The 54,979-nt window shown below is 71.6% G+C and carries 57 protein-coding genes and 1 tRNA gene (1 of these 58 cut by a window edge); 29 read left to right on the forward strand and 29 right to left on the reverse strand.

Annotated features, from left to right (window positions below):
- Positions 1-242: 242 nt before the first annotated feature.
- Positions 243-791, reverse strand: coding sequence for a GlcG/HbpS family heme-binding protein (locus QIS96_RS26520; protein WP_282545273.1), 549 nt, complete (start codon positions 789-791; stop codon positions 243-245).
- A gap of 329 nt (positions 792-1,120) precedes the next feature.
- Between QIS96_RS26520 and QIS96_RS26525 the strand changes: the two genes are divergently transcribed.
- The 3 genes from QIS96_RS26525 to QIS96_RS26535 all read left to right on the forward strand — a co-directional run bounded on the left by QIS96_RS26525 (position 1,121) and on the right by QIS96_RS26535 (position 3,516).
- A complete protein-coding gene (locus QIS96_RS26525; RefSeq protein WP_282545373.1) occupies positions 1,121-2,284 on the forward strand; it encodes a sensor histidine kinase in 1,164 nt (387 codons plus the stop codon).
- Positions 2,281-2,919 carry a response regulator gene (locus QIS96_RS26530; RefSeq protein ID WP_282545274.1) on the forward strand — a complete coding sequence of 213 codons (639 nt, stop codon included), beginning with the start codon at positions 2,281-2,283 and terminating at the stop codon, positions 2,917-2,919. The genes QIS96_RS26525 and QIS96_RS26530 overlap by 4 nt, the downstream gene beginning before the upstream one ends.
- Positions 2,920-3,018: 99 nt before the next feature.
- Complete coding sequence (locus QIS96_RS26535) at positions 3,019-3,516, forward strand: hypothetical protein (RefSeq protein ID WP_282545275.1); 498 nt, start codon at positions 3,019-3,021, stop codon at positions 3,514-3,516.
- Positions 3,517-3,741: 225 nt separating this feature from the next.
- On the opposite strand, the gene QIS96_RS26540 is transcribed toward QIS96_RS26535, so the two are convergent.
- The gene (locus QIS96_RS26540) at positions 3,742-4,416 is read right to left on the reverse strand and encodes a pentapeptide repeat-containing protein (protein WP_282545276.1); all 675 of its coding nucleotides are present in this window, start codon (positions 4,414-4,416) and stop codon (positions 3,742-3,744) included.
- A 143-nt stretch (positions 4,417-4,559) separates the two neighbouring features.
- Here QIS96_RS26540 and QIS96_RS26545 point away from each other — a divergent pair, with 143 nt between their 5' ends.
- From QIS96_RS26545 to QIS96_RS26555, 3 genes are all read left to right on the forward strand, one after another.
- Complete coding sequence (locus QIS96_RS26545) at positions 4,560-5,732, forward strand: FAD-dependent oxidoreductase (RefSeq protein ID WP_282545277.1); 1,173 nt, start codon at positions 4,560-4,562, stop codon at positions 5,730-5,732.
- Positions 5,733-6,558: 826 nt separating this feature from the next.
- Entirely contained in the window at positions 6,559-8,196 is a 1,638-nt protein-coding gene (locus QIS96_RS26550; protein WP_408907260.1) for an MFS transporter, read from the forward strand.
- A gap of 10 nt (positions 8,197-8,206) precedes the next feature.
- Positions 8,207-9,454 (forward strand): GNAT family N-acetyltransferase, encoded by a 1,248-nt coding sequence (locus QIS96_RS26555; protein ID WP_282545278.1) that lies wholly within the window; start codon positions 8,207-8,209, stop codon positions 9,452-9,454.
- A 76-nt stretch (positions 9,455-9,530) separates the two neighbouring features.
- On the opposite strand, the gene QIS96_RS26560 is transcribed toward QIS96_RS26555, so the two are convergent.
- Positions 9,531-9,740, reverse strand: a complete 210-nt coding sequence (locus QIS96_RS26560) for a DUF397 domain-containing protein (protein WP_282545279.1) — start codon at positions 9,738-9,740, stop codon at positions 9,531-9,533.
- Complete coding sequence (locus tag QIS96_RS26565; RefSeq protein WP_282545280.1) at positions 9,737-10,579, reverse strand: helix-turn-helix domain-containing protein; 843 nt, start codon at positions 10,577-10,579, stop codon at positions 9,737-9,739. The genes QIS96_RS26560 and QIS96_RS26565 overlap by 4 nt, the downstream gene beginning before the upstream one ends.
- A 117-nt stretch (positions 10,580-10,696) precedes the next feature.
- On the opposite strand from QIS96_RS26565, the gene QIS96_RS26570 reads away from it, so the two are divergent.
- From QIS96_RS26570 to QIS96_RS26595, 6 genes are all read left to right on the forward strand, one after another.
- The gene (locus QIS96_RS26570; RefSeq protein ID WP_282545281.1) at positions 10,697-10,921 is read left to right on the forward strand and encodes a hypothetical protein; all 225 of its coding nucleotides are present in this window, start codon (positions 10,697-10,699) and stop codon (positions 10,919-10,921) included.
- Positions 10,918-11,139 carry a hypothetical protein gene (locus QIS96_RS26575; protein ID WP_282545282.1) on the forward strand — a complete coding sequence of 74 codons (222 nt, stop codon included), beginning with the start codon at positions 10,918-10,920 and terminating at the stop codon, positions 11,137-11,139. Before QIS96_RS26570 ends, QIS96_RS26575 begins: the two co-directional genes overlap by 4 nt.
- A 2-nt stretch (positions 11,140-11,141) precedes the next feature.
- Positions 11,142-11,480, forward strand: coding sequence for a hypothetical protein (locus QIS96_RS26580; protein WP_282545283.1), 339 nt, complete (start codon positions 11,142-11,144; stop codon positions 11,478-11,480).
- A gap of 152 nt (positions 11,481-11,632) precedes the next feature.
- Positions 11,633-12,004, forward strand: a complete 372-nt coding sequence (locus QIS96_RS26585; RefSeq protein ID WP_282545284.1) for a hypothetical protein — start codon at positions 11,633-11,635, stop codon at positions 12,002-12,004.
- Positions 12,005-12,038: 34 nt separating this feature from the next.
- Positions 12,039-14,258 carry a DUF6571 family protein gene (locus QIS96_RS26590; protein WP_282545285.1) on the forward strand — a complete coding sequence of 740 codons (2,220 nt, stop codon included), beginning with the start codon at positions 12,039-12,041 and terminating at the stop codon, positions 14,256-14,258.
- A gap of 31 nt (positions 14,259-14,289) precedes the next feature.
- Positions 14,290-14,940 carry a hypothetical protein gene (locus QIS96_RS26595; RefSeq protein WP_282545286.1) on the forward strand — a complete coding sequence of 217 codons (651 nt, stop codon included), beginning with the start codon at positions 14,290-14,292 and terminating at the stop codon, positions 14,938-14,940.
- Positions 14,941-15,066: 126 nt separating this feature from the next.
- Here QIS96_RS26595 and QIS96_RS26600 read toward each other — a convergent pair whose 3' ends face one another.
- Positions 15,067-15,549 carry a GNAT family N-acetyltransferase gene (locus tag QIS96_RS26600; RefSeq protein ID WP_282545287.1) on the reverse strand — a complete coding sequence of 161 codons (483 nt, stop codon included), beginning with the start codon at positions 15,547-15,549 and terminating at the stop codon, positions 15,067-15,069.
- Positions 15,550-15,600: 51 nt separating this feature from the next.
- On the opposite strand from QIS96_RS26600, the gene QIS96_RS26605 reads away from it, so the two are divergent.
- Both QIS96_RS26605 and QIS96_RS26610 read left to right on the forward strand, forming a co-directional pair.
- The gene (locus QIS96_RS26605; protein WP_282545288.1) at positions 15,601-17,013 is read left to right on the forward strand and encodes an NAD(P)/FAD-dependent oxidoreductase; all 1,413 of its coding nucleotides are present in this window, start codon (positions 15,601-15,603) and stop codon (positions 17,011-17,013) included.
- A 408-nt stretch (positions 17,014-17,421) separates the two neighbouring features.
- Positions 17,422-17,910 (forward strand): phospholipase A2, encoded by a 489-nt coding sequence (locus QIS96_RS26610; protein WP_282545289.1) that lies wholly within the window; start codon positions 17,422-17,424, stop codon positions 17,908-17,910.
- An 80-nt stretch (positions 17,911-17,990) separates the two neighbouring features.
- On the opposite strand, the gene QIS96_RS26615 is transcribed toward QIS96_RS26610, so the two are convergent.
- Positions 17,991-18,788 carry a bestrophin-like domain gene (locus QIS96_RS26615; RefSeq protein ID WP_282545290.1) on the reverse strand — a complete coding sequence of 266 codons (798 nt, stop codon included), beginning with the start codon at positions 18,786-18,788 and terminating at the stop codon, positions 17,991-17,993.
- A gap of 231 nt (positions 18,789-19,019) precedes the next feature.
- Here QIS96_RS26615 and QIS96_RS26620 point away from each other — a divergent pair, with 231 nt between their 5' ends.
- Positions 19,020-19,700, forward strand: a complete 681-nt coding sequence (locus QIS96_RS26620; protein WP_282545291.1) for a DUF899 family protein — start codon at positions 19,020-19,022, stop codon at positions 19,698-19,700.
- Positions 19,701-19,884: 184 nt separating this feature from the next.
- Here the strand turns inward: QIS96_RS26620 and QIS96_RS26625 are convergent, their stop codons facing one another.
- On the reverse strand, positions 19,885-20,160 hold the full coding sequence (locus QIS96_RS26625) for a hypothetical protein (RefSeq protein WP_282545292.1): 276 nt from the start codon (positions 20,158-20,160) through the stop codon (positions 19,885-19,887).
- A gap of 162 nt (positions 20,161-20,322) precedes the next feature.
- A complete protein-coding gene (locus tag QIS96_RS26630; RefSeq protein WP_282545293.1) occupies positions 20,323-20,775 on the reverse strand; it encodes an Lrp/AsnC family transcriptional regulator in 453 nt (150 codons plus the stop codon).
- A gap of 111 nt (positions 20,776-20,886) precedes the next feature.
- On the opposite strand from QIS96_RS26630, the gene QIS96_RS26635 reads away from it, so the two are divergent.
- Entirely contained in the window at positions 20,887-21,510 is a 624-nt protein-coding gene (locus tag QIS96_RS26635; protein WP_282545294.1) for a LysE family translocator, read from the forward strand.
- Between the two features lie 62 nt (positions 21,511-21,572).
- Here the strand turns inward: QIS96_RS26635 and QIS96_RS26640 are convergent, their stop codons facing one another.
- Positions 21,573-23,096: an MFS transporter gene (locus tag QIS96_RS26640; RefSeq protein WP_282545295.1), complete on the reverse strand. Its 1,524-nt coding sequence runs from the start codon at positions 23,094-23,096 to the stop codon at positions 21,573-21,575.
- A gap of 103 nt (positions 23,097-23,199) precedes the next feature.
- On the opposite strand from QIS96_RS26640, the gene QIS96_RS26645 reads away from it, so the two are divergent.
- Positions 23,200-24,075, forward strand: a complete 876-nt coding sequence (locus QIS96_RS26645; RefSeq protein ID WP_282545296.1) for a helix-turn-helix transcriptional regulator — start codon at positions 23,200-23,202, stop codon at positions 24,073-24,075.
- Here the strand turns inward: QIS96_RS26645 and QIS96_RS26650 are convergent.
- On the reverse strand, positions 24,029-26,257 hold the full coding sequence (locus QIS96_RS26650) for an alpha-N-acetylglucosaminidase (protein ID WP_282545297.1): 2,229 nt from the start codon (positions 26,255-26,257) through the stop codon (positions 24,029-24,031). The two genes, QIS96_RS26645 and QIS96_RS26650, sit on opposite strands and share 47 nt — an antisense overlap.
- Positions 26,258-26,469: 212 nt before the next feature.
- Positions 26,470-26,543, reverse strand: a tRNA-Thr gene (locus tag QIS96_RS26655).
- A gap of 370 nt (positions 26,544-26,913) precedes the next feature.
- Between QIS96_RS26655 and QIS96_RS26660 the strand changes: the two genes are divergently transcribed.
- The 3 genes from QIS96_RS26660 (at position 26,914) to QIS96_RS26670 (ending at position 29,434) form a co-directional block, all read left to right on the forward strand.
- Positions 26,914-28,050 (forward strand): ABC transporter ATP-binding protein, encoded by a 1,137-nt coding sequence (locus tag QIS96_RS26660; RefSeq protein ID WP_282545298.1) that lies wholly within the window; start codon positions 26,914-26,916, stop codon positions 28,048-28,050.
- Positions 28,051-28,264: 214 nt separating this feature from the next.
- The gene (locus tag QIS96_RS26665) at positions 28,265-28,675 is read left to right on the forward strand and encodes a hypothetical protein (RefSeq protein WP_282545299.1); all 411 of its coding nucleotides are present in this window, start codon (positions 28,265-28,267) and stop codon (positions 28,673-28,675) included.
- A gap of 33 nt (positions 28,676-28,708) precedes the next feature.
- On the forward strand, positions 28,709-29,434 hold the full coding sequence (locus QIS96_RS26670) for a nucleotidyltransferase family protein (protein WP_282545300.1): 726 nt from the start codon (positions 28,709-28,711) through the stop codon (positions 29,432-29,434).
- Positions 29,435-29,752: 318 nt separating this feature from the next.
- On the opposite strand, the gene QIS96_RS26675 is transcribed toward QIS96_RS26670, so the two are convergent.
- The 7 genes from QIS96_RS26675 to QIS96_RS26705 form a co-directional block, all read right to left on the reverse strand.
- Positions 29,753-31,327, reverse strand: a complete 1,575-nt coding sequence (locus QIS96_RS26675; RefSeq protein ID WP_282545301.1) for a DoxX family protein — start codon at positions 31,325-31,327, stop codon at positions 29,753-29,755.
- Positions 31,328-31,419: 92 nt separating this feature from the next.
- The gene (gene rlmB / locus QIS96_RS26680) at positions 31,420-32,370 is read right to left on the reverse strand and encodes a 23S rRNA (guanosine(2251)-2'-O)-methyltransferase RlmB (RefSeq protein WP_282545302.1); all 951 of its coding nucleotides are present in this window, start codon (positions 32,368-32,370) and stop codon (positions 31,420-31,422) included.
- A 94-nt stretch (positions 32,371-32,464) separates the two neighbouring features.
- Complete coding sequence (cysS, locus tag QIS96_RS26685; protein WP_282545303.1) at positions 32,465-33,880, reverse strand: cysteine--tRNA ligase; 1,416 nt, start codon at positions 33,878-33,880, stop codon at positions 32,465-32,467.
- A gap of 86 nt (positions 33,881-33,966) precedes the next feature.
- On the reverse strand, positions 33,967-34,371 hold the full coding sequence (locus QIS96_RS26690) for a PPOX class F420-dependent oxidoreductase (RefSeq protein WP_282545304.1): 405 nt from the start codon (positions 34,369-34,371) through the stop codon (positions 33,967-33,969).
- Positions 34,372-34,461: 90 nt separating this feature from the next.
- Positions 34,462-34,965: a 2-C-methyl-D-erythritol 2,4-cyclodiphosphate synthase gene (gene ispF, locus QIS96_RS26695; protein WP_282545305.1), complete on the reverse strand. Its 504-nt coding sequence runs from the start codon at positions 34,963-34,965 to the stop codon at positions 34,462-34,464.
- Positions 34,955-35,725, reverse strand: a complete 771-nt coding sequence (ispD, locus tag QIS96_RS26700; protein WP_408907261.1) for a 2-C-methyl-D-erythritol 4-phosphate cytidylyltransferase — start codon at positions 35,723-35,725, stop codon at positions 34,955-34,957. Before ispD ends, ispF begins: the two co-directional genes overlap by 11 nt.
- Before the next feature lie 272 nt (positions 35,726-35,997).
- A complete protein-coding gene (locus QIS96_RS26705) occupies positions 35,998-36,480 on the reverse strand; it encodes a CarD family transcriptional regulator (RefSeq protein ID WP_003953493.1) in 483 nt (160 codons plus the stop codon).
- A gap of 651 nt (positions 36,481-37,131) precedes the next feature.
- Between QIS96_RS26705 and QIS96_RS26710 the strand changes: the two genes are divergently transcribed.
- Positions 37,132-37,797: a DUF461 domain-containing protein gene (locus tag QIS96_RS26710; RefSeq protein WP_282545306.1), complete on the forward strand. Its 666-nt coding sequence runs from the start codon at positions 37,132-37,134 to the stop codon at positions 37,795-37,797.
- A gap of 214 nt (positions 37,798-38,011) precedes the next feature.
- Here the strand turns inward: QIS96_RS26710 and QIS96_RS26715 are convergent, their stop codons facing one another.
- A complete protein-coding gene (locus QIS96_RS26715; RefSeq protein ID WP_282545307.1) occupies positions 38,012-38,692 on the reverse strand; it encodes a response regulator transcription factor in 681 nt (226 codons plus the stop codon).
- Positions 38,689-39,987, reverse strand: coding sequence for a sensor histidine kinase (locus QIS96_RS26720; protein ID WP_282545308.1), 1,299 nt, complete (start codon positions 39,985-39,987; stop codon positions 38,689-38,691). The genes QIS96_RS26715 and QIS96_RS26720 overlap by 4 nt, the downstream gene beginning before the upstream one ends.
- A gap of 324 nt (positions 39,988-40,311) precedes the next feature.
- Here QIS96_RS26720 and phoU point away from each other — a divergent pair, with 324 nt between their 5' ends.
- On the forward strand, positions 40,312-40,995 hold the full coding sequence (gene phoU / locus QIS96_RS26725; protein WP_282545309.1) for a phosphate signaling complex protein PhoU: 684 nt from the start codon (positions 40,312-40,314) through the stop codon (positions 40,993-40,995).
- Positions 40,996-41,148: 153 nt separating this feature from the next.
- Entirely contained in the window at positions 41,149-41,952 is an 804-nt protein-coding gene (locus tag QIS96_RS26730) for a class I SAM-dependent methyltransferase (RefSeq protein ID WP_282545310.1), read from the forward strand.
- 79 nt (positions 41,953-42,031) lie between these two features.
- Here the strand turns inward: QIS96_RS26730 and QIS96_RS26735 are convergent, their stop codons facing one another.
- Complete coding sequence (locus tag QIS96_RS26735) at positions 42,032-42,793, reverse strand: phosphoglyceromutase (protein ID WP_282545311.1); 762 nt, start codon at positions 42,791-42,793, stop codon at positions 42,032-42,034.
- A 115-nt stretch (positions 42,794-42,908) separates the two neighbouring features.
- Between QIS96_RS26735 and QIS96_RS26740 the strand changes: the two genes are divergently transcribed.
- Positions 42,909-44,273 (forward strand): MDR family MFS transporter, encoded by a 1,365-nt coding sequence (locus QIS96_RS26740; RefSeq protein ID WP_282545312.1) that lies wholly within the window; start codon positions 42,909-42,911, stop codon positions 44,271-44,273.
- Positions 44,274-44,337: 64 nt separating this feature from the next.
- On the opposite strand, the gene QIS96_RS26745 is transcribed toward QIS96_RS26740, so the two are convergent.
- Together QIS96_RS26745 and mshA are read right to left on the reverse strand one after the other, a co-directional pair.
- Positions 44,338-44,859 (reverse strand): type III secretion system chaperone family protein, encoded by a 522-nt coding sequence (locus QIS96_RS26745; protein ID WP_282545313.1) that lies wholly within the window; start codon positions 44,857-44,859, stop codon positions 44,338-44,340.
- Entirely contained in the window at positions 44,852-46,201 is a 1,350-nt protein-coding gene (mshA, locus tag QIS96_RS26750) for a D-inositol-3-phosphate glycosyltransferase (protein WP_282545314.1), read from the reverse strand. Before mshA ends, QIS96_RS26745 begins: the two co-directional genes overlap by 8 nt.
- Before the next feature lie 268 nt (positions 46,202-46,469).
- Here mshA and QIS96_RS26755 point away from each other — a divergent pair, with 268 nt between their 5' ends.
- The 3 genes from QIS96_RS26755 (at position 46,470) to QIS96_RS26765 (ending at position 50,282) form a co-directional block, all read left to right on the forward strand.
- Positions 46,470-47,264 carry a class I SAM-dependent methyltransferase gene (locus QIS96_RS26755; protein WP_282545315.1) on the forward strand — a complete coding sequence of 265 codons (795 nt, stop codon included), beginning with the start codon at positions 46,470-46,472 and terminating at the stop codon, positions 47,262-47,264.
- Between the two features lie 392 nt (positions 47,265-47,656).
- The gene (locus QIS96_RS26760) at positions 47,657-48,706 is read left to right on the forward strand and encodes a C40 family peptidase (protein ID WP_282545316.1); all 1,050 of its coding nucleotides are present in this window, start codon (positions 47,657-47,659) and stop codon (positions 48,704-48,706) included.
- A gap of 310 nt (positions 48,707-49,016) precedes the next feature.
- Entirely contained in the window at positions 49,017-50,282 is a 1,266-nt protein-coding gene (locus tag QIS96_RS26765; RefSeq protein WP_282545317.1) for a PP2C family protein-serine/threonine phosphatase, read from the forward strand.
- A gap of 149 nt (positions 50,283-50,431) precedes the next feature.
- On the opposite strand, the gene QIS96_RS26770 is transcribed toward QIS96_RS26765, so the two are convergent.
- The 3 genes from QIS96_RS26770 to QIS96_RS26780 form a co-directional block, all read right to left on the reverse strand.
- Complete coding sequence (locus QIS96_RS26770; protein WP_282545318.1) at positions 50,432-50,776, reverse strand: DUF2516 family protein; 345 nt, start codon at positions 50,774-50,776, stop codon at positions 50,432-50,434.
- A 138-nt stretch (positions 50,777-50,914) separates the two neighbouring features.
- A complete protein-coding gene (locus QIS96_RS26775) occupies positions 50,915-51,595 on the reverse strand; it encodes a prolipoprotein diacylglyceryl transferase (protein WP_282545319.1) in 681 nt (226 codons plus the stop codon).
- A gap of 16 nt (positions 51,596-51,611) precedes the next feature.
- Positions 51,612-52,115: a helix-turn-helix domain-containing protein gene (locus tag QIS96_RS26780; protein ID WP_282545320.1), complete on the reverse strand. Its 504-nt coding sequence runs from the start codon at positions 52,113-52,115 to the stop codon at positions 51,612-51,614.
- A gap of 129 nt (positions 52,116-52,244) precedes the next feature.
- Here QIS96_RS26780 and QIS96_RS26785 point away from each other — a divergent pair, with 129 nt between their 5' ends.
- Positions 52,245-52,496, forward strand: coding sequence for a hypothetical protein (locus tag QIS96_RS26785; protein ID WP_282545321.1), 252 nt, complete (start codon positions 52,245-52,247; stop codon positions 52,494-52,496).
- On the opposite strand, the gene QIS96_RS26790 is transcribed toward QIS96_RS26785, so the two are convergent.
- The 3 genes from QIS96_RS26790 to QIS96_RS26800 form a co-directional block, all read right to left on the reverse strand.
- A complete protein-coding gene (locus tag QIS96_RS26790) occupies positions 52,485-53,000 on the reverse strand; it encodes an HAD domain-containing protein (protein WP_282545375.1) in 516 nt (171 codons plus the stop codon). The genes QIS96_RS26785 and QIS96_RS26790 overlap by 12 nt on opposite strands.
- Positions 53,001-53,128: 128 nt before the next feature.
- Entirely contained in the window at positions 53,129-53,875 is a 747-nt protein-coding gene (locus QIS96_RS26795) for an HAD family hydrolase (protein ID WP_282545322.1), read from the reverse strand.
- Positions 53,875-54,780, reverse strand: coding sequence for a GntR family transcriptional regulator (locus QIS96_RS26800; RefSeq protein WP_282545323.1), 906 nt, complete (start codon positions 54,778-54,780; stop codon positions 53,875-53,877). Before QIS96_RS26800 ends, QIS96_RS26795 begins: the two co-directional genes overlap by 1 nt.
- A 156-nt stretch (positions 54,781-54,936) precedes the next feature.
- Between QIS96_RS26800 and QIS96_RS26805 the strand changes: the two genes are divergently transcribed.
- On the forward strand, positions 54,937-54,979 hold the 5' portion of the coding sequence (locus QIS96_RS26805; protein ID WP_282545324.1) for a hypothetical protein. It continues 149 nt past the right edge of the window; the window shows 43 of its 192 coding nt (coding positions 1-43); the start codon lies at positions 54,937-54,939; the stop codon falls past the right edge of the window.

Consider the following 54,979-nt stretch of genomic DNA (forward strand, 5'->3'; position numbering starts at 1 on the left):
TGAGCGCAGCCGAGAGCTTGGGGGAGCGTGCCAGGCGTCGTGGACCCGCAAAGATCGGGGAGACGCCCCCTAGGGCCGGGGGGAGCCGGCTTCGCTTCGGCGGTCCGAGGTGGGACGGACGGACGGGCCGCCGGGCCACGTGGGCGCGGCCGGGCACCGGGGGGGCGTGCTGAGGGTGGTGCCCGGCCGCAGTTCAGGTGCGGGTCAGCGGCCGGGGGCCGCCGCTCCGCGGCTCAGGCAAGTCACTTGCCGAGGGCCGCCACACCGGCCTTCGCGAACTTCTCGTCCAGGTCGCCGGACGGGGCGCCCGCGACACCGATGCCGGCGATCGGGGCGTTCTTCGCGGTCACCGGGGCGCCGCCGCCGAGGAACAGGGTGCCCGGGATGTCCTTCAGGTTCGGGGCCTGCTCCAGGCGCTTGGCCAGCTCGGAGGTGGGGGCGTTCCAGGAGACGGCGGTGTACGCCTTCTTCACGGCGGACTCGTAGGACTGCGGGCCGGCGCCGTCGCCGCGCAGGGTGACGATGGTGTTGCCGTTGCGGTCGACGACCGCGACGGTGATGCGCTGGTTCTCCTTCTCGGCGGCGTCCAGGGTGGCCTGCGCGGCCTTGGTCGCGGCGTCGATGGTGAGGTGCGTCGACTGCGTGGTGTTGGACGCGGAGGCGGCGGCGGCCGGGGCGGCAGCGGGGGCCGGGGCGGCGTTCGCGGAGACCGCGCCGAAGGTGCCCGCACCGAGAGCGGCAGCGGCGACGGCACCGGTGAGGACACGGGTACGCAGGGAAAGCTTCTTCATGGCGGATTCCTCGTTCTCTGGCGGCCGGCCGGCGGGGGCCGGCACGTGGAGGGCGGGAGGTGATTTCCGATCGGTTCCCGCTGTGGGTGGAGCGTTTGTCGCTCTGCATCCATCGTGGGGCCGCAGACGGCCTCTCCCCGTCGACGTACCGGCTGTGACCTGCGTGCGGGACGGTCGACAGGGGGGTCGGCCGATCGGTTGATGCGCAGGGGACCTTGGTAGGTGACGATGGGCCCGTGGAAGAGCAGCAGTCCCTGGTGCGCGGGGAAGAACAGCAGACCTTGGTGCACGGGGCGGCAGCGCGGGACAACCGGCGACTCGCCGCCGTCATGCACGTGGCGTTCTTCGTGCTCCTCGGCTCGTCCCTGACCCGCTTCCTCCTGCGCCACCCCGACGACCCCGCGACGCTGTGGGTCATCACCTTCGCGGGCGCGCTCGCCACCCTGTACGTGCTCGGGCCCGTCCTCGGCCCCAAGGACCTGCCGGGGCCGCGGGTCCCGCGCCGCGCCACCACCTCGCACAAGCTGTGGCTCGCCGCGGTCATGGCGATCTGGGTGACCCTGGTGATCCTCGCGCCGAGCTTCGGCTGGTGCGCGGTGCCGCTCTTCTACACCGGCCTGCGCACGCTGCGCACCGGGGCCGCGATCCTCCTCGTCGTCCTCATCACCGTGTTCGTGGTGGCCGCCCAGGTGCAGCTGCGGGTCCAGGCCGGCTTCGATCCGAACCTGCTGTTCGCGCCGCCCGCCGTGGCCGCCGTCGCCACCGCGATGTTCGTGCACTCGCAGCGGCAGGCGACCCGGCTGCAGAGCGTCATCGCCGACCTGGTGCGCACCCGGCGGCAGCTCGCCGCGATCGAGCGCCGCGAGGGCACCCTCGCCGAGCGGCAGCGGCTCTCCATGGAGATCCACGACACCCTCGCCCAGGGCCTGACCAGCCAGCAGATGCTCCTCCAGGCCGCCGACCGGGTCTGGGACACCGACCCGGACACGGCCCACGCGCACGTCCGCACCGCCGAGTCGTTCGCCGAGCGCAACCTCGCCGAGGCCCGCCGCTTCGTGCACGACCTGGCGCCCGCCGACCTGGCCGGCGGCGTCGGCCTCGAAGAAGCCCTGTACGGGCTCGCCGAGCGGGAGTCGCAGGCCGGGCTCCATGTGCACTGCCGGATCGAGGGCGGGCCCGCGCCGCTGCCCGACCGGGTGCAGGGGGCGCTGCTCCGCATCGCGCAGGGCGCGCTCGCCAACGTCAAGGAGCACGCCGCCGCCCGCACCGCCGTCCTCACCCTCGTCTACTTCGACGACCAGGTCGTCCTCGACGTCGCCGACGACGGCCGCGGCTTCGACCCGGCCAAGGAAGTGCCCTCGGGCGTCCGCGGCCATGGACTTCCCGCGATCCGCGCGCGCGTCGCCCAGCTCGGTGGCACCCTCACCATCGAGTCCGCCCCCGGCGACGGCACGGTCCTTTCCGCCGCGATCCCCTTGGAGTCCCGCTCATGACCGCCCCTTCCGCTGCATCTCCCGTACGCGTCCTGCTCTGCGACGACCACGCCGTCGTACGGGCCGGACTGCTCGCCCTGCTCGGCAGCGCGCCGGACATCGAGGTGGCCGGGGAGGCGGGCACCGGCGAGGAGGCCGTCGCGCTCGCCGCGAAACTGACCCCCGACGTGGTTCTCATGGACCTCCAGCTCGGCGCGGGCATGGACGGCGTCGAGGCCACCCGCCAGATCGCGCCGACGGGCGTGCGGGTCCTGGTCCTCACCACGTACGACACGGACGCGGACATCACGCGCGCCATCGAGGCGGGCGCGACCGGCTATCTGCTGAAGGCCGAGCGTCCCGACGAGCTGTTCGCGGCGATCCACGCGGCCGCCGAGGGCCGCACCACGCTGTCCGCGCCGGTCGCGAGCCGCGTCATGGCCCGCATGCGCAGCCCCCAGCCGACCCTCACGGACCGCGAACTCGACATCCTCGGCCAGCTCGCCCACGGCCTCGGCAACCGCGACATCGCCAAGGCCCTGTTCATCAGCGAGGCCACCGTGAAGACCCATCTGGGCCGGATCTACGACAAGTTGGGCGTGGACACGCGGGCCGGGGCGGTGGCGGTGGCGAAGGAGCGGCGGCTGCTGCCGTGAGCCCTGGGGTGCGGCCCCTGGACCCTCTGGGGTGCGGCCCCTGGCCCCCCTGGACCGAGCCACGGTCGACGGCCACGCGAGCCATGACACCATCAACCCGTGCTCGACATCGGCTACGCCCTCTCCAACCGCTTCCCCGACCCGCCCCAGACCGACTACCGGGGGGCGGACGTGCGGGAACTGCGGCACGACCTGTTCTGCGGGGACGTGTACCTCGCCGACACCAAGGCGGACCGGGAACTGTCCACAGCCTGGGGATGGGTGCCGGTGCTCGACTTCGCGTGGGCGCTGTGCGACATCGTCGAGCGGCTCGACCGGGACCCGATGGGCAGCCGGGCCTCCCGGCCGCAGTACGCGGAGCTGGACTTCACCGAGTCCAGTGACCGGATGCTCTTCGAGCGGCGGTTCGGGTGGGTGGACGTCGAGGGGGAGTGGATGCCGGGGGACGAGGCGCCGTTGACGTTCTCGCACGCGGAGTTGCGGCGCGAGGCGCGGGACTTTCTGTGGGATCTGATCGCGGATCTCAGCGATATGCACGACGAGTTGGCGGAGAACCCGGTCATCTGGGACCTGCAGGCCCGCTTCCCTCGCGTCTGAACATCTCCCCACCCCGCCCCTTCCCGGCAGCGTCCGATATGCGGCTGCCGCCGCGTGGCCTGCCGGACGGGCCTCCTCAAACGCCGGAGGAGCTGGTTTTTCAGGGGCGCGGGGAACTGCGCGACCAGCCACGACGAAGCGGGCAGCCAAAGAGCGGCCGGGGCCCGGGGCGCAGCCCCGAAGCTGTCCGCAGGACTTTCGGGAAGGGGCGGGTAGGGGAAAGGATCAGTCCTCCACGCGGACCCCCAGCTGCGCCGCGAACACATGGGCCAGGTCCAGGAGTTGGGGCGGCGAGATCACCGCCCCGGCGAGGTCCCCCCGGGCAAGGTCGAGGCCGGCGACCCGCCGCAGATCCACGTCCTTCAGCCGGGCCCCCGTGAGATCCACCCCCCGCAGCGCGCACCCCTCGAACGACACCCGCTCCATACTCGCCCCGCCGAAGTCCGGCTCGGACAGGACGACGCCCTCGAAGACCACGTCCCGCAGCTTGGCCCGGCGCAGGTTCAGATAGTCGACCTTGCCGCCTCTGATCACGACCCGCTCAAGCACCGCGCCGTGCAACTGCACCCCGCCCATGCGCGCGTCGAGCACCTCCACGTCCCGCAGGGCCGCGCCCGAGAGGTTCGTGCCCACGCCCCGCACCCCGGACAGGCGCGAGTCGATGAAGCGGGCGTTGCGCAGGGACGTCTCGTCGAGGACGCACCCTTCCAGGGAGCAGTCCAGGAAACGGGCCCCCGCCCCGTCCCCGTACGCGAGGTCCGTGCTGTCGAACAGCAGCCCGTCGTAGTCCCCGTCCGGGGTCAACTCCCCGTCCCCGTACGGCCGCAGGGGCGGGAGGTGCAGGTCGGGGCGGCGGGCGGGCTTCACCGCGGGCTGCTGGGTCCGTCGTTCGCGTGGCATGCGTCCATCGTGCGCGACGCCACTGACAATCCGGCCGCCGCCCATGTCACATCCGGCGCCGCCGCCCCGTCGTACCGGTGACAAGCGACAAGCCAGACGCCACACCACACGCGACAAGCGATTCGCGACCAGGAGACTCCGACATGCATCGCATCACCGTCATCGGCGGCGGATTCGCCGGGCTCACGGCGGCCGTCGCCGCCGCCGAGGCCGGCGCCGAGGTCACCCTGTACGAGGCCCACCGCACCCTCGGCGGCCGCGCCCGCACCACCGCGACCGGCCCGTACCGTACGAACGAGGGTCCGCACGCCCTCTACAACGGCGGCCCGCACTGGACCTGGCTGCGGCAGCGCGACCTGATCGGCCCGCTCGCCCCGATCCCGCCGTTCGAAGGCGCCCGGCTGCGCCTCCACCACCGTGGCGCGCTGCGCCGCACGCCCCCGCTCGGCCTGGTGAAGCTGCTCGGCCGCCGGCACCGGTACGCGCCCGTCGACCGGGACTTCTACGGCTGGGCCGCCGAGCGGGTCGGCGAGGAGGGCGCGCGGGCCGCGGCCAACTACATCGCCGTCGCCGTGTTCCACCACGACCCCGGCTCGCTCTCCGCGGCCTTCGTGCAGGAGCGCCTGCGCCGCGCCACGAAGCTGCCGCCGGAGGCGCACTACCCGCGCGGCGGCTGGAGTTCGGTCATCGAGCGGATGGCGGCCCATGCCTGGAACCTCGGCGTCCGCGTGGAGACCGGGGCGCGGGTCGACGCGCTGCCGGAGGACGGGCCCGTGATCGTCGCAACCTCCCTCGACGCGGCCCGGCGGCTGCTCGGCGACGAGTCGCTGCGCGGGGAGAGCGGGCGTACGGCCCTGCTCGACCTCGCGGTACGCGCACGCCGCGGCGATGCGTTCGCGGTGTCCGACCTGGACGCGCCGGGCTGGATCGAGCGGTTCACCGCCCAGGACCGCAGCCTCGCGCCCGCCGGGGAGTCCCTGTTCCAGGGGCAGTTCCCGGTGGCCCCCGAGGAGTCGAGGGCGGCGGGCCTCGAACGGGCCGAGCGGCTGCTCGACCTGGGGGCGCCGGGGTGGCGGGAGCGTACGGTCCGGCGGCGCGAGGCGCTCGCGGCCGGCCGCACCGGGGCTGTCGACCTGCCCGGGTCGACGTGGCGGGACCGGCCTGCGGTGCGGCGCGGGGGTGCGGTGTTCCTGGCCGGGGATCAGGTGGCCGCGCCCGGCGTGCTGTCCGAGGTGTCGTTCACGAGCGCGCTCGAGGCGGCGATGCTCGCGGTGCGGGCGGCACGACCGGTGGCCGGGGCCCCCGTCACCCCCTGACCTTTCCCCACCCCGCCCCTTCCCGAAAGTCCTGCGGACAGCTCGGGGGCTGCGCCCCACCCCCCGCTCCCCGGGCCTGCCGCCCCTGAACCCCGCTGCGGGTCTGCCGCCCCGGACCCCACCACGGGGCTGCCGCCCCTGAACCCCGCTGCGGGTCTGCCGCCCCGGACCCCACCACGAGGCTGCCGCCCCTGAACCCCGCTGCGGGTCTGCCGCCCCGGACCCCACCACGAGGCTGCCGCCCCTGAACCCCGCTGCGGGTCTGCCGCCCCGGACCCCACCACGGGGCTGCCGCCCCTGGACCCCGCCTCGGGACTCCGCCCCGGACCCCACCACGGGGCTGCCGCCCCAGACCCCACCACGGGGCTGCCGCCCCTGGACCCCGCCTCGCGTCTGCCGCCCCAGACCCCGCCTCGGGACTCCACCCCAGACCCCACCACGGACCCCGCCTCGGGACTCCGCCCCAGACCCCACCACGGGGCTCCGCCCCAGACCCCCGCCTCGGGTCTGCCGCCCCGGCCCCCCGTCCTCGGGGGCCAGCCCCCGGACCCCCGCTCCTCAAACGCCGGAGGGGCTGAATTTGCCCCCCGCCCCTCGGATGCCGCGGGCCGGATTTTGCGGGGCGGGGCTGGCCCCCAAGGGGCGCGGGGAACTGCGCGACCAGCCACGACGGCGCAGCAGACAAACGACAGCCGGGGCACGGGGCGAAGCCCCGAAGCCGGGGCCTGGGGCAAAGCCCCAGTTCGGGAAGGGGCGGGGAGGGGAAGAAAAAAGCCCGCACCCCCCAACAGGCGCAACTCCCCCCAACTGTGCTGTCCTGGAAAACATGAGCTCCCCCGGAGACGGAGACGGAGGCGGAGGCGGAAGCGGAGGCGCAGGCGCAGGCGCAGGCAGAAGCGGAGACAGAGGCGGGCGCGGAGACGAAGGCGCAGGCGCGCGCGGGGACGCCCCGATACGTCGTCCGACGGTCACGGAACCCGACCCGCACCGTTGGTGGGGTCTCGTCGTCATCGCACTCGCCCAGCTGATGGTGGTCCTCGACGCGACCATCGTGAACATCGCCCTGCCCTCCGCCCAACGCGACCTCGGCATGTCCGACGCCAACCGCCAGTGGGTGATCACCGCCTACACCCTGGCCTTCGGCGGCTTTCTCCTGCTCGGCGGGCGGATCGCCGACCTCGTCGGACGAAAACGCACCTTCGCCTGCGGGCTCGTCGGCTTCGCTGCGGCGTCCGCGCTCGGCGGGGCGGCGGGCGGGCCCGGCATGCTGTTCGGGGCCCGCGCGCTGCAGGGCGTGTTCGCCGCGGTCCTCGCCCCGTCCGCCCTGTCCCTGCTGACCACGATGTTCAGCGACCCGAAGGAGCGCGGCAAGGCCTTCGGGATCTACGGCGCGATGGCCGGCGGCGGCTCGGCGATCGGCCTGCTCGCGGGCGGCCTGCTCACCGAGTACCTGGACTGGCGCTGGTGCCTGTACGTCAACGTCCCCATCGCCCTCGTCGCCCTGCTCGGCGCGTTCGCCGTGCTGCGCGACCACCGCCCCGCCGACACCGGCGCCCGGCTCGACGTCAGAGGGGTGCTGCTCGGCTGCGGCGGGCTCGTCGCGCTCGTGTACGGGTTCAGCGAGGCGCAGCCGCGGGGCTGGACCGACCCGTGGGTGCTCGCCCTGTTCGCCGCGGCCGTGGTGCTGCTCGTCGCGTTCGTGTGGTGGCAGACCCGGGCGCCGAGCCCGCTGCTTCCGCTGCACCTCCTCAGGAACCGCAACCGGGCCGGCTGCTTCCTGACGATGGCGCTGGCGACGATCGGCCTGTTCGGGGTGTTCCTGTTCATGACGTACTACCTGCAGGCCGTCCTCGGGTACTCGCCGGTCAAGACGGGCCTGGCGTTCCTGCCGATGACGGCCGCGATCATCACGGGCTCCACGCAGGTCTCGGCCCGCCTCCTGCATCATGTGCCGCCGCGCGCCCTGATGGTGCCCGGCATGTTCCTCGCCGCGCTCGGCATGGTGCTCCTGACCGGTCTGAGCGTCGACGGCGACTACGCCACGCACGTACTGCCCGGCATGCTGCTCACCGGTTTCGGCATGGGCCTGACGTTCATGCCGGTGTTCGCCACCGCCACCGCGGGCGTCGCCCCGCAGGACGCCGGGGTGACGTCGGCGACGGTCAACACCTCGCAGCAGGTGGGCGGTTCCATCGGCACGGCTCTCCTCAACACCATCGCCACCACCTCGACCACCGCGTACGTCGCGGCCCACCTGCGCGATCCGGCTGAGCGCGCCCGGGTCGTCGCCGAGGGCACGGTGCACGGCTACACCGTGGCGATCTGGTGGGCCGCCGGGATCATGCTGCTCGCCGGGATCGTGGCGGGCCTGATGGTGACGTCGCGGGCGCCCCGGCATCTCGTACCGCCCGGCGAGGGGGCGGCGGCCGAAAACGCCGATGCCCGTACGGCTTACGGGAACTAGTGTCCGGATCATGGAGAGTCGTCCCACCCCCTGCACCCCCGCCCTGAAGTTCCGGGAGCTTCCGGAGAGCGAGCTCGACCGGGCCCTGGACCTGGCGTATCTCGCGTTCCACGAGAAGCCCGAGGCCGAGCTGCGCGCGCACCACAAGGAGCTGCTGCGCGGCTGCACCCGCGTCGGCGCGTACGACGGCGACGCGCTGGTCGGCACCGTCTCCGCGCTGCCCTTCACGCTGTCCGTGCCGGGCGGCGAACTGCCCTGCCCCGGCGTGACGTTCGCCTGTGTGGCGCCCACCCACCGCAGGCGCGGTGCCCTGTCCGGGATGCTCGCGGAGCTGTTCGCGCGCTGCGCCGCACAGGACTGGCCGATCGCCGCGCTGTGGGCCTCCGAGGCCGTGATCTACGGCCGGTTCGGCTTCGGCGAGGGCACCCGGGGCGTCACCGTGGAGATCGACTCCGCTCGTCCGCTCGCGCTGCGCATCGCCCCCGACGACCGTCCGCTGCGCCTGCTCTCCCCCGCCGACGCCCCCGCGCAGCTCGCCGCCTTCTACGACCGCACGCGCGCCGGGCGGCCCGGCCGGATCGCCCGCAGCCGCGCCTGGTGGGCCGAGGAGTGGATGGCCGAGAAGGACGAGGAGGACGCGTCGTTCTCGCCGCCGCGGGTGGTCGCGCTCGGCGGTCCTGGTGAGCCGCTCGCCGGGTACGCGATCTACCGCACGAAGCGGGAGGACGACGCCCCCGGCCTGGTCCGCCTCGACGACCTGGAGGCGGAGACCCCGGCCGCGGCGGCCGCGCTCTGGCAGTACGCGGCGTCCGTCGACCTGACGGCCAAGGTCCGCGCCTGGGGCCGCCCCGTCGACGACCCGCTGCTGCTCTTCGCCGCCGACCGCGACCAGGTCCGCGTCACCGCCGGGTTCCCCGCCCTGTGGCTCCGCCTCCTCGACGTCCGCACGGCCCTGCTCCGCCGCTCGTACGCCGCCCCGGTGGACCTGGTCCTGGACGTCCACGACGCCCACCTCCCCGTCAACTCGGGCCCGCACCGGCTGAGTTGCTCGCCGCGGGGGGTCGCGTACGAGCCCACGCACGACCCCGCCGACCTCTCCCTCGCGGTCCGCGACCTGGCCGCGTGCTACCTGGGCGGCACGAGCCCGACGGCCCTGGTCCGAGCGGGCCTGGCCACGGAGCACACACCGGGCGCGGCCGAAACCCTGACGGCGGCGCTGCGCACGGATCACGCACCGCACACCGTCGACGGGTTCTAGCGGAGGGCTACGCGTGACTCGGCCCCGTCGTACCCCAACTTGGGGGTACGACGGGGCCGTTGTCGTGCCCGGACGTTCAGATGGCGCCCAGTCGGCTGTCCTTGACGCCCGCGACGAAGGTCGAGAACGCGTCAGCGTGGACGGTCAGGGTGGGACCGGCGGGGTTCTTGGAGTCGCGTACGGGGACGATGCTGTGCGAGGCGGCGAGATTGGTGGCCACCTCGACGCAGGCTCCGCCGTTGTTGCTGTAGGAGGACTTGAACCAGCGCGGGGATTCGGTCGTCACGAGGTGCCCTTTCGTAACCGTTCGATCATGGCCACGGACTCCGCTTGGGAGAGTGCTTCGGCCTGTAGCTGATGGTAGGCCTTCAACAGGGGTACTGCGAACGTACTTTCGCGCTCCAGGCTGCCCCGGTGGGCGGACTCGGCATAGGACATGAGGGAGCGGTCCGTCATCGTCAAGATGTAGACGGGTAGGTCGAAGGGGCGCCGAACTCCCATGCTGAACGGCGCGACCTGAAGCGTCGTGTTCGGCTGCTTCGCGAAGTCGATCAGGAGCGCCAACTGCGCGTCCATCACGTCCGGTTCGCCGACGGGGCGACGTATGCAGCCCTCGTCAAGTACGACGAAGACCTCCGGCGGATTCTTCCTGCGGTCGAGGACCGACTGACGTTCCGCGACCACCGAGACGCGCTCACGCGCCTGCTCCGCGCTGATGGCCCTCCGCTTGACGGCGCTGTCCGCCAGCGCGGCCGCGTACTGCGAGGTCTGCAAAAGGCCTGGCATGACGCCGACTTCGTACAGCCGGATCTCGGCGGCGCGCCCTTCGTAGCCCACGAACTCCGGGAAGCCTTCGAGGAGCGAGCCGTGCTGCATCTCGCGCCACTGGCGTTCGAACGTGTCCGCGGTTCCGTCAGTGCCGAGGGCACGGTCAACACTGCGCGAAAAGCGAAGAGTTGGCATCTTGCGACCAGTTTCCACGGCCGAGATGTGCGTGCTGGAGTAGTCCATCAGGGTGGCCAGTTCTTCCTGCTTTAACCCCTTCGCCTCTCGCTCCCTGCGTAAGCGCGCGCCGAACGCCGCCGCCGGACTGCTGTCGGGGTTCAGTTCCTTGATGTTGACCATGCGAGCCCAACCTTCCCTGCCGCGCTGACAGCTTGCTCGGCCTTCGAGGCTAGGTCACTCTGAGGGCTCCTGGTAGTCGTTTGACTACAGAGAGGAGCAATTGTGTGCCCAGCCCGCATGCCCACCCCTGCCCCGAGCGTCGGAACCCTCCTCCTGGACGTGCTGCGCGATCAACTCGGCGAGTTCCGAGGTGAGTTGGGGGCGCGTTGGTTTCTGCGGCCCGCGCTCGGCGGGAGGGAGTGGGAGGTCGCTCCCGAGCACACCCGGGCCGCCACCTCCGAACAGCGCCTACGCGTAGAGACCGCTCGGGCGAACGCCCGATCCCGAGGAGAGCTGCTGTGACTCACGACAAGAACGAACTGCTGAAGCAGGCCGAGGCCGCGCGCGAGGAGTTGGACGCGGCGCTCACGGCGGCCGGTGTCGTACTGCCGTCCCTGGGCGTCGACCTGATCGCGTACACCGCTCAACGCCCGTTCGCACTAGTCGAGTTGGGGCGCTGCAACGTGAGTACGGCCAAGGCCCTCGCCGCCGCCCTGCGGGCAGGAGCAGGAGCCACCTGACCATGCACGCCCTGTTAGCCCGCGCCCTCTCCTGGCTGGCCGCCCTGTTCGCCCCGGGCCGGCGGCCCGGCCGGCACAGCGCGCAGTACCTCGCCGCCCAGCGGGCCGACGTACCAGATCCCGTACCCGAACCGGAACCCGTGTCCCCGTGGGCCCGCCCCTGGACCTCGCCCTCGGCGGCGGAGGTGCGGGCGATCTTCCGGGACGAACGGACCCTCGCCCTACCCGCCCTGCAACGCGAACGCGCATGGGCCGCCGCGTTCGCCGAACTCGGCGTGGACTACGACCACCCCGCCGAACCCCTCGCCAGCCTCGTCACCCCCACCCGCACTGCCGCCTGAGCCCGCCCCTCGAGCCCCGACGTGCGGGCCTCCGGCCGCCCAGACCACCATTGGCACCACCACAGACTGCTGATACATTCCCCTGCGTTTCTGCGCAGCCCGACCGAACGGTTCGTGCTGATGGACCACTGAACACGGGGGAGGGCAGGGCGTTGCGTCCTGACGGCGGGGGAAGCGGAATTACGACGAGAGTCGAGACGAGCAAGCTCAATCAAGCCAGCAACAACTTGGCCGAGTTGCGCGGCGACACCGACAATGCAGACAGGGCTTCACAGCAGGACACCCTGGACGCCGTGGCCGGACTCAACAGAGGCGCCCCGGGTTCCGGACCCGGCGGGGGTGCCTTCGAGACAGCCATCGGACTCTTCGACATGGACACACGCTGGCAACAGCAGGTCATCAACCTGAAGGGCCTGCTCCAGTCGATCAACGAGAAGATCCACGAGACGCAGGGGAACTACTCGCGCAGGGAAGAGCACGAAAGCTCAGCGCATCACAGCGCCATCACTCGCGATTTCGGCTGACTCAGCCTTCCCTACGTCCTGAAAGTGGTTCCCGATGGTCTCGTTCACCTATCTCGATGAAGCCGACCTCTCCAAACTGGAAGCGGCAGCCAAGGCCTGGAGCAAACTCCCCGCAAAATACGAAGGACTTGAGGACCAGTTCGAGGCACGGGTCATCAAGGTGCTCGAAGGGAATTGGGAAGGCGAAGCCGCCGCCACTGCCTTCCGCACCATGAAGCGGGCCACCCGGGAATACCGCGCCGCCGCCGAGGAGTCCCGCCGAGTCGGCAAATTGCTCACGGAGGCGCACACAGACTTCCGCAAGTACCAAAAGCAGCTGCACGACCTCGTCGAGCGGGGCCGGAAGAACTACCTGAAGTTCTCCGACAAGGGCGTGGAGGACGTGGACTCCCGCTGGGACAGCCCCACCGCCTCGGCCGCTCCGGGCTTCGCGGACGAGCGCAAGAAGGTGCTCGACGAGGCGACAGCCGACTACAAGTCCATCCTCGCGGCGGTCACGAGCATCGACGGCGCCGTCGGTGCCGCACTGCGTCGGGACGCCAACGGCGCCGACAACGACAGCTTCAACGGCAAGCGCACCTACAAGGACCTCGACGAGGCCGAGGCAGGCAAGGCGTCGCAGCTGATGAAGAAGAAGGGACGCCTGACGGACTCGGAGTTCATGCAGCTGAACCAGTTGCTGGCACAGAACAGGAACGACCCCGAGTTCGCCCGATCCTTCGCTGTCCGCACGGGCGCCGAGCAAACGCTCAACAAATACGACCAGCTCCTCAACCCGACCTCGGGCGCAAATCTATCGAAGGCTGAACTGGCGCAGCTGAAGCAGTTCCAGAAGAACCTGGGTACCACTATCGGCACCGCCACCACCTCGGACGACGGCGACAAAAATCCGAACAGGGGCATCAAGAAGTTCCAGGACGAGCTCCTCTCCTTGGGGCACAAGGAGTTCAACTCAAACCCGTCCGAGATGGCGAAAGGCCTCACCGGCTACCACGTGACCAGCAGTCTCATGAGCCATGGCAAGTGGGACACGGACTTCCTGCAGGAGTACGGCGAAGACCTGATCGTTGCCGAGAAGCAGGGCGGCAAGTACAGCCTGCAGGATCCTGCCGCGTATTGGTCGGGCGACGGCCTCCGGAACACAGGGGCGCCCCAGCTCGGGGCGCTCGACCCCATGACCGGGTTCATGGAGGCCTTGGGGCACAACCCGGAGGCATCGACCGAATTCCTCACCTCAAGCACGGACTTTGACGGTAAATCGGTGGATCACCTGGACTACCTCCTGGAAGACCGCCGCTGGCCGCCGCCGGAGCACGGGACCTTCACCGGAGATCCGGCCAACCCGAGCGGCTACGACAACCTCGGCCATGCGCTGGAGTCGGCCACGAGCGGCCGGTCGTACGAGTACGAGGGCAACGAGATGCCCAAGCACACGGAGACCCAGGCCGGCCTGGTGAAGGAGCTCGTCAACAAGCTCGGGGGCCCCGACGGGGGTGAGCTCCTCGAAGGAGAAGAAGCCAAGCTTCGGCCTCTGAACGACAGCCTCGGCAACATCACGGCCAATTACATGGGTGACTTTCAGCGGGCCCTTACTGAGCAGGGAGCGCTACCGACCCACGGCGCCGCGGCAGATCTACCGCGAGGCAACACAGCGGCCTTCCTCTCGTCTGTGGGCCAGGACCCCGAGGCGTACAAGGCCATCACCGCCGCCCAGCAGGCCTACACCAGCGTGGCGGTGGACCAGGCGGTGAACCACAGCGATGGTTCCAGCGTGCCGCCGAACAGCCGGGTCGAGAACGCCGTGAGTCCTGGTTCGATGCTGGCGGGCATCATGAGTGAAGCTCGCGCCGAGGCCGTCTACAACTCCAAGACAGCCGAGGCTGAGGACTTCAACTCGGGCACCGACACGGCCAAGAAGTGGGTGGGCCGAGGCCTGACCATGGCCACGGAGTCCGTGCAGGTTCCCGTCGTCTCCTGGGTCCTGGAGGACGTGCAGACCAGCGTCCAGGAAACACTCAAGAAGGACTACACGAATGAGGCGCACCACGAAGCCAGGGAGGATTTCACCGACAGCCAGAAGCGAGCCGAGAACGCAGCCAGGGAAGCTGTCGATCGAGCCACCCGGGGCGGGGACTTCACGGAGCAAACGATCAGGGACATGAAGGACTCGGCCGCCAGGGAAGCACGTACCGCCCACTCCGTCGGTGCCGGAACAGAGCGCGCGGGCCGAGGGGGTGGCGGAAGTGCTGGGTGATGCGCGGTCGCGGCGTAGGGCCGGAGGGCTCTTGGGCGTTGCGCTACTGGCCGTAGCGGGCGGCGTCTGGTGGGTCTGGGGCGGAGAGGACGCCGAGCCGCGCACCGCGGCGGTGCCCGACACGCTGTGCAAGACGTCGATCTCCACTCGTCTCGTGAAGAAGATGCTTCCTCCCGGCCCTTACCTGTCTGCCGGCACGGACGGCGATCCCTGGACTGACATCGACGATCTCCTGCAGTCGGACGACACGGACGATCCCGGCTACGCACGTTGCACGGTCCATGCCTCGGCCGAACCGGGCGAGGAAGGCTACGTGGTGGTGTTGGTCCAACTGTGGCCTGTGGCCGACGCTCGTGAGGTCATGCAGACTCACGAAGAGGGCGGATCGATGCCCTCGGACGGCCGGAGCATCACCTGGGGCCCGGCTTTGGGGTACATGTCACCGGCGGACACCGAGCTGGCCGTCCGATGTACCCCCCCGAAGGGCTCCGGTTTCACCAACCACCATGCTCTGACCGTCACCATCGAACCCAACCCGAAGGTGGCAGGCAGGCCGCACACCGCCGAGCTGTCCGCGCAGCTCGCCGCCGAAGTCATGCGCTACGCAGTCCAGCAAGCCGCCCACTGCACCGATACTCCGACGCTGCCCACGCAGACCGGCGCCGTGCGCCATGACGGCTGAACCCAGGCGTCGGCGCGCCCTCCTGATCGGCTGATCTCCGTCGCGCTCATCGCCACCGGCCTCATGTGGTGGCTGCAGGAAGACAAGGAGAGCAGCCACGCCCCCAAGAATCTCCTGCCGGTTGAACTACTGCACCAACGCCCCCAACCGCCCCAGCGCCTCGTCGGTGAGCCGGTACACGGACCACTCCGACTGCGGGCGCGCGCCCAGGGACTCGTAGAAGGCGATGCTCGGCTCGTTCCAGTTCAGGACGGACCATTCGAGGCGCTGGTAGCCGCGCCGCGTGCAGATGCGGGCCAGTTCCGTCATCAGCGCCTTGCCGTGGCCGCCGCCGCGCGCCTCGGGGCGTACGTACAGGTCCTCCAGGTAGATGCCGTGCACGCCGCGCCAGGTGGAGAACGTGAGGAACCACAGCGCGAAGCCCACCGCCTCGCCGGACGCGGCGTCCTCCGCGATGTGCGCGTAGGCCGCCGGGTTCTCGCCGAACAGGGCGGTGTGCAGGTCCTGTTCGGTGGCGCGGACCTCGTGCAGGGCCTTCTCGTAGTCGGCGAGTTCGTGGATCATCGCCAGGACGGCGGGTACGTCTTCGGGGGTCGCTGTGCGGATCATGCGCGCAGGTTAGCCGGGCCCGCCCTTGACGCGTCGGGTACGTTCCCGGCCATGAACGCGTCAGCGCCTAGCACCCTCAACGGCCATATATCCCACTGGTTCCACGACCACGGCATGCCCGCGGCCCGCGAGCCCCTCACCGGGGACGCCACCGCCGACGTGTGCATCGTGGGCGGCGGCTACACCGGCCTGTGGACCGCGTACTACCTGAAGAAGGCCGCGCCGTTCCTCCGGATCACGGTCCTGGAGCAGAAGTTCTGCGGCTACGGCGCGTCCGGGCGCAACGGCGGCTGGCTCTACAACGGCGTCGCGGGCCGCGACCGGTACGCGAAACTGCACGGCCGCGACGCCGCCGTACGACTGCAGAACGCCATGAACGACACCGTCGCCGAGGTCGTCCGGGTCGCCGAGGAGGAGGGCATCGACGCGGACGTGCACCGCGGCGGCGTCCTCGAAGTCGCGTACACACCCGCCCAGTTGACCCGGCTCCGCGCCTTCCACGAGGACGAGATGGCGTACGGCGACCGGGAGCGGCAGCTGCTCGGCGCACGGGAGACCGCCGAGCGTGTACGGGTCGCCGGCGCCGTCGGCTCGTCCTGGACGCCGCACGGGGCTCGGCTGCACCCGGCGAAGCTGGTCACCGGACTCGCCTCGGTCGTCGACGCGCTCGGCGTCACCATCCACGAGTCGACGCCCGTCACGGAGATCAAACCGAAGCACGCGGTCACGCCGTACGGCACGGTCCGCGCCCCCTACGTCCTGCGCTGCACCGAAGGCTTCACAGCCGCGCTGAAGGGGCTGCGGCGGGAGTGGCTGCCGATGAACTCCTCGATGATCGTGACCGAGCCGATCCCCGCCGAACTGTGGGAGACCATCGGCTGGGAGGGCCGCGAGACCCTCGGCGACATGGCGCACGCCTACATGTACGCGCAGCGCACCGCCGACGACCGAATCGCGCTCGGCGGCCGCGGCGTCCCGTACCGCTACGGCTCCCGCACCGACAACGACGGCCGTACGCAACCGGCGACGGTGGACGCCCTCCGCTCCCTCCTGGTCCGCTTCTTCCCCGCCCTCGCCCGCACCCGGATCGACCACACCTGGTCGGGCGTCCTCGGCGTGCCCCGCGACTGGTGCGCCACCGTCACCCTGGACCGCTCCACGGGCCTCGGCTGGGCGGGCGGCTACGTCGGCTCCGGCGTCGCCACCGCCAACCTCGCGGCGCGCACCCTGCGGGACCTGGTCCGCGAGGACTCGGGCCAGGACACGGCGACCTCGCTCACGGCGCTGCCCTGGGTCAACCACAAGGTCCGCACATGGGAACCGGAACCCCTGCGCTGGCTGGGCGTCCAGACCCTCTACGCGGCCTACCGCACGGCGGACCACCGCGAGGCGACCCTCCGCTCCGCGTCCCCGTCGACGTCCCGCCTGGCAACCTGGGCCGACCGACTCGCGGGCCGCACCTGACGCGCCTCCTCAAACGCCGGAGGGGCTGAATTTGGGGGGTGGTGCACCCGGAGAGGCTGGATTCACGTGCCCCTTCAGGGGCGCGGTGAACTGCGCGACCAGCCACGACGGCGCAGCAGCCGAACAACAACCGGGGCTCGGGGCGCAGCCCCGGTTCCGACAGGGGCGCGGGGAACTGCGCGACCAGCCACGACGGCGCAGCAGCCGAACAACAACCGGGGCTCGGGGCGCAGCCCCGGGGGCTGTCCGCTGAGGACTTCGGGAAGGGGCGGGGAGGGGAGAGAAACGGCCTGGCAAGGCCAACTCCCCCCGCCCCGAGGGAACTTCACGCAACGGCCCCAACGGGCGAATCCCGGTGACCTTCCGTCCGCAGCGCGAGTTGCGCCTGGAAAAACACCAGGAGCCCCCATGCGCACCCTCGCCCGAGCCGCAGCCACAGCCCTCGCCGCCACCGCCCTCACCCTGGCCCCGGCCACCACCGCCACCGCCACCGCCACAAGCACCGCCGCCGGAAACCCCCAACTCGTCCGCGCGGCGGACCGCATCATGGCGTTGCCCGTGGAGCGCTTCATGACCGTGGAGCGGACCCCGCCGTTCAACTGGACGACAGACGGCTGCTCCGTGCCCGGCGGCCAGGCCCCGTACATGAAACTCTTCACCCCCGCCTGCACCCTGCACGACTTCGGCTACCGCAACTACGGCTCCCGCGCCGGCACCCTCGCGCTCGATCCGACGCCCGCCCGCAGGGCCGCTGTCGACAGGCGCTTCCTGGAGGAGATGCGGCGCATCTGCGACCAGAAGCGCCCCGACCTTCTCCGCCACACCGCCTGCTACGGCGCGGCCCACACGTACTACGACGCGGTGCGCCTCGGCGGGGACCGGGCGTTCTACGCGTAGCAGCGGCCGGACAGCCGAACAGGCCCCGACCGCCGGGCGGTTGGGGCCTGTTCGCGAGTCACAGCAGGTGCACGAAGCGATCAAGCGGTCTTGCGGTTGCCGTTCTCGTCGCAGGGCAGGCCGGCCAGGCCGTGGTGGGCGGTGTAGTCGCGGGTCGCCTGGCGCTCCGTCTCGGTGATGGCGGTCGGGTCGACGTCGGTGATGCCGCCGAAGGGGCGGTCGACGTCGCGGATGATGCACAGCGTCGTGGTGAGCAGCCCTGTGATCACCACGAGGGTCATGATCTGGCCGCGGTTGTTCCGGCGGGGCAGGCAGACGCCGAGGGCGACCACGGTGACGGTCAGGGTGATCAGCAGGAACCACAGAATGGCGCTGGGAACGCTCGGCGTGGCCTGTGTCAGCCGCTCCTCGCGCTCCTCCGAACGCTCGTTGTCCGCGGCGACCAGCATGCCGAAGGACGGCTCGCCCTGCAGCGGCCGGAAGGTCTTCCGCAGGTCGGTGGACCAGACGCTGGGCGCGGGCGAGCTCTTGCCGTCCGCCATCGCGGGCCACTCCTGGGTGCGTACGGCCCGCGAGTAGCAGACCGCGTCGGCCTGGATGCGGGCCTTCGGGCCCGCGGGCGCGTACTCCGCGATCTCCACGATCTTGTCGACGGCCCGCGCCTCCCCGCGCGAGGCGACCTCGGCCTTGCCGTACGAGCCCGAGGCCGTGACGAGGACGAAGGCGAGCAGCAGCACGGTCAGGGTGAGGAGCGGGCCGACGAGGTCCTTCACGGCCATGCCGTCGTCGTTGTCGGAGACGAGCCGGGGCCGCAGCCAGCGGTTGGCGGCGAGACCGGCGAGGAGTGCGAGCACGGCGATGACGATGACGAGGACCACGAGCGGCCGCCTTCAGTAACAGTGCGTACGGGGAGGGGCCCCGGTTCGAGGGGCTTGTTGATCTTGCCCGTGGGGGCGGCAGCGCACCGAGGCCGGACGTTTGTTCCCGCACGATCGAGGGACGCGGCTTGCTGCACCTGCCGAGCCCCGGGCGCCGCCCTACGGTGGAGCAGGGGGCGGCAGAAGGCCACAAGCAGTCAGCGCACAGTGAGCAGGGAGCAGGGAGCAGCGATGCGTCAGACCAACCTCACCTCGGAATCCGCCGACTACATGCGCGCCCGCGAGGAGCTGCGGCAGGCGGAGGTCGAGCTGATGCGCCACCGCGAACGCGTCGCCGCCCTGCGCCGCGAGCTGCCGCCGGGGCCCGTCGTCGAGGACTACGTGTTCGAGGAGGGCCCCGCCGACCTGGCCGCCGGCGACGCCCCGGCCCGGTCCGTGCGGCTGAGTGAGCTGTTCACCCGGCCCGGACGCGAGCTCGTCGTCTACCACCTGATGTACGGCAAGCGGCAGACCGAGCCGTGCCCCATGTGCACGATGTGGTGCGACGGCTTCAACGGTGTGGCCCGCCACCTCGCGCAGAACGTGGACCTCGCGATCGTCGCCGCGGCCGGCCTGCCCGCGCTCCGCGCGCACGCCCGCGACCGCCGGTGGACGGAGCTGCGGCTGCTCAGCGCGGCGGGCGGCGCTTTCAAGTACGACCTCGGCAGCGAGGACGCGGACGGCAACCAGGACTCGACGGTCTCGGTGTTCACCCGCGACGACGACGGGTCCGTACGCCACGTCTACTCGACGCACCCCCGTATGTCCGACGACATCGACGAGCGCGGCATCGATCTGCTCAGCCCCGTCTGGCACCTGCTCGACCTCACCCGCGGCGGCCGGGGCGACTGGTACGCGGGGCTCGACTACTAGGGGGCGTCTCCCCGAGACACCCCCTAGGCCGTATCCCGGGCGGGGGCTCCCCCGGCTCCCCTGGGCTTCAGCAGGCCCGGCCAGAAGGCGCGGTCAGCAGGCCCGGTCGGCAGGCCCGGTCAGCAGGCCCGGCCAGAAGGCGCGGTCAGCAGGCCCGGTCGGCAGGCCCGGTCAGAAGGCGCGGTCAGAAGGCGCGGGGCGACATCAGCTCCTCCGCGCCGTCGATCAGCGCGGTGCAGCGCGGCACCCCCGGCCCCGGCAGGATCCGCACCCCTACGGGCCGGGCGGGCTCGTCCGCCAGCTCGCCGTTCAGGAGCAGGGGCCGGCTCCCCCGCGTCTCCTGGTGATCGGTCACCTTGCCGTCCACCAGGAGCTCGGCGATGACGCGGTGCCCGTTGTGGACGTTCACCGTCACCGAGTGGCCCGCGATGTCGAGGTGGAAATGGTGGTTTCGCGTCATCACGCATCTCTCCCGGGGACCCCTGCTCCCTCTCCGCCGCCGCGGAAGGGGCCCTCCTTCAAGAATCGCACGCGGGTCCGACACCGGCCCGATCCCGCGACCACAGCCACGGCCACTGCCACTGCCACAGCCACACGGCTCCGCGTACGGCGACGGCTGCGGCTACTCCGGCAGCGCCCGGTCGGCCACGACGTTCTTCATGACCAGCGTCGACGTCAGGCGCTGCACCCCCGGCAGACGGGCCAGCCGCTGGTCGTACAACTCCTGGAACGCGGTCAGGTCGGTGGTGGCCACGCGCAGCAGGTAGTCGGGCTCGCCGAAGAGGCGCTGGGCCTGGAGGACGTGCGGCACGGCGGCCACGGCCTCCTCGAAGGCGGTGACCGTGTCGGCGTCCTCCCAGCGCAGGGTGACGAACACCAGCGCCTCGAAGTCGAGGCCGACCGCGGCCGGGTCCACGACGGCGCGGTAGCCGCGGATCGCGCCCTGGCGCTCCAGGTCGCGCAGCCGGCGGTGGCAGGGCGACACGCTCAGCCGCACGCGCGCGGCCAGCTCGGTGACCGTGAGACGGCCGTCCAACTGCAGCTCGGTAAGAATCTTCCGGTCCATGGCGTCCATGGAGAAGATTCTCCCCCGGATGTCGAGAAGGCGGGGGAATTACGGGAACACTTTCGGGCAGATCGTCCCTACTCTTCCTCACGTACCGACGCACGTGAGAAGGAACGATCGATGGACACGACCACCCTGGCCGCATTCCTGGCCGTGGACCTCCTGCTGGTGTTCACACCGGGCGCCGACTGGGCGTACGCGATCGGGGCGGGGCTGCGCGGGCGGTCGGTCGTGCCGGCGGTCGCGGGGCTGATAGCGGGGCACGCGGCGTACGCGCTCCTGGCCGTCGCGGGCCTCGCGGTGCTCGTGGCGAACTCGCCGAACCTGCTCACCGCGCTCACCCTCGCCGGGTCCTGCTACCTGCTGTGGCTCGGCTGCACCATGCTGCGCCGGCCCGCCGAGGTGACGGCCGCGGACGGGGAGACGGCGGGCTCCTCCCGTACGCGGGTCATGCTCAAGGGCGCGGGGATCAGCGGCCTCAACCCGAAGGCGCTGCTCCTGTACTTCTCGCTGTTCCCGCAGTTCCTCGACCCCGAGACGGGCTGGCCGGTGGCCGCGCAGACGGGGCTGCTCAGCACGTTCCACCTGATCGCGTGCGCCGTCGTCTACCTCGGCGTCGGCGTCCTGGCCCGCACCGTCCTCAGCACCCGCCCCGCGGCGGCCCGCGCCGTCACCCGCGCCTCCGGCGTCCTGATGATCGGCATCGGCGCGCTGCTCCTGGTGGAACGGCTGCTGCTCGCCTGAGCCCGAACCGCCACCGCGCACCGCCACCGCGCACCGCCGGCGCGAACCGCCACCGCGAACCATCAGGCCCTGCCTGCCAGTTGGGCGGACGCGACCTCAGCCGTTTCTTCGTGCTCGGGCTCTTCGGCGGTCGCACCGGGGAGCAGGCGCAGGGCGGCGGCCCCGAGTGCGGCGTGCAGCGCGGCGGCCACGGCTACGGCGGCGTGCAGGCCGGTGACGAAGGCGCCCTTCGCCTCCTGGAGCGCCGCGGGCACGAGGTCCGGCAGCTGGAGCGTCTCGTCCAGGGTGGGCGCGAGGTCCGGCCCCTGCAGGCGGAAGACAAGCGCGGCGAGCGAGCCGAGGACCGCGATGCCGAGGGCGTTGCCGATCTCGTTGCCGGTCTCCGCGATCGCGCCGGCCGACCCCGCACGCTCCGCGGGGACCGCGCCGACCGCGGTGTCGGCGACGACGCTGAACGAGATGCCGTACCCCACTCCGGCGATCACCGTCGAGGCCACGTACCAGCCGATGCCGCCGTCGACGGTGACGGGCAGAAGCAGGAGCAGGCCGCCCGCGACGGTGAAGTGGCAGACGACGAGCGCGGTCCGCTTGCCGATGCGGTCGACGAAGGCGGGCGTGACGATGCAGGTGAGGGTGAGGACCGCCGCACCGGGCAGCGCGAGCAGCGCCGCGTGCAGGACGCTCAGGCCGAGGACGGACTGCAGGTAGACGCCGGACAGGTACGCCGCCGCCGACCAGGCCGCGAGCGGCAGCAGCCCGGTGACTATCGCGACGGTGAAGGTGCGGTCGCGGAACAGGGAGAAGTCGATCAGCGGGTGTTCGAGGCGGCGCTGGCGGAGCACGAAGAACGTCAGGACCGCGAGGCCGAGGAGCCCCGTCACGACCGGCAGGGTCGAGAAGCCGTCCGCGGCCAGGTGCTTGACGCCGTAGATCGTGAGCAGCAGGCCCCCGGCGGAGGCCGCCACGCTGAGCAGGTCGACGCGGCCGGTCCCGCCCGCCCGCACCTCGCGCAGGAGGACCGGCGCGAACAGCAGGAACAGGGCGATCACCGGCAGGTTGACCAGGAACACCGAGCCCCACCAGAACTGCCCGAGCAGGGCGCCGCCCGCGATCGGGCCGACGGCGAACCCGGCCGCGAACGCGGCGGCGAAGATCCCGATGGCGCGGGCGCGCCGCCTCGGGTCGGGGAAGAGTTCGCTCAGCACCGCGAGCGCCGACGGCAGCAGGGTCGCCCCGGCCACCCCCATCAACGCCCGCCAGGCGACGAGGAGTTCAGGGCTCGGCGCGAACGCCGCCCCGGCGGAGCCGATGCCGAACACGGTCGCGCCGGCCATCAGGAGCTTCAGGCGGCCGTAACGGTCGCCGAGGCTGCCGAAGGCGATCAGGAGGGAGCCCACGGCGAAGCCGTACACGTCGAGGATCCACAGGGCCTGGTCGGCGGTCGGCGAGAGGGCCTGGCTGATGCGGGGCATCGCGAGGAACAGGATCGAGCCGTCCATCGAGACCAGGAGCACCGGCCCGAGGATCACCAAGAGCCCCAGCCAGGACCGCAGTTCGGACGGGGTGTGCGCACGCTGTCGAGTCATACCGCCGACGTTCCGGCACAGCGCGTACGACAGCCATCCCCATGCCATGGGTACACCTGACAGGTGCACCCACGGACTCCGGCGGCGATCTAGCCTCGACGGCATGGACAGCTTCGGAACGTTCCTGAAGAGCCGCCGCGACCGGGTCACTCCGGCCGAGATCGGTCTGCGTACCTACGGCACCTCCCGCCGGGTCCCCGGTCTCAGGCGCGAGGAGCTCGCCCAGCTCGCCGGAGTGAGCGCCGGGTACTACACGCGCCTGGAGCAGGGCCAGGCCGAGTCGGCGTCCGAGCAGGTGCTCGACGCGCTGGCCCGGGTGCTCGGGCTCGACCCGGTGGAGACCGCCCACCTGCACAACCTCGCCCGGCAGTCCGCGAGTTCCGGCCTGGCCGAACCGCCCGTGGAGGAGCCGCACCGGCGGGTCCTCACGCTCCTGGAGTCGCTCGACGAGGCCATGCCCGCGATCGTCCTCGGCAGGCGCGGGGACGTGCTCGCGTGGAACCGCACCGGGCACGCGCTCGTCGCCGAGCACCTCCCCCACGACGCGCCGCACGCCCCGGAGCGGCGTCCGTCGATCCCCCGCATGTTCTTCCTCGACCCGCAGACCCGCGCCATGTACGACAACTGGACCGAGCTGGCCCGCGTCCACGTCGCCTATCTGCGGCTCACCGCGGGCCGCTATCCGACCGACGCCCGGCTCGCCGGCCTGATCGGCGAACTCACCATGCGCAGCGACGACTTCGCGACGATGTGGGCCGCCGGCGAGGTCGCCGACTGCACCGTCGGGGCCATGCGGCTGCGGCACCCCACCGTCGGCGCCCTGGACGTGGACTACCAGGTGTGGCTCCAGCCCGAGAGCCCCGACCACCGGGTGGAGATCTACACCGCGAATGACCCGGCCTCCGCCGACGCGGTGCGGGCCTTGGCCCGAATCACCCCCGGTCAAGACCCGGAGCATGAAGGCCCAGTTCGTCCCTGACCTCCTCGGCGACCCGGACGATGTCGCCGGTGGGCTCGGTGGCGTACGGGGGATGGCCGCGCAGCCACTCCTCCTCCAGCGCGTACCAGTCCTGCTGCCTCGGCGCGCGGTTCTCGGCGAGCGCGGCGGCCAGTTCGTCGAAGTACGTGCGCCAGCGCAGCGCGTACAGGCCGGAGACGAGCCCGGACCACTCGCGGTTGGCGTAGTCGCGAAGCCCGCCGTCGTTCGCGCCCTGCCGGGTGCCCCAGACGGTGAGCAGGGACTCGGCGTCGTAGGCGAGCCGGTCCCGCTCCTCGCGGGTGGCGCCCCAGGCGCGGGCCTCGGCGGTCCACCGGCCGAGGAGGTGGCCCGCGTCGGTGGCGACGGCCTTCTCAAGGAGGTCGAGCCACCGGAACCACTCACCGGTCAGCTCGGCGAAGCGGCCCCGGTCCTTCGTCTCGTACGCCGCACGGATCTCGGGCAGCAGCTGCCGGGAGCGGTGGGAGAGGACCTGGCGGGTGACGTCGAGCAGGTCGTAGCGGTAGCCGGAGCCGCCGCGCAGCGCGGGGTCGACGGCCAGGAGCGCGGGCAGGGCGCGGGCGAACTCCTCGGCGTCGTACCGGAGTTGCTGCGGCGACCAGGCGGCGGCGCTGCGCGCGGTGAGGCTCGGGCGGGCGGCGAAGAGGCCGTCGTGCGGCTCGCTCCAGGAGTCGGCGCGGGTGGTGCCGTACGCGGTGCGGCGCAGCACGTCCCAGGCTGCGACGGCCTGCGGGTCGGGCCGCCCGCCGGGCCCTGTGCCGTACCGGTAGGCGGGCCACTCGGCGAACCAGTCGGCGAGGTCCACCCGCCCCTCGGTCCAGGCGAGGTCGCTGAAGAGTGCGAGGGCGGCCGGGTTGTTGTCGGCGCCCTCGGGCATGAGGGCGATGCCGTCGAGGGCGCTGCCCGGCTCGGTGCGCCACTTCTCGTACAGCTCGGCCCAGTCGGGGGTGTTGGCGCCCATGGCGGTGTGGCCGCCGAAGTTCCAGATGGAGCCGAAGGCGTACGGCGTTCCGCCCCAGTCGGCCTCCCGGTCGGTGACGGTGGGGAACCGGTCGGAGAGGCCGTCCACGACGAACACCCGGTCCCGGTCGACGGCGTCGAGGATCTCCTTGCGCGGGTTGTTCTGCCAGCCGAGCATGGCCCACACGGCGTTCGGCCGCGCGGTCCGCAGCGCGGCCTCGACGGCCCTGGCCGCCTCGCCGACGGGCACGTCCCCGGCCTGCCCGCCCTCGTGCAGCAGGTCCATCTTGTACATGCCGCTCGTGCCGAGGAGTTCGCCCTGCACGGCGTAGAAGCGGGCGGCGACACGGGCGAAGACCTCGCCGCGCGGGTCCAGCCAGTCAGGCCGCCGGAAGCCGACCCAGTCGCCCTGCGGGACGGTACGGGCGCCCGGGTTGCGGTCGGCGAAGCCCGGCGGGACGGTGCCGAAGTAGCCGGGCAGCACGGGCGTCATGCCGAGCGCACGGGCACGGTCGGCGACGCGGCGGGCCAACGCGGCGCGCGCGTCGAGGAGTTGCCGGGACACGGGGCCGCCGAAGCCGGACATGTTCTGCAGCAGCCACCACGGCTGGTGGGCCGGTCCCGGTATCCACGCGCGGAGTTCGGCGTCGGTGTACCCGAAGTCCTGGAAGGCCCGGTGGTAGACGGCGTCCGCGCCGAGGGAGAGGAACACCTCGTTGTAGCCGTGCAGGGCGAGCACGTCGAGGGTGCGCTCCCACTGGCCCCAGGTGCGGTAGGGGCCGCTGTAGCCCTCGTTGGTGTCGTTGAAGACGAAGCGGTGCCGGACGTTCGCCGTACGCTCCACCGGCTCGGCCACGGCGGGCAGCCGCGCCGACAGCCGGGTCTGCGCACCGTTCCAGGAGAACGAGGCCCGCGCGGCGTGCCGCAAGTACCAGTGGAGTCCGGTGAGTTGAACGGCGGGCGAGGTACCCTCGACGACGATCGCCCCCTCACCCCCGGAGACCCGGAACCAGTCCACTCCCCCGGGCCGCCGCTCGGCCTCCCGGAACTCCACCTGATCCTTGTGGCCCGGCAGCAACCGCCCGACAGCCCGCCCGGCCTCCCCGCCTTCCCGGGCCGCGGCGCCCGTCGAACCGGCGGCGACACCGGCTCCGGATGCGGTGAGGGCGAGCGAGGCGAGGAGCGTACGGCGCGACAGCGGCATGGGGCCCTCCGAAGCAGCGGAAGCGGAACGCCCACCACCCTCACCGTGCTTGCTGCGCCGGGTCCATGTACGGACGGGGCGAGCGCTTGGACATTCCGGCCGGCCGGCACCCGGCGTCGCACGGGTCCCCAGAGCCGCACGCGCCCGCCGCCGTCGCCGCATCAAGCAAGAGAAAACCCCAGGTCAGACGGTGTCTGACCTGGGTCCGGTTGAGCCCCCTGTCGGATTCGAACCGACGACCTACGCATTACAAGTGCGTTGCTCTGGCCATCTGAGCTAAGGAGGCGCGGCCGCGGGCGGGTGAGCGGGCGCGGCGGTTTCCACACTTTACACAGGGCGCGTCCCCGCGGGCCACGGACGATGCACGGACGGTGCCTGGACGAGGCGCCGCCCCGAGGGCACTCCTGGAAGGCACAGAGGACAAGGGCGGCGGGCAGGCCCCGTACGAGCTGTCGGAATTCCCGGCCGCCGGACTGCTGACACCGCCAAGCCCTCCGGGTACTGTCACAGCCAGTCCGGCCCCGGCCGGTCCACACCTCTCGACGTCTACACCTCTGGACGTCGTACACCGCCGCACCGCAACGACGCGGCGCGGCGGCACCACCTTTACTCGGATCGTCCGGCACGTTCCTGCCGGTGAAGGGGGCTTCACAGCCATGGCTTCTGTCACGTTCGACAAGGCGACACGCATCTACCCGGGCTCCGACAAGCCCGCGGTGGACGGCCTGGACATCGAGATCGAGGACGGCGAGTTCCTCGTCCTCGTCGGTCCCTCCGGCTGCGGAAAGTCGACCTCCCTGCGCATGCTCGCAGGCCTCGAGGACGTCAACGGCGGTGCGATCCGCATCGGCGAGCGCGACGTCACGCATCTGCCGCCCAAGGACCGGGACATCGCCATGGTGTTCCAGAACTACGCGCTCTACCCGCACATGACGGTCGCCGACAACATGGGCTTCGCGCTCAAGATCGCGGGCGTCCCGAAGGCCGAGATCCGGCAGAAGGTCGAGGACGCGGCGAAGATCCTCGACCTCACCGAGTACCTGGGCCGCAAGCCCAAGGCGCTCTCCGGCGGTCAGCGGCAGCGCGTCGCGATGGGCCGCGCCATCGTCCGCGAGCCGCAGGTCTTCCTCATGGACGAGCCGCTGTCCAACCTGGACGCCAAGCTCCGCGTCTCGACCCGTACGCAGATCGCCTCGCTCCAGCGCCGCCTCGGCATCACCACGGTGTACGTCACGCACGACCAGGTCGAGGCCATGACGATGGGCGACCGCGTGGCCGTGCTCAAGGACGGTCTGCTCCAGCAGGTGGACTCGCCGCGCAACATGTACGACCGCCCGGCCAACCTCTTCGTCGCCGGCTTCATCGGCTCCCCCGCGATGAACCTGGTCGAGGTCCCGATCACCGACGGCGGCGTGAAGTTCGGCAACTCGGTCGTGCCGGTGAACCGCGAGGCCCTCACCGCCGCCGCCGACAAGGGCGACCGTACCGTCACCGTCGGCGTCCGCCCCGAGCACTTCGACGTGGTCGAGCAGAACGGCGAGGCCGCCAAGTCGCTGAGCAAGGACAGCGCCGACGCCCCCGCCGGCCTCGCCATCACGGTGAACGTCGTGGAGGAACTCGGCGCCGACGGCTACGTGTACGGCACCGCCGAGGTCGGCGGCGCGGCCAAGGACCTGGTCGTCCGGGTCAACGGCCGCTCCGTGCCCGAGAAGGGCTCCCAGCTGCACGTGGTGCCGCGCCCCGGCGAGACCCACGTCTTCGCCACGTCCAGCGGCGAGCGCCTCAGCGACTGACGCCCAGCCAACTCGCGTTCCCGGCCCCGCACTTCGGTGCGGGGCCGTCCGCGTACCGACTGCTCCGCACGGCCACCGAGTCGACAAATACCCCGGCACAAAGCCCATTTCGGATCTAGTACGTCAACACGCTATTCGAAATTTTCCCTCGAACCGTCGCCCGTTCCGGTGACCAAATGTCTCCAAATCATCACTGACCGCTACGCTCACGCACGTGAACCAAAGCGCCCGCCGAATCGGCCGAACCCTCGCTCTTGTCCTCCCCGTCGTCCTCGTCCTGTCCGGGACGCTCGCGGTCACCCGGGTCAACTGGTCGGGTGGCTCGCAGTCGGTGCTCACCGCGTCGGCAGAGGACGTCTCCTCGCCCGCCAAGACCACGCGCGCCCCACAGGAAGCGCTGCGCGACCGGCTCCTCCTCGAACTGCAGGAGAAGAACCCGGGCATCGCCCTCACCAAACTCCAGCAGGAGGTCGACGCCCGCCCGTCCCTCGCCAAGCACTGCGCCTGGATCGCCCGCGCCCTCGGCCGCGCCGCCGTCCGCCAGTACGGCCCGAGCCGCGCCCAGTCCTTCGCCCGCCCGGTCTGCGACACGGCCTTCGCGACGGGCGTGGCCCAGTCGGTCTGACCCGTCCGCGGAAGAACTGCCTAGGGTGCGGGCATGACCGACCCGCACCCCACACCCGTACAGGCCGTGATCCTCGCCGGAGGCCAAGGCTCCCGGCTGCGCCCGTACACCGACGACCGACCGAAGCCGATGGTCGAGATCCCCGGAACCGGGGTCCCGATCATCGGCCATCAGCTTTCCTGGCTCGCCGCCGAGGGCGTCACCGACGTCGTCATCTCCTGCGGCCACCTCGCCGGCGTCCTCCAGGACTGGCTGGCGGCGGCCGAACTCCCCCTGCGGGTCACGACGGTGGTCGAGGAGGAGCCGCTCGGCCGCGGCGGCGGACTCAAGTACGCGGCCGCCCGCCTGCCGCACCCGGACCGCGCCTGGTACGCGACGAACGGCGACATCTGGACCCGTTTCCCGCTGCGCGAGATGGCCGCCTTCCACACCGAGCGGGACGCCACCGCGACGCTCGCCCTGGCCCGCCCCCGCCTCCCCTGGGGCGCCGTCGAGACCGACGCCTTCGGCCACATCACGGACTTCATCGAGTCCCCACGCGTCTCGTACGAGATCAACGCGGGCGTCTACGTCTTCGCACCCGAGTTCGCCGAGCTGCTTCCCGACCGCGGCGACCACGAACGCACTACGTTCCCCCGCCTCGCCCGCGGGCGTCGCCTGGCCGGCTACCCGCTGCCGCAGGGCGCGTACTGGCGAGCCATCGACACGGCGAAGGACCTCACCGAGGCAGCCAAGGAGCTTGCCGCACACGGGCGTTGAGCCCCCGTGCTCTTGTCGTCGTTCGGCTGCCGCGCCGTCGTGGCCGCTCGCGCAGTTCCCCGCGCCCCTGTCGAGGCACGTCCCCCACCCCGCTGTGGGCAGGCGTTCCGCACGGCGATGGGGGTCCCCCCTGCTCGAGCGAAGCCGAGAGCTTGGGGGAGGGTGGGCACAGCGCCATGGCGCGACAGCCGAAGTCGAGCCCGGAGGGCCTCCCGCGTTTGAGGAGGCCCTCCGGGCAGGCCACGCGATGGCAGCCGCATATCGGACACTGCCGGGAAGGGGCCGGGAGGGGAAGGGGCCGGGAGGGGAAGGAACCCCCTACCCCAGCAACCCCCCGACAAGCCCCGGCTCCTCGCTCCCCGAACCCCCGCTGCCCGTGCCCCCACTGGACGTGGGCCCGCTGCTGGTAGACGGCGGGGCCGACTCCTGCGGCGGGGGCTGCTGCTGCCCCGTCCCCGCGGTCTCGCTCGGCTGGCTGTCGACAGAGCCGGACTCGCTCGCCGTACCGGGCGTGGACGCGGGCGCGGACGGCGGCGTGGACGTGTTGCCCTGCGTCGGGGCCCCGGTCGTGGCGGACGGCGTCTGCCGCTCCGTACGCCGCTCCTTGGGCTCCGTCGGCAGCGGCGAACCCGGCTGCTCGTTGCGCGGCGACTCCCCGGGCCCGGGTGCCCTCACCCGGTCCGCGTCCCGCACCGCGCCGCCCAGCAACGAGCCGACGAGCAGGGTGAGTCCGACGACCACGGTGCCGACCAGGAACCCGCGCCGCAGCACCCGGCGCCGCAGCTCCCACAGCCCGGCGCGCGGACCGAGCCGCCGCCAGGCCTCGCTGGCGAGCCAGCCGTCCACGGAGTACACCGGCGCACCCGCGATGATCAGCGGGCTCCACGCGGCGAGGTAGATGATGTCCGGCGCGTCGTAGACGGGCACCGACTTCCAGCTCACCGTGACGAGCAGCGCGGCCGAGAGCAGCCCGCCGACGACGGCCGCCGCCCGCTGCCAGAGCCCGAGCACGGTCAGCACGCCGACGATGACCTGCAGGAAGGCGATGACGAGCCCGGCGCCGACGGGGTGCGCGAGCGCCCAGTCCCGCATCGGCTCGGCGAGCGCCCAAGGGTGCAGCGAATTCAGCCACTTGACCATGGAGCCGCGCTCGCCGCCGTCGAAGTAGACGGGGTCGCAGAGCTTGCCCATGCCGGCGTAGATGGAGATGAAGCCGAGGAAGATGCGCAGCGGAAGCAGCACCACACCGAGGTTCAACCGCCGCCCCGGGTAGTACGCGTGGCGCACGGAGTCGTTGCCGTGCCTGCGCGACGGCCGGCCCTCGGCGTCCTCCTCGCGCGCCAACTCCTCGTACGCGTAAGCCGCTTCGGCCTCTTCGTCGTACACGCTGCCGGAGGACTGGACGCGGGGCAGGATCCGGGTGTCGCTGTCCTCGGGCTCGCGCGGGCCGATCACATGCGGCGGCGGGGCGGCCTCGGTGACGCGCGGGATGACCTGCGTGGCCGCGCCGTCGGAGCCGTCGCCGCCGAACGCCTCGTGCTGCACGCCGGTGGTGCGCACAGCCTGCAGCAGGCCGCTGGCGCCCGGGTCGCCGGGCACGGACTTGCCGCTCCAGACGACGGGGGCGCGCCGACGCCCGGCGGCGGTGCCGGCCGAGGCGGCCGCCGCTCCGGCGGGCACGCCCGCTGCGAGCCCGGCGAGCGCCAACTGCCGTGCGATACGCGGGGACTGGGTCTGCTGGGCCGTGGGGAGCTGCACGCGGAAGCTCGCGTGATTGACGATGACCTGGGCCGGGTCGCACGGCACCTTCACCATGCTCAGCGCGGGTCCGTCGTCGAATCCCGACGGGCCTCCCCCTGCGGGCGTGCGGGGTGTTCTGGTGTCCACACTCATCTAACCGAGTGATGAGTGCTTAGGACACTGCCTTGACCGCCCCGATCTGTCCGGGTCGCGTCAAGGCCTCACCCCGCCTGCCCCCGGAGGGATCAACTCCGGCGTCGCGCAGCCTCGTAGAGCACGACACCGGCGGCGACACCGGCGTTCAGCGACTCGGCGCCGCCCGGCATCGGGATCTTCACCCTGAAGTCGCAGGTCTCGCCGACGAGTCGGGACAGGCCCTTGCCCTCGCTGCCGACCACGATCACCACCGGGCCGTCCAGGGCGGCGAGTTCACCGACCTCGTGCTCACCGTCGGCGGCGAGACCCACGACGACGAGCCCGTCCTTCTTGTACGCCTCCAGGGCGCGCGTCAGGTTGGTCGCACGCGCCACCGGCGTACGCGCCGCGGTGCCCGCGGAGGTCTTCCACGCGCCGGCGGTCATGCCGGCCGCGCGCCGCTCGGGCACGACCACGCCGTGCCCGCCGAACGCGGAGACGGAGCGGACGACGGCGCCGAGGTTGCGCGGGTCGGTCACGCCGTCGAGGGCGACGATCAGCGGGTCCTCGCCCTCGTCGAACGCGGCGTGCGCCAGGTCCGAGGGGTGCGCGTACTCGTACGGCGGGACCTGCAGGACGAGGCCCTGGTGGTTGAGGCCGTTCGTCATGCGGTCGAGCTCGGCGCGCGGGGCCTCCATCAGGTTGATGCCGCCGCGCTCGGCGACGAGCTGCAGCGCCTCGCGCACCCGCTCGTCGTTGTCGATGTACTGCAGGACGTAGAGCGTGGAGGCGGGCACGCCCTCGCGCAGCGCCTCCACGACCGGGTTGCGGCCGACGACCAGCTCGGACGTGCCCTTGCCGCCGCGGCGCGCGACGGGACGGCGGGCGGCCTGCTTCGCCTTGGCGTTGGCGATGCGGTTCTTCTTGTGCTTCTTGCGCATCTCGGCGGGCGGCGTCGGCCCCTTGCCCTCGAGGCCGCGACGCCGCTGGCCACCGCTGCCGACCGTCGCACCCTTCTTGTTGCTGGTGCGGCGGTTCCTGCGCTGGCTGTTCCCGGCCATGACCTACCTGTTTCCTGAAGCTCTGCGTACGTACGTATAAGTGAGTGTGCCGCCCGGCGGACCGGGCGGCCAGTCTCGGGCGGACCCGGCGGGCTCAGCGGGGGCCGAGGCTCCAGCGCGGTCCGTCGGGGCTGTCCTCGATGACGAGCCCGGACTGGCCGAGCTGGTCGCGGATGGCGTCGGCGGTCGCCCAGTCCTTGCGCGCCCGCGCGGACTCGCGCTGTTCGAGCACGAGCCGTACGAGGGAGTCGACGACGCCGTGCACGCTTTTATTGAGCACAGCGTCGCCGCGGTCGGCCTCGCCGGCCCAGTGCTCGTCCAGCGGGTCGAGCCCGAGGACGCCGAGCATGGCGCGGACCTCGGCGAGGCGCTCGACGGCGGCCTCCTTGTCGTCCGCGGCGAGCGCCGAGTTGCCCTGCCGGACGGCCGTGTGCACGATCGCGAGGGCCTGCGGCACCCCGAGGTCGTCATCCATGGCCTCGGCGAACGCGAGCGGCACCTCGGCGGCGGGGGCGACGGCCTTCCCCGCCTTCTCGCCGGCTCGCTGCACGAAGCCCTCGATCCGCGCGAACGCCGACTCGGCCTCGCGCAGCGCCTCCTCGCTGTACTCGATCATCGAGCGGTAGTGCGGGGTGCCGAGGTAGTAGCGCAGGACGATCGGGCGCCACTGCTTGACCATCTCGCTCACGAGCACCGAGTTGCCGAGGGACTTCGACATCTTGTCCCCGGCCATGGTCACCCAGGCGTTGTGCACCCAGTACGAGGCGAAGTCGTCGCCGTAGGCCTTGGCCTGGGCGATCTCGTTCTCGTGGTGCGGGAAGATCAGGTCGAGTCCGCCGCCGTGGATGTCGAAGGCGGTGCCCAGGTACTTGTGGGCCATCGCCGAGCACTCCAGGTGCCAGCCGGGACGGCCCCGGCCCCACGGCGTCTCCCAGCTCGGCTCCCCCGGCTTCGCCGCCTTCCACATGGCGAAGTCCCGCGGGTCCCGCTTGCCGGTCTCGCCCTCGCCGGACGGCTGGAGCAGGTTGTCGAGCTCCTGGTTGGAGAGCTCCAGATATCCGTCGTACGAGCGGACGTCGAAGTAGACGTTCCCGTCCGCCTCGTAGGCGTGGCCGCGCTCGATGAGGCCGCGCATCATCTCGACCATCTCGGTCACGTGCCCGGTGGCACGCGGCTCGTAGGTCGGCGGGAGGCAGCCGAGGGCGGCGTATCCGTCGTTGAAGGCGCGCTCGTTCTCGTACCCGATCGACCACCACGGCCTGCCCTGATCGGCGGCCTTCTTGATGATCTTGTCGTCGATGTCCGTGACGTTGCGGACGAACGTCACGTCATAGCCGCGGTACGCGAACCACCGGCGCATGATGTCGAAGTTGAGCCCCGACCTGATGTGCCCGATGTGCGGGGCGGCCTGCACGGTCGCGCCACACAGGTAGATCGAGACACAGCCCGGCGTGAGCGGGGTGAAATCGCGAATCTGCCGGGCGCTGGTGTCGTACAGGCGAATAGTCACGCATCAAGGGTAGTGGGCCGGAAGGAGTGCCCCGCGACCCTTCCCGGGAGCGGGGCCACTTTGTGACGGACGTCGAGCCGTACCGCTCAGATCCGGCCGACGACCTTGCGCGGAGTGACCCGCACCACGACGCGCTCGCCGTCCCTGACCGCGTGCGGATTGAACTCGGCGTACGGCTTGCCGGTGTACTTCAGCGAGAGCTCGTCGATGAGCTCCTGCCCGCCCTCGCTGGTCACCGTGGCGCTGCCGCGGATCTCGGCGTACGAGTACGGGGCGTCGAAGGGCTGCACCACGATGCTGACCCGCGGGTCGCGGCGCAGGTTCTTCTCCTTGCGCCGGTCGATGGTCGTGGAGAACAGCACGTCGTGCCCGTCGCGCTTCACCCAGACCGGCGAGACCTGCGGGCTGCCGTCGGGCTGGATGGTGGCGACGGTGATGAAGACCGGGGAGTCGAGCAGGGCCTTGAGCTCGTCGGAGAGCTGAGCGGGCATCGGGGAGACCTCCGGTTGTCACTGCCGTGGGCGGTCGTGCGCGGGGCGGAGAGCCCGCCCCGCGCTGTCACCGTACCCAGCGGGTGCGCGTCAGACGCGGACGACGAGTGCCGTGGCGATCGCCGCCAGGCCCTCGCCGCGGCCGGTCAGACCGAGGCCGTCGGTGGTGGTGCCGGAGACCGACACCGGCGCCCCGACCGCCTCGGACAGCACCTTGCGCGCCTCGTCCCGCCGCTTGCCGACCTTCGGGCGTACGCCGATGACCTGCACCGACACATTGCCGATCGCGAACCCGGCCTCCCGCACGATGCGCGCGGCCTCGGTGAGCAGGGTGACGCCGGAGGCGCCGGCCCACTCGGGGCGCGAGGTGCCGAAGTGCGCGCCGAGGTCGCCGACGCCCGCGGCGGAGAACAGCGCGTCGCAGGCGGCGTGCGCGGCGACGTCGCCGTCGGAGTGCCCGGCGAGGCCGTATCCGCCGCTGGCGTCCTCGTCCCAGAGGAGGCCGGCGCACCACAGCTCGCGGCCGTGCTCGAAGGCGTGCACGTCGGTGCCGACGCCGACCAGCGGCATGTTCGTCAGCGGATCAGAAGCCATCGTTCTTCCTCCTGCGCGCCAGGACGGCCTCGGCCAGGACCAGGTCGAGCGGCCTGGTCACCTTGAACGCCTCTTCGTGTCCGGGGACGACGACCACGGGCAGGCCGAGCTGCTCGACCATCCCGGCGTCGTCGGTGGCGCCCTCGCCGTTCAGCTCGACGGTGTCGTGGGCGCGTACGAGCACGTCCCGGTCGAAGCCCTGCGGCGTCTGCACGGCGCGCAGGCGGGCCCGCGCGGGGGTGGCGACGACGGGCTCGGGGGCGCCGCGCTCGACGGCCGGCTCGACCTCCTTGACGGTGTCGGCGAGCGGCAGTGCGGGCACGACGGCGGGGGCTCCGGACTGCACGGTCTCCACGACGGCGTCGACGGTGTCCACGGGCACGAGCGGGCGGGCCGCGTCGTGCACGAGCACGGTGGTGATCTCCGGCGGCAGCGCGTCGATGCCGGCGCGCACGGACTCCTGCCGGGTGTCGCCGCCGGGCACGACCAGGAAGTCCGTGCGCTCGGGCAGCGAGTGGTCGGCGAGCAGCGACTTGACCTCGGCGGCGCCGTCGGCGGGCGCGACCACGACGACGAGCGAGACGGCGCGGGAGGCGGCCATCGCCCGGACGGCGTGGATCAGCATGGGCGTGCCGCCCAGGGTACGGAGCGCCTTGGGGGCGCCCGGTCCGAGCCGCACGCCTCGGCCGGCCGCGGGGATCACCGCGGCGGTGCGGGCGGGCTTCGGGGTGTTCGGGGATGACTGGGATTCGTCTGACATCTGGTCCGCGTTCAGGGTTTGTGTCCTCGGGCGACGTGGGTATGGCCTCAGCGAACGCCCCCGGCCGACAGGTCGAGGGCCAGGCGCGCAGCTCTTGACCGTGACCCTTTCCGTGACAACCGGTCGAGGCTGGGCGCCAGTTCACGCCAGTGGCAGTTCAGGTACGAACATGCCCAGGTACAAACATGCCGCAGTGCCCGGCGACACAGCCTGTCTGTTGGTCAGTCAGGGCTGGTCAGCGGGCACCGCGGCATGGTGTTACCGGTACTGCGTCAGGACGCGAGGACTTCGTCGAGCAGAGCCTCGGCCTTGTCTTCGTTGGTGTTCTCCGCGAGAGCGAGCTCGCTCACCAGGATCTGCCGCGCCTTGGCGAGCATGCGCTTCTCACCGGCGGACAGACCGCGTTCGCGCTCACGACGCCACAGGTCACGCACCACTTCAGCGACCTTGATGACATCGCCCGAGGCGAGCTTCTCGAGATTTGCCTTGTAGCGCCTAGACCAGTTCGTGGGCTCCTCGGCGTACGGCGCGCGCAGCACCTCGAAGACCCGGTCGAGCCCGTCCTGACCGACAACGTCGCGTACGCCGACGAACTCCGCATTGTCCGCTGGCACACGAACCGTCAGATCGCCCTGAGCGACCTTCAGCACCAAGTAGGTCTTGTCCACGCCTTTGATCTGACGAGTTTCGATGGCCTCGATCAGCGCGGCCCCGTGATGGGGATAGACCACGGTGTCGCCAACCTTGAACGTCATGTGACAGGTACCCCTTCCGTGGCTATCCATCCTAACACGAGAACTGCCTCTTCTGAATGGCGTTTTCGCAGGTCAGGGCATATCTCGGGGCTTGACAACGGCGCCAGGAACGTGCTGCGCGGGCTTTCCGGAGGTGGGTATTCGCAGGTCGGAGCGGCTGTCCGGGGAACCTGAAACACGCCCGTCACAGACGCCCGCGACCCCTCTCAGGAGGTCGAACGTCCCGGTTTGCACGCTTCGAAGTGAGCGGGTTCCGCTACTCCGTTCGGTGTCATGAGAGCCGTTCGAGACAAGTGTGAACGGTTGTGGCGGGAATCCGGAATTGATCACGCGCGGCGTGATCAATTCCTGTGGCCGCCTCGCATTCCTTACCTGAAATCCATCGGGCGGTCGACGCGATGGATATGTGAATCCCGAACCACACACATTCGGCCACATCACGGCACGGGTCCGCGACGGCGACCGGAGGCATAAGCGAGGAGCGCCCCGGCGACGTACCCGCGACGTGCCCAGCGGCGTACCGGGCGACCTAGGGGCGGGTCGGGTGCGGCGGGCGGAGAGGGGCTCGGTAACCTAAGCGCGCTGTCAGACCATTACGGACGGCCACAACAGCCGACCCGTACCGCCCACGTTCAAGGAGTTGCCGCCGCCGTGAGCCGCAGCCTTCGACGCGGCGCCATCGCCGCCACCGCCCTCGGGTTCTCCATCGCCACCCTCGCCGCGTGCGGTGCGGGCAACAACGCCCAGACCCTCGGTGTGAAGCCGGACAACGCCGCGACCAAGGTCGGCGACATCAAGATCCAGAACGCGGTTGTCATCACCCAGCCCGACCTGAAGTCCACGGGCCCGGCCGCGATCGCCGCGACGGTGTTCAACAACGGCCAGAAGGACCAGGTCCTCGAGTCCATCAAGATCGAGGGCACGGACAAGCAGGCCGAGCTCAAGCCCGCCAAGGGCGGCAAGCTCACCATTCCGGCGGGCGGCTCCCTGGTGATCGGCGGCGCGGGCAACGCCTCCGCGGCCCTGCCGAGCAGCCGTGAGGCCGTGCTGGACGGCAACGCCCAGAACGTGACGTTCTCGTTCAGCGAGACCGGCGACGTGAAGATGGAGACGTTCGTCGTGCCGGCCACCAGCTACTTCAAGAAGTGGGGCCCGGCCGAGGTCCCGGCCGCCGAGCCGACCAAGCCCGTCGCGCCGTCCGAGGGCGCCTCCGGCAAGCCCACCGAGAGCGCCTCCGGCAAGCCGACGGAGTCCGCGTCCGGCACGCCCGCCGAGGGCGCCGAGGGCGCTGCGGACCACGAGGCCGCCGGCCACTGACGCTGCAACGACTTAGGGCGGGAACCTTGGTTATCGGTTCCCGCCCTTTGCGGTTCTGCCAGCTACGGCTCGAACTTTTGGTGCCCTCCCCAAGGGAGGTTCCTGCTTCACAGCACCGAGCCCGGATGACTCCAGGTCTTACCCGCGCTCCACAAGCGTTTCACCTCTCCGCCCACCCGACGGCGAGGGTTACTTAACGTAGCGCAGGTGTCGCTCAGGGTTCAAACTTGTAGCCCAGGCCGCGGACCGTGACCAGGTAGCGCGGGGCGCCCGGGTCCGGCTCGATCTTGGCGCGCAGGCGCTTCACGTGGACGTCGAGGGTCTTGGTGTCGCCCACGTAGTCGGCGCCCCAGACGCGGTCGATGAGCTGCATGCGGGTCAGGACGCGGCCCGCGTTGCGCAGCAGCATCTCCAGGAGGTCGAACTCCTTGAGCGGCAGGTCGACCTTGGAGCCGCCGACCGTGACCACGTGCCGGTCCACGTCCATGCGGACCGGGCCCGCCTCCAGAGCGGCCGGGGTGACCTCCTCGGGCTCGCCGCGGCGGCGCAGGACGGCGCGGATACGGGCGACCAGCTCGCGGGACGAGAAGGGCTTGGTGACGTAGTCATCCGCTCCTATTTCGAGGCCGACGACCTTGTCGATCTCGCTGTCCTTGGCCGTCACCATGATCACGGGGACGTTGGAGCGGCCGCGCAGCTGGCGGCAGACCTCGGTGCCGGGCAGGCCGGGCAGCATCAGGTCGAGCAGGACCAGGTCGGCGCCGTTGCGCTCGAACTCGTCGAGCCCGTCGGGGCCTGTGGCCGCGAGGGAGACCTCGAAGCCCTCCTTGCGGAGCATGTACGACAGGGCGTCGCTGAAGGATTCCTCGTCCTCGACGACGAGCACTCGGGTCACGGAAGGACCTCCGGGGCAGGGATCGGCTCGCGGGTCTCGCGAGACTCGTGCTGAGCGGTGTGGGTGTCGGTCTCGGGGTCCGCGCCCGGGTCCTCGTCGTCGAGGTCGTCGCGTTCCGCGGTGGTCTGGGGGCCGCGGTCGCGGGCGGCGCCCGCCTCCGGCAGCCGGAGGGTGAAGGTGGAGCCCTGTCCCTCGGAGCTCCACACGGTGACTTCCCCGCCGTGCGAGGCGGCCACGTGCTTGACGATGGCGAGGCCGAGGCCGGTGCCGCCGGTGGCCCGGGAGCGGGCGGGGTCGACGCGGTAGAAGCGCTCGAAGATGCGCTCCTTGTCCTTGTCGGAGATGCCGATGCCCTGGTCGGTGACGGCGATCTCGATGAGGTCGCCCCCGGGTGCGTTGACCCGGCGTGCGGCTATGCCGACGCGGGTGCGGGCCGGGCTGTAGTTCACGGCGTTCTCGACGAGGTTGCCGAGGGCGGCGGCGAGCTGGCCCCGGTTCCCCCATATGTGCAGGTCGGCGGTGCCTCCCGCGGCCATGGTGATCTGCTTCGTACCGGCCTGGTGGCGGCAGCGGTCGATGGCCTCGGTGACGAGTTCGTCGACGCGGACCGGCTCGGCGTCCTCCAGCGGGTCGTCGTTCTGCACGCGCGAGAGGTCGATGAGCTCCTGGACCAGGTTGGTCAGGCGGGTGGCCTCTATCTGCATGCGGCCGGCGAACCGCTCCACGGCCTCGGGGTCGTCGGCCGCGTCCATCACGGCCTCGGAGAGGAGGCTCAGGGCGCCGACGGGGGTCTTCAGCTCGTGGCTCACGTTGGCGACGAAGTCGCGTCGTACGGCCTCGATGCGGCGGGCCTCGGTGAGGTCCTCGACGAGCAGGAGCACGAGCCGGGAGCCGAGCGGGGCGACGCGGGCGGAGACCGCGAGGGCCTCGCCGCGACCGGTGCCGCGGCGCGGCAGGTCCAGCTCGACCTGGCGTATCTCGCCGTCGCGGCGGGTGTCGCGGGCCATCTGCAGCATCGGCTCGACGGCGAGCTTCCCGCCCCGTACGAGCCCGAGGGCGTACGCGGCGGAGCTGGCCTTGACGACGGCGTCGGCCTCGTCGAGCACGACGGCGGAGGAGCGGAGCACGGAGAGGACCGTGTCCACGCCGGGCGGCAGGACCGCGTCCGTGTGCAGGGAGGTTCGGGTGGGGCGTCTCTGGTCGCGCTCGCTCCAGCGGAACGCCAGCATCGCGATGACACCGGTGCACACCCCGGAGATCGCTGCCGCTGCGGCGACCGCCGCGTTCACGTCCATGCCTTCAGGTTATGCACGGATCAACACCCGGCCACAGCGGTCGAGGTGTCATCTCGAACACTCGTCGCCGAGAGTTCACCGGTGGTACGTGGCTGGTTCATTTGGGTGGCCCGGCGGGATCGGCGCAGGTGGGGCAGTGGGGCGTACGGGACAACTGGGGCGCTGTTCGCGTCGCTCAGAGTTCACCTGGGAGACAGGGGCGATTCACATGGGATGCCGGTCCCCGTCGCGTTCCGGCCGCACCGTGGGAGCGTGGGGTCACAGCCCCGGCACCGTATTACAGGGGCAGTGGCCCTGGCGGCACGTACTCAGAGAGGGAACTCCATGCGGGACGCGTACCACGAGGAACTTGACTCGATCGGCGAAGGCCTGGTCGAGATGGCCCGCCTTGTCGGGTCGGCGATCGGGCGCGCCACGACGGCCATGCTCGACTCGGACCTGAAGCTCGCCGAGAGCGTCATCGCGGCGGACCAGAAGGTCGACGACCTGCAGCACGACCTGGAGGCGCGCGCGATAGCCCTGCTCGCCCGCCAGCAGCCGGTCGCGACGGACCTGCGGATCGTGGTCACCTCGCTGCGGATGAGCGCGGACCTGGAGCGCTCCGGCGACCTGGCCCAACACGTCGCGAAGCTGGCCCGGCTGCGCTTCCCGGAGTCTGTCGTCCCGAACGACCTGCACGCCACGATCCTGGAGATGGGCCAGCTCGCGCAGCGCCTGATGGCGAAGGCGGCCGAGGTCATCATCACCAAGGACATCGACCTGGCGATGCAGCTGGAGCAGGACGACGACGAGATGGACCAGCTGCACCGCACGCTGTTCCAGCACCTGATGGACGACCGCTGGAAGCACGGCATCGAGACGGCCGTCGACGTGACCCTCCTCGGCCGCTACTACGAGCGCTTCGCCGACCACGCGGTCTCGGTCGCGAAGCGCGTGGTGTACCTGGTCACGGGCGAGCACGCGGACGAACTCCAGCCGCCTACGGGGCCGGAGGTGGCGGGGGCGTAAGTCTCTTCCCGGGGGAGCTGCGTGGGGCCTTTCCGTGTCCACACTTCACGGAGGGGTCCCTCGCTGCTGTTGTGCGGTACGGGCTCCGTGCACCGGGGTGCGGTGAGGCTCGCCCTGTGGCTCGGGTTCGGGACGTCGGGGATCGTGGGTGGCATGACCGAGCGGCGGTTCGATGTGTGGGCGGTCGGGGGCGCCTACGAGCGGTACATGGGGCGGTGGAGCCGGCTTGTCGCGGACGAGTTCGTGGCGTGGCTGGGCTGCGGGGGCGGCCTGCGGTGGGTGGACGTCGGGTGCGGAACGGGGGCGTTGACGGCGGCGGTCGCCGCGCGCTGTCGGCCCGAGCTCGTGGTGGGCGTGGACCGGTCCGCCGGGTTCGTGGCGGCGGCGCGTACCGCTGTGGCTGAGGGCCCCGCGTGGTTCGCCGTGGCGGACGGGTCGGCGCTGCCAGTGCGCGACTCGATGTGCGACGTGGCCGTCAGCGGTCTGGTGCTCAACTTCCTTGCCGCGCCCGGTGCGGCGGTGGCCGAGGCGGCCCGGGTGGTGCGGCCCGGCGGGACGGTCGCCGCGTACGTCTGGGACTACGCCGAGGGCATGGGGTTCCTGCGGCGCTTCTGGGACGCCGCCGCCTCCCTGGACCCGTCGGCCGCCGGCCTGGACGAAGGGCGGCGGTTCGCGGTGTGCGACCCGGAGCGTCTCCGGTCGCTGTGGGCGGAGGCGGGGCTCGTGGACGTGGCCGTCGCCCCGCTGGAGGTGGCCACCGTCTTCGCCGGCTTCCCGGATCTGTGGGAGCCGTTCCTGGCCGGGCAGGGCCCCGCCCCCGGCTACGTCGCCGCGCTCGCGCCCGCCGCCCGGGACCGCTTGCGCGCCGCCCTGTGCGAGGCCGTGCCGACGCGGCCCGACGGGTCGATCGCGCTCACCGCGCGCGCGTGGGCGGTACGCGGACGAGTCCCCGAGTGACGGGTTCCGCGTACGGAAAACGCCCCTGCGCCGCGACGTATGCGCAGCTCAGGGGCGTGATCACGAAACCCTCGGAGAGTTACTTCTTCTTGCCCTGATTCTTGACCGCCTCGATCGCCGCCGCGGCCGCGTCCGGGTCGAGGTAGGTGCCGCCCGGGTTGAGGGGCTTGAACTCGGCGTCCAGCTCGTACGAGAGCGGGATGCCCGTCGGGATGTTCAGGCCCGCGATGTCCGCGTCGGAGATGCCGTCCAGGTGCTTGACCAGGGCGCGCAGCGAGTTGCCGTGGGCCGCGACCAGGACCGTGTGGCCGTCGAGGAGGTCCGGGACGATGCCGTCGAACCAGTACGGGAGCATGCGGACGACGACGTCCTTCAGGCACTCCGTCTGCGGGCGCAGCTCCGGCGGGAGCGCGGCGTAGCGCGGGTCCGCGAACTGGGAGTACTCGGCGTCGCGGTCGAGCGCCGGCGGCGGGGTGTCGTACGAGCGGCGCCACAGCATGAACTGCTCCTCGCCGAACTCGGCGAGGGTCTGCGCCTTGTCCTTGCCCTGCAGAGCGCCGTAGTGACGCTCGTTCAGGCGCCAGCTGCGGTGGACCGGGATCCAGTGACGGTCGGCGGCCTCGAGCGCCAGCTGCGCGGTGCGGATCGCGCGCTTCTGGAGCGAGGTGTGCACGACGTCGGGGAGCAGGCCGGCGTCCTTGAGCAGCTCACCGCCGCGGACCGCCTCCTTCTCGCCCTTCTCGTTGAGATTGACGTCCACCCAGCCGGTGAACAGGTTCTTCGCGTTCCACTCGCTCTCGCCGTGGCGGAGGAGGATCAGCTTGTACGGTGCGTCGGCCATGTGTCCGAGCCTAATGGAAAACATGTGGCGCGCCGTCCGGCCCCCGCGTAATCTGCGCTCGGCGCATTCACCCATTACATGCGCCGTTGCCAACTACCCGCCGGGGGGGCTCCTCTTGTCAGTCGCTTCGCTCCGAAGAGCCGTCAGGGAGAGCGTCTCCGGGCTGCCGCGCGAGTTCTGGTGGCTCTGGACCAGCACGCTGGTGAACCGGCTCGGCGCCTTCGTCGCCACGTTCATGGCCCTGTACCTGACGATGGAGCGCGGCCACTCCGCCTCGTACGCGGGTCTCGTCGCCGCTCTGCACGGGCTCGGCGGGGTCGTCTCGTCGATCGGGGCGGGCGTGCTCACGGACCGGATCGGGCGGCGGCCCACGCTGCTCGTCGCGCACGTCTCCACCGCCTTCTCGGTGGCGCTGCTCGGTTTCATGCAGGACCCGGCGGCGATCGCGGCGGTGGCGTTCCTCGTCGGCATGGCCTCCAACGCCTCCCGGCCCGCGGTGCAGGCGATGATGGCGGACATCGTGCGCCCCGAGGACCGGGTGCGCGCCTTCGCGCTCAACTACTGGGCGATCAACCTGGGGTTCGCGCTCAGCTCGATGGCCGCGGGCTTCATCGCCGAGTACAGCTATCTCGCCGGCTTCCTCGGCGAGGCCGCCCTCACGCTCGCCTGCGCGGTCCTGGTGTTCCTGCGGCTGCCCGAGTCCCGGCCGGTGCGGGGCGCGGAGGGCTCGGGGGCGGAGGCCGAGCACGTCAGCCTCGGCGCCGTGGTGCGCGACGGCCGCTTCATGGGCGTCGTCGGCCTGTCCTTCCTGATCGCCCTGATCTTCCAACAGGCGTACGTGTCCATGCCGGTGGCGATGGGCGCGGACGGGTTCTCCAGCTCGGACTTCGGCATCGCGATCGCCGTCAACGGCGTCCTGATCGTGGCCCTGCAGATCCCGGTCACGCGCTTCATCGAGCACCGCGATCCGCGCCGCCTTCTCGTGCTCTCCTCGCTGCTCGCGGGGTACGGCTTCGGGCTCACCGCGTTCGCCGGCTCCCTCGGGGTGTACGCCCTGGCCGTGTGCGTGTGGACGCTCGCCGAGATCGTCAACGCCCCGACCCAGACCAGCCTCGTCGTCCGCCTCTCCCCCGTCCACGGCCGCGGCCGCTACCAGGGCATGTACACCCTGTCCTGGGCGGTGGCCTCGCTGACCGCGCCGCTGATGGGCGGCCTGGTCATCGACCGGTACGGAGCCGAGTGGCTGTGGGCGGGCTGCGCGGTGCTCGGCACGGTGGCGGCGCTGGGGTACTGGGCGCTGATGCGGGGGCTGTCGCCGGAGGCGCCTGAGGCGCCTGAGGCGCCTGGGGCGCCTGAGGCGCCTGGGGAGGCGGAAGGGCCTGAGGAGGCGAAAGGGCCTGAGGAGGCGGAAGCGCCTGGGGTGTCGTCGGGGACGCCCGCCGAATCCGCCGCCGAGCGGGCGGTCGAGGCCGGCGCCTGAGCGTGCGTACGTCTGCACGCGCGCGTAGTGCCGGTTTTCCGCCCGAACCGCCGTGCCTTACGGGCTACTTGGCGCCCGGCTGGGTCAGATGCGTGAACGCCTCAAGGTTGCGCGTGGACTCGCCGCGCGCGACCCGCCATTCGTACTCCTTGCGGATCGCCGTCGCGAAACCCAGCTCCAGAAGGGTGTTGAACGCGCCGTCCGCGGCCTCCAGGACCGAGCCGAGGAGGCGGTCGATCTCGGCCGGGGTGACGGCGGCGAGCGGCAGCTTGCCCGTGAGGTAGACGTCGCCGAGGCGGTCGACCGCGTAACTCACGCCGTACAGCTTGAGGTTGCGCTCCAGGAGCCAGCGGTGGACGCCCTCGGCGTTCTCGTCCGGGTGCCGGATCACAAACGCGTTCAGGGACAGCGAGTGGCGGCCGACGATCAGCGAGACCGTCGTGGACAGCTTGCGGGTGCCGGGAAGCTTCACCACGTAGGAGCCGTTTTCCGGCGACTCCCAGTCGAGCTCGGCGTCCTTGAGGGCGCTCTCGACGACCTGGCGCGCCTCGGCGCCGCTGCGCTCCGTCCCCGCTGTCTCAGCCATGGTGCGAGCGTACGCGACCACGGCGTTCCTGCATCGCCGCGGTGTACACGTCCGCCGTGGCCGAGGCCGCCGTGCCCCAGCCGAAGGCCTGGGCGTGCCGCGCGGCCGCCCCGCCCATCCGCTCGGTCAGCTGCGCGTCGTCCACGAACCGCTCCAGGACCTGCGCGTACGCCGCCGGGTCGTGGCCCTCCACGAGGAAGCCGCTGACGCCGTCGCGCACCGCGACCGGGAGCCCGCCGACGGCGGCGGCGATCACCGGGGTGCCGGCCGCCTGCGCCTCTATGGCGACGAGCCCGAACGACTCGCTGTAGGAGGGCATGACGAGCGTGGACGCGGCCCGGAACCAGTCGGCGAGCTGGTCCTGACCGACCGGCGGCCGGAACCGCACGACGTCCGCGATGCCCAGACGCGCGGCGAGCTTCTGCAGCCCTTCGGGCTTGGCCAGGCCGCTGCCGCTCGGGCCGCCGACCACGGGCACGACCAGGTTGCCGCGCAGCTCGGGCCGCCGGTCGAGCAGCACGGCCACCGCGCGGAGCAGGACGTCGGGCGCCTTGAGGGGCTGGATACGGCCGGCGAAGAGCGGAATCAGCGCGTCCTGCGGCAGGCCCAGGCGCTGCCGCGCGGCGGCCCGCCCGTCACCCGGGCGGAAGCGCTCCAGGTTGACTCCGGGGTGGACGACGGCGACCTTGCCGGGCTCGGCCGCGTAGTGCCGTACGAGCTCGTCGGCCTCCTCGTCGGTGTTGGCGATGAGGCGGTCGGCGGCGCGCACTATCTGGGTCTCGCCGATCACACGCGCGGCGGGCTCCGGGGTGTCCCCCTCCGCCAGGGCGGCGTTCTTGACCTTGGCCATCGTGTGCATGGCGTGCACGAGCGGGACGCCCCAGCGCTCGGCGGCGAGCCAGCCGACGTGGCCGCTCAGCCAGTAGTGCGAGTGCACCAGGTCGTAGTGGCCGGGGCGGTGGCCCGCCCAGGCCTGCATGACGCCGTGCGTGAAGGCGCAGAGCTGCGCGGGCAGCTCCTCCTTCTTCAGGCCCTCGTACGGGCCCGCGTCGATGTGCCGCACCAGCACGCCGGGGGCCAGCTCGACCTCGGGCGGCACGGCGCCGGTGGTGGCCCGGGTGAATATCTCGACCTCGACGTTGATCTCGGCGAGGCGCTTGGCGAGCTCCACGATGTAGACGTTCATGCCGCCGGCGTCGCCGGTGCCGGGCTGGTGCAGCGGCGAGGTGTGCACGCTCAGCATCGCCACCCGGCGCGGCCTGCGGTGCCCGCCGGGGAAGCGGAGCCGCGGCGGCGTGCTGCCGGTGAGGCGTTCGCCGAGCCGGCTCACGTACTGGCTCACCTGGCGGTCCTCCTAGCGGCCCCTGGCACGGGCCTCCTGGCGGCCCCTCGTCCGGGCCTGCTGTGGGCATGACGGCACGGGCGTGCGTACGTCGCCCTCCAGAACGGGGAACATCGGAAGTCTCGCCTCCATTTCCATTTTGCCAAAGCATTACGGATTCGGGCTCAACCCTCCCCTGACGCCCTTCCGGCTCTTCCGGCTCTCCCGGCTCTTCCGCCCCTTCGGCCCGGCTCGGGGTGCACACGCGCGGGGGCCGATACTGGTGGGCATGGCCGCCCGCACCCCGTCCCGCCCGGTAGGGACCGTCACCCGCGGGACCACCAACCCCAACCGACTGCGCCGCATGGACCGCTGGATCGCGGCCTCCCACGGCCCCGCCCTGCGCCGCGCGGACGCGCCACTCGCCGTGGACCTGGGGTACGGCGCCGCGCCCTGGACCGCCGTCGAGCTCCTGAACCGGCTGCGCACCGCCGCCCCCGCCGTCGAGGTCGTCGGCATCGAGATCGACCCCGCGCGGGTGGCCGCCGCCCGCCCGTACGCGCGCGAGGGGCTGGTTTTCCGGCACGGCGGCTTCGAGGTGCCGACGGACCGGCCGCCGCAGCTGATCCGCGCGGCCAATGTGCTGCGCCAGTACGACGAGGAACAGGTGGCCGCCGTGTGGGAGCGGCTCCGCGCGCGGCTCGCCCCCGAAGGGCTCCTGGTCGAGGGCACCTGCGACGAGATCGGCCGCCGGCACGTCTGGGTCGCGCTCGGCCCGGAGGGCCCGCGCACGGTGACGTTCGCGACCCGCCTCGGCTCCCTCGACCGCCCGTCCGACCTCGCCGAGCGGCTGCCCAAGGCGCTGATCCACCGGAACGTGCCGGGCGAGCCGGTCCACGCCTTCCTGCGCGACTTCGACCGGGCCTGGGCGGCCGCGGCGCCCTATGCCTCGTACGGAGCGCGGCAGCGGTGGATCCGGACGGTGCGCGACCTGTCGGCGGACTGGCCGGTGACGGACCGCGCGGGGCGGTGGCGGCAGGGCGAAGTGACGGTGGCCTGGGCGGCGTTGGCGCCTCGGGGGTGAGCGGCCGGCCCCGGCCGCTCACCGACTCCCCTGCCGCGCAGACCGGTCGAGTAGCGGAACTCGTAACTCCCGCAACAGGACAGGGCAGCGTCAAGCCGAACGCATAACTCCCGTAACAGCACAGGGTGATGCCAAGCGGAACTCGTAACTCCCGCCCCACCAAGGCCAAAGCCCCACACGAGTGATCCTGCGCGGGTTCGGAACGCTGTTCGGACGCCGTTCGTCGGACATGACACGGGGATGGAGCGGGGAGGCGTCCGGGGATGACTGGTCCGGGCGTTCATCCGTACCTGTGCATGTGCGTGCGCCTCTGTCGCATTGGGCGCGGGCGTGGCACCATCCCGGACGTGTTCGTAAGTTACTGACGAGCAATCAGTTCAGGGGGAACGAGCGTGACCGGCAAGCGAAGCTCGACCACGGCGACCACAGCGACCTTGGCTCTGGCGTGCGCGGCGGCGATCCTGGCCGCCCCGGGAACCGCGCATGCCGAACCGACGCCGAAGGACCCCAAGTCCCTTGAACAGGTCCGCAAGGAGATGGACCGGCTCTACCACGAGGCGTCGGTGGCCACCGACGCCTACAACCTGGCGGAGGAGCGGGCCGACCGACAGTCCGACGAGATCGTGCGCCTCGCGAAGGCGATCGTCGCGGGTCAGAAGAAGGTCGACCGCCTGAAACAGCGCGCGGGCGCCGCGGCCCGCGCGCAGTACCGCGGCGGCGGACTCCCGCCCCAGGCGCAGTTGATGCTGAGCGACGACCCGCAGAAGTACCTGGACAACGCCGGCCGCCTGCGCCAGGGCCAGCAGGCCACGAAGGGCCTCCTCGGCGAACTCGCGCGCACGCAGGAGGACTTGAAGCTGTACGCGGACGACGCCTCCGCGCGCTGGCGCGAGCTGGAGTCCAACCGCAAGGCGAAGGCCGAGGCCAAGAAGAAGGTCAAGGCCAGGATCAAGGCGGCCGAGGAGCTGGAGTCCAAGCTCGAGAAGAAGGAGCGCGAGCGCCTGCTCGCCATGGAGCAGGAGGCGGAGTACGAGCGTCAGGCGGCGTGGATCGACTCCGGCGCCCTCGCCGAGATCAACGGCAAGGCCAGCAAGGGCGGCAAGAAGGCCATCAAGTACGCCACCGCCCAGATCGGCAAGCCCTACGAGTGGGGCGCCGAGGGCCCGCGCTCGTACGACTGCTCGGGGCTCACCTCGGAGGCCTGGATCTCCGCCGGCAGAACCATCCCGCGGACCTCGCAGGAGCAGTGGAAGCAACTGCCGCGCATCGACGTCGAGGACATGCGCCCTGGGGACCTGATCATCTACCACGAGGACGCCAGCCACGTGGGGATGTACATCGGGGACGGGGCGATCGTGCACGCCCCCCGCCCCGGGCGGGACGTGACCATCGCGGGCGCGGGCTCGATGAAGATCCTCGGGGTGGTGCGGCCGGACAAGTAGCCCTCCCCTCCCCGGCGGTGTGCCTCGCGCCACCCGGCGGTGCGCCTCGCGTGCCCCTCCCGTCACCCGGCGTGCGGCGCGTGACCTGGGGCACGTGACCTGCGGCACGCAGGCAACCCGGGCAGCGTGATGTTCGTCATCCCCTGGGAAGCCCGATCCGGTCCAATTGCGGTACGGGATGCGGCATATGGGCCCCCGGGGTTTGGTGATCGCCATTCCAAACCCGCGGTGGGTACCGCTATGGTCCCCGTCGGTGGCACGTCGTTCCACGTGTCGCCGCGCCCTCGGGGGGAGGGAAGGAAACCACACGATGCCCGTACCCATACCGCGGCAGAGAGCAGTCCCGGCCGCGGAAGGTGGTCAGGCAGGGGCGTTCCCGGCGCAGGCCGGAACCGAGACCGGCGGCGGCCTGACGCTGCTGGTCATCGAGGACGACCCGGCCGAGGCGCTGTCCGTGCCGGATCTGCTCGACGCCGCAGGCAAGCCCATCCGTATCCGTACCGCCCGCAACCTCACCGAGGCCGAGCGGCTGCTCACCGACGACGTGCACTGCATCCTGCTCGACCTGGCGCTGCCCGCGCCCGGCGCCGACCACGGCGAGGACGAGCTGGCGACGCTGCGGCACGTCCTGCAGCTCGCGCCCCGGCACGCCGTGCTCGCGCTCACCGCGACCGGCGATGTCGACCTGGCCGGCGAGGCCGTGCGGGTCGGCGCGCAGGACTACCTGTTCCGTGAGGAGCTGGACGCCCGGCTGCTGAGCCGCGCCATTCGCTACGCGGTGGAGCGCAAGCGGGCGGACATCGCCCAGCGGCAGCTCACCGAGTCGAAGCTGCGCGCGCAGGAGAACGCCCGCCTGGAGCGGGGCCTGCTGCCCACGCCGCTGCTCGACGGCTCGCAGCTGCGGTTCGCGGCGCGCTACCGTCCGGGCCGCTCCCGGGCGCTGCTCGGCGGCGACTTCTACGACACGGTGCGCACGCCCGACGGCACGGTGCACGCCATGATCGGCGACGTCTGCGGGCACGGCCCGGACGAGGCGGCGCTCGGTGTGGAGCTGCGGATCGCCTGGCGGGCGCTGACCCTCGCGGGCCTCTGCGGGGACGAGCTGCTCTCGACGCTGCAGCAGGTCCTGGAGCACGAGCGTCCGGACGACGAGATCTTCGCGACGCTCTGCACGGTCGACATCTCGCCCGACGGCCGCAGCGCCGGGCTCTGTCTGGCCGGCCACCCCTCGCCGCTGATCACCCGGCCGGGCCGCCCGGCGGAGCTGCTGCCGTACGAGAACGGCGGCCCCGCGCTCGGTCTGCTGCCGCGCGCCCGCTGGCCGCGTCAGCAGGTGCAGCTGGGCGGCGAGTGGAGCCTGATGCTCTACACCGACGGCCTGATCGAGGGCCGGATAGGCGAGGGCAACCAGCGCCTCGGCCAGGACGGCATGGTGGAGATGGTCCGCCGCCAGGTCTCCGACGGGCTGTCCGGCGAGGAGCTCCTCGAAGCGGCCGTCAACGAGGTCCGGGCGCTCAACGGCGGCGAGCTGACGGACGACGTGGCGGTGCTGCTGCTCGACCGGGGCGGGCGCTGAGGCCTCTCCCCGTACGCACCTCAGGGGTGCACGCAGAACGGAGCCGCACCGGGAAGGTGCGGCTCCGTTGTCGTGCGGGGCTGTTGTCGTGCGGGGCTGTTGCGTCGGCTTTCGTACGGCTGCTGCGTCGGCGGAGCGTCCGCCGGCGTTCACCGTCCGCCGTTGTACGGCCCGTAAGGACCGTCGCTGCTGCTGCCGCCTCGGCGGCCTCCGCCGCCCGTGACCTGCTTGAGCGCGGGGCGTACGTCGACGAAGAAGACGATCGTCGCGATCAGACCCGCGATCTGCAGCATCAGGCCCAGGCCGGGGATCCCGATGACGTTCACCAGGACCGTGACGCCGAGGAGGATCAGCCAGAAGTTCTTGGTCTGCTTGTTCGCCGCGACGTAGGCGTCCGGGCGGGCGAGGGCGGCCATCACCAGGGCCACCGCCGCGAGTACCAGCATGGCGAGGAAGAGCAGTCCCACGAAGCTCGCGAAACCTGACATCAGCACGTTGCCCACCACCTGATCCGAGTCGTCTCTACACCGGCAACCGTACCCGGCCGAACGGTCGCCGTATCCGTGGAACGCCCCGGGCTCTCGCTGAGTGCCCGGGGCGTTCCACGGTGCTGTCGCGACCGTCCGCCGTGATCACTCGGCGGGCGGGGTGGCCTTCTTCGCCGTGGTCTTCTTGGCGGGGGCCTTCTTCGCCGTCGCCGTGGTGACCGTCGAGCCGTTCTTCTTGGCCGACTCGGGCTTCGACTCGTCCTCGACCGCGACCGGCTCCGCGACCGGCTGCGCGACGGGCTCCGCGGCGGTCTCGGTCTTCTCGAACCTGCTCCGGGCGGCCTTCGGCTCGCCCTCGGCCTTCGGCTCCGCCTGGGGCTCGACCGCGGCGGCGATCTCCTCGATCTCGTCGGCCGCCTCACCGCGCCAGACCTTGACGGCCTGCTCGCCGTGCTCAGCGACCTCGTCGTACTTCTCGCGGGCCTTCACCGCGTACTCGGCGGCGACGCCGACGCCGCGCAGGGCCAGGCCCTGGGCGGTCTCACCGAGCTTCTTGAGGTCGGTGTCGAGGCTGCCGAGCACCTCGGTGACCTTGGCCTGCAGGGTCTCCTGCGCTTCCTTGGCGCGGGCCGCGGCCTTCTCCTGGACCTCCTTGGGGTCCGTGGCGCGTACGGCCTCGAACCGGGCCGGGGCCTCGGCCTGCAGCTTCTCGATCAGCGCGGGGACCTTCTTGGCCTGCTGCACGGCGAGGTCGGCCGTACCGGCCGCGAAGAAGAGCGGCTTGGGGTCGCTGAGGGTCTTGCGGATGTCGTCGGTGATGGCCATGCCTGGGGTCCTCCGGTCAGGGTGAGGGTTCGATGGTGGTGCTGCCGTCGGCCGTGCGGGGGCCGTCATCGGCGGTGTCCTCGCCACGGCCGGGGGCGTCGGCGCGCGCGCCGCTCTTCCCGGTCCGGGCGGGCCCGTCCTCGTTCGTCTCGGGCTTCGTATCGGGCTTCGTCTCGAATCCGTTCTCCTTGCGGAAGGACTCGTAGATCTGCAGCAGCACCTGCTTCTGCCGCTCGTTGATCGTCGGGTCGGCGAGGATCGCGGCGCGCGTCTCCACTTCGTCGCGGTCCCGCTCGTCGAGGATCCCGGCCTGCACGTACAGCGTCTCGGCAGAGATCCGCAGCGCCTTGGCGACCTGCTGCAGGACCTCGGCGCTCGGCTTGCGCAGGCCGCGCTCGATCTGACTGAGGTACGGGTTGGACACCCCGGCGGCGTCGGCGAGCTGACGCAACGACAGCTGCGCGTTGCGCCGCTGCTCGCGCAGGTACTCACCGAGATTGCCGACGTTGAGCGATGCCATGCGTCGATGGTGCAGCATCAGCGCTAACTATTGCAAGCGACTGCTTGCAATAGTGTCGCACCGCACGATGCATGGCGACGCTGACACTGCCGATGACGATCTGCGCGGTGCGCGCCTGGCGTTCGGCCCATGACTTCTCCGGACGGCGGTACGGGCAGTGACAGCGGCTACGGCAGTACGGGCAGCGGCGGCCGCGTCGACGACGAGCCCGGCGTGACCGTCCGCTGCCAGGACAACGCGTCGACCGGCGTGAGGTTCTGCGACCGGTTCACTCTCGACGCGGACTCCGTGCACTTCGCCGTCGACCACCGGGGCTGGGACGGCGAGCGGAGCCGGCAGACGTATGCGCGGCGGCGCCACCGCGTGGCGTCAGTGGAGTGAGCCGTCACTGGAGTACCGCTGCCCCAACCACCCCCGGATCGCGTCGAGTTCGTCGTCCGTCAGGCCGTAGCGGGCGTCGACGCGGTGCAGCAGGGCGTGGCCCGGGTGGTGGGCGGCGACCCAGGTGCGGTCGGGCTCGGTGATCTCGTCGTCCACCCATACGAAGGGCCGGCCGGCCGCCCACTCGACGATCGGGCGCGTCTTCCAGTGCACGCCCTGCTCCCCGTACGCCTCCTCCGGCCAGGGCAGCACGGGCAGTTCGGGCAGTCCCAGCCAGGGCGCGAGGACGTCGTTGGCGTCCTCGCCCCAGGTGGTCGCCCACACCAACTCGCAGTCGAGCGCGGCCAGTCGGCCCCCGAGCGCCGGGTCGACGCGCTGCAGCAGCGGATGCCCGCCGCCCGCCCGGACCCCGCGGCCGTACGTCGGGTACCCCTCGGGCAATTCGTCCGGCCCCGCTCCGAAGGGGATGAGGGGACCGTCGATGTCGAGGAAGAGCAGTGGCAGAGGGCGCGCCCCGGAGTGCCTTTCTGGGCGATGTTCAGGGCGTCGTCCGGGGTGCGGGGGCCGGGGCCGGGTCACGCCCGCACGATAACGCGGCGGGAGCCGGCTCACAGCGGCCTGGCCGAGATGGGCTACAGCAACGCCCCGGCCCACACCGTCCGCAGCACCGTCCCGAGTGAGTCGACGACGTGCCGCACACCGGCGGAGCGCAGGCTCTCCTGGCGGCTGCCGTCCTGCCCGTACCCGAGGAACGCCACGCCGGCCTCGCGTGCCGCCAGGTGGTCCGCGGGCGCGTCCCCGATCAGCAGCGTCGTCGACGGGTCCGCGCCGAGGGAGTCGAGCGCGCGGTGCAGGCAGTCCGGGTCCGGCTTGAGGCTGTGCACGCGGCCGGTGCGGCGGCCGTGGATGTGCGGGCCGAAGCAGTCGGCGACGCCGCGGCCCTCGATGTAGCGGCGGGCCGCCTCCGGGGCGTGGTCGGTGGCGACGGCGAGGCGGACGCCGGTGGCGTGCCAGGTGCGGATCAGCCGGTCCACGTACGGGGTGGGGAAGGCGCGCGCGGCGGCGCACAGCTCCTCCTCGGTGAGTCTGGCCTCCAGGGCCGCCTCCAGGGGGCTGCCGGGGCGGGCGGCGTGCACGGCGCTCAGCACGGCGCGCGGGTCGGCCGAATCCCGCTCGTCCGCCGTGAGCAGGCCGTCCTCGCCCTGCCTGGCCAGCCACTCGACGAGGTTGTCCACGACGGTTCGGGAGTCGTGGTGCGCGTAGAGGCGGCAGATCGGGCCGTCGAAGTCGAAGAGGACGCACTCGGCGCGAACGATCAAGTCCTGCAGGTTCTCGGCCACTTGCCCCACCCACTCACCCTGTGCCGTGTCGGTTGTCATCAAGAGAGTGTCAGGGTCCGGGCGATGGTGTTCCAGAGTGCGTCGAACCACTTCTGCGACTCGGTCACGAACGCCTCGTCGCGCGGGCCCGCGGAGCTGTCGAAGGAGAAGAGCAGCGACTGGGTGCCGAGCGCGTCGTACATATGGATCTTCTCGCTGTCGATCTCCTCCTCGCGCTTGGTGACCATGTAGTACGCGAGGAGCGCATCGGTGCCGTTGAGCAGGTACAGCTTCGTCGCCGGCGTGAACGGCAGGGCCTTGAACTCCACCTTGACGTCGATGCCGTGGCTGTTGCGCAGGGCGCGGAGGTTGTGGCGCAGGACCTGGCCCTGTGCGTTGCGCTGGGCCAGCCAGCGCCGGTGCACCGGTTCGTCGACCACCTCGTCGTCGGCGGCGGCGTGCTCGGAGGGCTCGCCGGCGGGCACGGGGAAGGCGAGGTTGATGCGGCTGCTGGGGAGCAGCACACGCAGGGTGATCGACTCGGGGCGGATCCGGCCTTCGTAGATCAGCCGCAGCGGATCGCTGAGGCCCACCATCAGGGTCGCTGAGGTCAGGCAGACCGCGTCGATGGTGATGTGCGGGGTCTCCTCGAAGGCGTCGACCAGGCGCGGGCCGAGGGCGACCAGGCTGGCCTGCGGTTCTTCGGTGAGCGGCGCCCGCTCGGCGACCTGCGGCGGGCTGCCCTTGGAGACGTTCATCAGCAGGCCCTCGCGGGCCAGGATCGCCAGGGCCTGACGGATCGCGCCGCGCTCCACGCCGAACTCCTCGGCCAGCTTGGCCTGGGTGGGCATCCGGCTGCCCGCGGGCACGGCGCCGCTGCGGATCCGCCGACGCAGTTCGTCGGCTATGTCCTTGTGCGAGGGCTTTCTTCCGTTCACCGCAACGCTCTCCTGGGTCACGACCAAAACGGTACAACTGCTCGCCATCCAACGGGAGTTGTTTGAAGACTTGTTAGCCAAGCCGACCAAGTGGGAACAACGCAGGAGAGGTTGGCAGCCAACTTCACCAAGTTAGTGCCACCTAACCACCAGCTCTCCTCCCCACCCGAAGGAGGAACCACCATGCCCGTCATCGCAGTTCTGACAGCACTCTTCGTCGTCGGCT

The sequence above is a fragment of the Streptomyces cavernicola genome (genome assembly GCF_029968035.1).
GTDB classification, from domain to species: Bacteria; Actinomycetota; Actinomycetes; order Streptomycetales; family Streptomycetaceae; genus Streptomyces; species Streptomyces cavernicola.

Coding starts and splice junctions, on each gene's coding strand:
- QIS96_RS26520 (WP_282545273.1), bottom strand. CDS start 791: ATGAAGAAGCTTTCCCTGCGTACCCGTGTCCTCACCGGTGCCGTCGCC.
- QIS96_RS26525 (WP_282545373.1), top strand. CDS start 1,121: ATGCACGTGGCGTTCTTCGTGCTCCTCGGCTCGTCCCTGACCCGCTTC.
- QIS96_RS26530 (WP_282545274.1), top strand. CDS start 2,281: ATGACCGCCCCTTCCGCTGCATCTCCCGTACGCGTCCTGCTCTGCGAC.
- QIS96_RS26540 (WP_282545276.1), bottom strand. CDS start 4,416: ATGCCACGCGAACGACGGACCCAGCAGCCCGCGGTGAAGCCCGCCCGC.
- QIS96_RS26545 (WP_282545277.1), top strand. CDS start 4,560: ATGCATCGCATCACCGTCATCGGCGGCGGATTCGCCGGGCTCACGGCG.
- QIS96_RS26550 (WP_408907260.1), top strand. CDS start 6,559: ATGAGCTCCCCCGGAGACGGAGACGGAGGCGGAGGCGGAAGCGGAGGC.
- QIS96_RS26555 (WP_282545278.1), top strand. CDS start 8,207: ATGGAGAGTCGTCCCACCCCCTGCACCCCCGCCCTGAAGTTCCGGGAG.
- QIS96_RS26565 (WP_282545280.1), bottom strand. CDS start 10,579: ATGGTCAACATCAAGGAACTGAACCCCGACAGCAGTCCGGCGGCGGCG.
- QIS96_RS26570 (WP_282545281.1), top strand. CDS start 10,697: ATGCCCACCCCTGCCCCGAGCGTCGGAACCCTCCTCCTGGACGTGCTG.
- QIS96_RS26580 (WP_282545283.1), top strand. CDS start 11,142: ATGCACGCCCTGTTAGCCCGCGCCCTCTCCTGGCTGGCCGCCCTGTTC.
- QIS96_RS26590 (WP_282545285.1), top strand. CDS start 12,039: ATGGTCTCGTTCACCTATCTCGATGAAGCCGACCTCTCCAAACTGGAA.
- QIS96_RS26600 (WP_282545287.1), bottom strand. CDS start 15,549: ATGATCCGCACAGCGACCCCCGAAGACGTACCCGCCGTCCTGGCGATG.
- QIS96_RS26605 (WP_282545288.1), top strand. CDS start 15,601: ATGAACGCGTCAGCGCCTAGCACCCTCAACGGCCATATATCCCACTGG.
- QIS96_RS26610 (WP_282545289.1), top strand. CDS start 17,422: ATGCGCACCCTCGCCCGAGCCGCAGCCACAGCCCTCGCCGCCACCGCC.
- QIS96_RS26620 (WP_282545291.1), top strand. CDS start 19,020: ATGCGTCAGACCAACCTCACCTCGGAATCCGCCGACTACATGCGCGCC.
- QIS96_RS26625 (WP_282545292.1), bottom strand. CDS start 20,160: ATGACGCGAAACCACCATTTCCACCTCGACATCGCGGGCCACTCGGTG.
- QIS96_RS26630 (WP_282545293.1), bottom strand. CDS start 20,775: ATGGACGCCATGGACCGGAAGATTCTTACCGAGCTGCAGTTGGACGGC.
- QIS96_RS26635 (WP_282545294.1), top strand. CDS start 20,887: ATGGACACGACCACCCTGGCCGCATTCCTGGCCGTGGACCTCCTGCTG.
- QIS96_RS26640 (WP_282545295.1), bottom strand. CDS start 23,096: ATGACTCGACAGCGTGCGCACACCCCGTCCGAACTGCGGTCCTGGCTG.
- QIS96_RS26645 (WP_282545296.1), top strand. CDS start 23,200: ATGGACAGCTTCGGAACGTTCCTGAAGAGCCGCCGCGACCGGGTCACT.
- QIS96_RS26650 (WP_282545297.1), bottom strand. CDS start 26,257: ATGCCGCTGTCGCGCCGTACGCTCCTCGCCTCGCTCGCCCTCACCGCA.
- QIS96_RS26660 (WP_282545298.1), top strand. CDS start 26,914: ATGGCTTCTGTCACGTTCGACAAGGCGACACGCATCTACCCGGGCTCC.
- QIS96_RS26670 (WP_282545300.1), top strand. CDS start 28,709: ATGACCGACCCGCACCCCACACCCGTACAGGCCGTGATCCTCGCCGGA.
- QIS96_RS26675 (WP_282545301.1), bottom strand. CDS start 31,327: ATGAGTGTGGACACCAGAACACCCCGCACGCCCGCAGGGGGAGGCCCG.
- rlmB (WP_282545302.1), bottom strand. CDS start 32,370: ATGGCCGGGAACAGCCAGCGCAGGAACCGCCGCACCAGCAACAAGAAG.
- QIS96_RS26690 (WP_282545304.1), bottom strand. CDS start 34,371: ATGCCCGCTCAGCTCTCCGACGAGCTCAAGGCCCTGCTCGACTCCCCG.
- ispF (WP_282545305.1), bottom strand. CDS start 34,965: ATGGCTTCTGATCCGCTGACGAACATGCCGCTGGTCGGCGTCGGCACC.
- ispD (WP_408907261.1), bottom strand. CDS start 35,725: ATGTCAGACGAATCCCAGTCATCCCCGAACACCCCGAAGCCCGCCCGC.
- QIS96_RS26705 (WP_003953493.1), bottom strand. CDS start 36,480: ATGACGTTCAAGGTTGGCGACACCGTGGTCTATCCCCATCACGGGGCC.
- QIS96_RS26720 (WP_282545308.1), bottom strand. CDS start 39,987: ATGGACGTGAACGCGGCGGTCGCCGCAGCGGCAGCGATCTCCGGGGTG.
- phoU (WP_282545309.1), top strand. CDS start 40,312: ATGCGGGACGCGTACCACGAGGAACTTGACTCGATCGGCGAAGGCCTG.
- QIS96_RS26730 (WP_282545310.1), top strand. CDS start 41,149: ATGACCGAGCGGCGGTTCGATGTGTGGGCGGTCGGGGGCGCCTACGAG.
- QIS96_RS26735 (WP_282545311.1), bottom strand. CDS start 42,793: ATGGCCGACGCACCGTACAAGCTGATCCTCCTCCGCCACGGCGAGAGC.
- QIS96_RS26745 (WP_282545313.1), bottom strand. CDS start 44,859: ATGGCTGAGACAGCGGGGACGGAGCGCAGCGGCGCCGAGGCGCGCCAG.
- QIS96_RS26755 (WP_282545315.1), top strand. CDS start 46,470: ATGGCCGCCCGCACCCCGTCCCGCCCGGTAGGGACCGTCACCCGCGGG.
- QIS96_RS26765 (WP_282545317.1), top strand. CDS start 49,017: ATGCCCGTACCCATACCGCGGCAGAGAGCAGTCCCGGCCGCGGAAGGT.
- QIS96_RS26775 (WP_282545319.1), bottom strand. CDS start 51,595: ATGGCCATCACCGACGACATCCGCAAGACCCTCAGCGACCCCAAGCCG.
- QIS96_RS26780 (WP_282545320.1), bottom strand. CDS start 52,115: ATGGCATCGCTCAACGTCGGCAATCTCGGTGAGTACCTGCGCGAGCAG.
- QIS96_RS26785 (WP_282545321.1), top strand. CDS start 52,245: ATGACTTCTCCGGACGGCGGTACGGGCAGTGACAGCGGCTACGGCAGT.
- QIS96_RS26795 (WP_282545322.1), bottom strand. CDS start 53,875: ATGACAACCGACACGGCACAGGGTGAGTGGGTGGGGCAAGTGGCCGAG.